This is a genomic window from Roseobacter sinensis, from assembly GCF_025755255.1.
In the GTDB taxonomy this organism is placed as follows: domain Bacteria; phylum Pseudomonadota; class Alphaproteobacteria; order Rhodobacterales; family Rhodobacteraceae; genus Roseobacter; species Roseobacter sinensis.
Genome location: NZ_JALIEB010000003.1, coordinates 222,021 through 276,343 on the forward strand (window position 1 = coordinate 222,021; position 54,323 = coordinate 276,343).

Genomic DNA, 54,323 nt, shown 5'->3' on the forward strand with positions numbered 1-54,323 from the left:
TCAAGATCGACCTGCGCGGCCACAAGAAAGGCGCGACCCTGCGGATCGAGGACGACGGCCGTGGCCTGCCCGAGGACGGCCCGACCGGGGGGCTGGGGCTGCGCAACATGCAGGAACGTGTCGAACAGCTCGAAGGTCACCTGCGCCTGTCGAAGCCGCGCGGGCGCCCCGGCACCATCATCGAGGTGAGCGTGCCGCTCTCGCACCTGCTGCCGCCCGAACCCGAAACACCCAGCCGCCCCAAAGTCCCCGCATGACCGCACAGACCCCGATCAGAATCCTCATCGTCGACGACCACCCGATGGTCGCCGAAGGCATCCAGTCGATCCTCGAAAGCTACGACGACATCCACGTGGTCGGCACCTGCAACACGGCGCGCGATGCGATTGCCCAGGTGCCGGTACTCGACCCGGACGTCATCCTCATGGATCTGAACATGCCGGATATGGGTGGCCTCACGGCGACCGAGATCATCCTCGAACAGCGTCCCGACACGCGCATCCTAGTGCTGTCGATGCACGACAGCCCGGAATACATCTCCTCCGCGCTCAGCCACGGCGCGATGGGCTACGTGCTCAAGGACGTGCCGACGGATGAGATCAAACAGGCCATCGATGTGGTGATGTCCGGCGAGCGCTACCTCTGCACCGGGGCGCGCGGATCGCTTGAGCCCAAGCAGAACGACGCGCGCGAGGCGCTCACGGGGCGCGAGCAGACGATTCTGCTGCAATTGGCGCAGGGCAAATCGAACAAGGAGGTCGCCATCGCGCTCGACATCTCGGTGCGCACCGTCGAGACGCACCGCAAGAACATCAAGCGCAAACTGGGCATCTCCAGCACGGCGGGGCTGACCCGATACGCGCTCGAGCACGGGGTTCTGCAGGGAACCGGCGCAAGATTCTGATCAGGCGGTCAACCGTTCAAGTTTTGTTAAGTGCACACGGTCTAGACCGAGGGCATGACCATACAGACCGAGATCACGACGCCTGACGCGGCGACCATCGACACCCTCCCCTTTCGCACAGCCATCGACCGCGTGGCGACGCTGCGCACGCTGGTCATGCGCATGGCGCTGAAGGTCAGCCAGCTCGCTGCCGACCCCACGGAGGAGCAGCGCGCAGCCCTGAAAGAGGATGCGGAGGCCCAGGCCGGGACGCTGCGTCATACCCATGACGTGCTGTGCGGCAAGGCCATATTCGACGACCTGCCCGAGGCGCTGAGCGCCTGGCTTGCCACGGTCGCGCAGGACCAACGCGGTGGTCTCACGGCGATTGCCCGCATGGCCGATATGACAGACGGCCTGCGCGACACTGCCGAGGAGGGCGACGCGGCGGAGCCCGACGGTCTCGACACCTATGTGGCTTACGCGCAGGGTGATTTTTTCGACGCGGTCACCGCGCTGACCGAGCACATCTGGGTCCAGGTCGACGACGGTCGCGCAACGCAACTCGAACGTGCGATGCAATCGGCCACGCGGCTTGGCGAAGGACTCAGCCGGCTTGAGCGCATCGGCAAATACGTCCGCTCCATGTCGATCAACGCCTCCGTCGAGGCCTCGCGCGCCGGTGAAGCGGGCAAGGGCCTCGCCATCATCGCCCAGGAGTTCAAGGTCCTGGCCGAAGAGGTGCAGGAGCTGACCTACTCCGCCCGCCAGGACATCGAGAGCATCGAGAACTCTTGAGGCTGACTGCCTGATTTTCGCAAAATGTCGTCGAGGCGGCCTGTCGCGAAAGGAAGTGACGCAAATTTATTCTCCTGCGACATATTTTTTTGCGCAATAGGTCCTTGACGGCCCTAACCGCCACTTTTAAGGTCCCGGCAGCACGAAGGAGCCATCTGGCATGACACCTCTAGTCGTCATCGTAGGACACACGCGCATGGGCCGGTAACGGTAGACCATCCTCTGACCCATGCGCCCCCGTCAAAATCGGGGGCTTTTTTTTGCGCAAACGGGAGCAAGCGGCCAGCACGGGCCACCACGGAGTGAAAGATATGAAACGGCAGATGTCCGGAGCAAAAATGATTGTCCAGGCCTTGATCGATCAGGGCGTGGACACCGTCTTTGGCTACCCTGGGGGCGCTGTACTGCCGATCTACGACGAGGTCTTTCAGCAGAATGCCATCCGCCACATCCTCGTGCGCCACGAACAAGGTGCGGTGCATGCGGCCGAAGGTTATGCGCGCGCCACCGGTAAGCCGGGTGTTGTGCTCGTGACCTCCGGCCCGGGAGCGACGAATGCTGTGACCGGGCTGACCGACGCGCTGATGGATTCGATCCCGATCATCGTTCTGACGGGCCAGGTGCCCACCTTCATGATCGGCTCCGATGCCTTTCAGGAGGCCGACACCGTTGGCATCACACGCCCCTGCACCAAGCACAACTGGCTCGTGAAAGAGACCGATGCGCTCGCGGGCGTGATCCACGAGGCCTTCCACGTGGCGACCCATGGCCGCCCGGGGCCTGTGCTGGTCGACATCCCGAAGGACGTGCAGTTTGCGACCGGCACCTATCAACCGCCGAAGCCCTCGGTGTCGCACTACCAGCCGAAGCTGAAGGGCGACATGGAAGAGATCACGGAGCTGGTGGCCGCCATGGAGAAGGCCAAGAAGCCGATCTTCTACACCGGCGGCGGTGTGATCAACTCCGGCCCCGCGGCAAGCCAGCTGTTGCGCGAGTTGGTGAAGGCGACGGGCTTCCCGATCACGTCGACGCTCATGGGGCTCGGCTCCTACCCGGCCTCGGGGCAGAATTGGCTCGGCATGCTCGGCATGCACGGGCTCTACCAGGCCAATATGGCGATGCATGATTGCGACTTGCTGATCAACATCGGTGCGCGCTTCGACGACCGGATCACCGGGCGCATCGACGCCTTCAGCCCGAAATCGACCAAGGCGCATATCGACATCGACCCGTCCTCGATCAACAAGGTGATCAAGACCGATATCCCGATCGTCGGCGATGTGGGCCACGTGCTCGAAGACGTGCTCAAGGTCTGGAAGTCGCGCGGACGCAAGACAAACTCGGAAGCACTGGCCAAATGGTGGGCGCAGATCGAGGAGTGGAAGACCGTCGACTGCCTGAAGTTCACCCAAAAGGGCAAGGTGATCAAACCGCAGCACGCGCTGGTCCGACTGGAAGAGCTGACGAAAAAGCACGACCGCTACATCTGCACCGAGGTGGGCCAGCACCAGATGTGGGCCGCCCAGTATCTCGGCTTCGAGGATCCCAACCGCTGGATGACCTCCGGTGGCCTCGGCACCATGGGCTATGGCTTCCCGGCCTCCATCGGTGTGCAGATCGCGCATCCGGATGCGCTGGTGATCAACGTGGCGGGCGAGGCCAGCTGGCTGATGAACATGCAGGAGATGGGCACCGCGGTGCAGTACCGCCTGCCGGTCAAACAGTTCATCCTCAACAACGAGCGCCTCGGCATGGTGCGCCAGTGGCAGGAGCTCTTGCATGGCGAGCGCTACTCCCACAGCTGGTCCGACGCCCTGCCCGACTTCGTCAAGCTGGCCGAGGCCTTCGGGGCGAAAGGTATCCTCTGCTCCGACCCCGCTGATCTCGACGATGCGATCATTGAAATGATCACCCACGACGGCCCGGTGATCTTCGACTGCCTGGTCGAGAAACACGAAAACTGCTTCCCGATGATCCCCTCCGGCAAGGCCCACAACGAGATGCTGCTCGGCGAAGCCGAGACGCAAGGGGTGATTGATAGCAAGGGGAGCGTGTTGGTGTAATGGCCGTCCTCGCTTGGCTGCCAATAGTCTTGTCCTTACTTGCAATTACGTCTTCATTGGCACTCGGTATTTGGGCCGCGCGGGACAGGACCGCCAACTTTCGCATCTCCCGCGAACGCGAAATCTTCACTTGGGCGGAAAAGACGCTGGGACTTATACCGGATCTAAAGAGCGGCGAAGCTGAGTTGGTTGCTAGGGCACGCACTGCCCTCGCAGTTCAGATTGATATAGGGCGCTTGCTGTTTCCAAATGACCGAAGTACAGATTTTGGCAAGGACAAGCATCCACTGAACCGTGGATTCAGGAGCAAGGTCTTGGACCCGCTTGTAGCTATGCACGAATACCGGCCACCCAAAGGCAAAACATCTGACGATCGCTTTGACACCTATGTGAAAGACTTCATTTTCGAAGTAAGCCAGCACTTCCCACCAGTGAAAACCAACACTTCGCCCGAATACCTCACCCAGTGGCACAATAAGACCAGAGGACCTTCCAAATGTCCCCCCTAAAAATCAAAAAAGGCTCCTCCAGCCACTCCGCCTACAATCTGCGCCCCACGTTCTCCGATGTCGTCGAGCGGCATACGCTGGCGGTGCTGGTCGAGAACGAACCGGGGGTTCTAGCCCGCGTGATCGGGCTCTTCTCTGGGCGCGGCTACAACATCGACAGCTTGACCGTCGCCGAGGTCGATCACACCGGGCACCTCAGCCGCATCACCATCGTGACCTCGGGCACGCCGCAGGTGATCGAGCAGATCAAGGCGCAACTCGGACGCATCGTCTCGGTCCATGATGTGCATGATCTGACGGTCGAGGGCGCCAGCGTCGAGCGGGAGTTGGCGATGTTCAAGGTCGTGGGGCAAGGCGACAAGCGGGTCGAGGCGCTGCGGCTGGCCGACATCTTCCGTGCCAATGTCGTCGACAGCACGCTCGAAAGCTTTGTCTTCGAGATCACCGGCGCGCCGGACAAGATCGATGCCTTTGCAGACCTGATGCGCCCGCTGGGCCTCGCAGAGGTTGCGCGGACAGGCGTCGCTGCGCTGTCTCGCGGTGAATAGAGGCCTCAGGCCTCCGAAACCCGAAGCGGTTCCTGCGGCAGGCGGGCACTGCGCGGCTCGAAGGGGATCACCTTCGCCGTTGTCTGCGCCCTGACCGCGGACGAGGCGCTCTGGCGCAGCGCCTCGGGCAGCCCTGCCCCGGCCTGCTCCACGACCAGACGCGGATTGTGCGCACGGCGCATCGAGGACTGTACCTCCATGTCGAATTGCACCACATCCCCCGCGTCGAAGAACGCATCCGACTGGAAAAAGTCATCTGCTGAATTCAAAAAAGCCAAATCACCCTGATCTTCGCACCAAATTACCGCTTTGCGGTCCGATGCGTCGCTCCAGAGAACAACGCCAATCATGTCACGTCCAATCCTTCTGCCTGCACTATATTGGTACCAAGAAGTTAACGATCCAGCACCTCATAAAATGAGCACCGTACGCTTGGAATTTGTGTCGCTCTGATCTAAGGTTGACACAAATACGAACTGCACCTGACGCTTATTGGCGTCAAAACCGCAATTCAACCAGAAAACAGTTAGGGGTCGCGGCATACCAACGCGTATGCTGCGGAGAGCACGGGGCCGAAGGACACGCATGTCGTTGACCGCCAGATCACCAGCGCAGCTGCGCAGCATGTTCGGCTCTAATCTGCGCAGGCTGTCGTCCGACTACGCGTCGATCTCGGCGCTGGCGCGCGACCTCGGCATCAACCGCACCCAGTTCAACCGCTATCTCAGCGGTGAGAGCTTCCCGCGGCCGGACGTTCTGGCCCGCATCTGCGAATTCTTCTCAGTGGACGCGCGCGTGTTGCTGGAACCGGTTGACCAGATCAGCCCGCGCACCGGCCCGATCTCGAGCGAGTACCTGCGCGATTTCATGGGGCCGACCGTTCATCCGGTCTCGGAGGAGGAGCTGCCCAGCGGGTTCTATCAGTTTGCGCGCCGCAGTTTCGTGCGCAACGACCAATATGTCCGCGGCCTCGTGCTGATCAAACGCGATGGCGATAACACCTTTCTGCGCGGTTTCGAGCCCAAGATCGCCATGGCAATGCAGGGGATCCCGGCGGATGCACGCGCCCGCGAGTACCGCGGGTTCATCATGCACATCGAAGACGGCTTTGCGGCGACGGTGGCGCGGCGCAACGGCATGACCGCCTCGTTCAACTATCTCAGCCGGGTGACCTCCTTTCAAAACAATTTCTGGGTCGGCTACGTGGCGCGCACCGTCCGCGAGAGCTCGTCCGGGACCCGCATGACGCGCCTGGTTTACGAATACATCGGTGACTCGGTCGGGCGCGTGCTGTCCTGCGCGCGCAACGCCGGTTTCTGCCAGCTCGATGAGCTGATGCCGTTTCATCAGCGGCTCTTGCAGCCCAACGATCCGTTCCGCTAGTCCGCATTCGCATGCCCGCGGGTGTCGCCTGCGGAAAACTCGGGTCGCTCCGAGCCGCGCGACGGGCCCCTTTTGGCGTATCCTCGAGGCAGAACCGCAGGAGAGCCACCATGGATCAGGCCCCGACCGATCTGTCGAATGTCTGCCGCCCCATTGCCGAGGCCAACGGGCTGCCGAACGCGCATTACACCGACCCGGCTGTCTTCGAGGAAGAAGGACGGGCGCTTCTGTGCGACGGCTGGTCCGGTCTCGCGGCCGAAGCGGATGTCCCCGAGATTGGCGACGCGGTGCCGCTGGAGTTTCTGGGCATGCCGCTCTTGCTTCTGCGTGACCGGCAGAACAAGGTTCGTGTGTTTCAGAATATCTGCCGTCACCGCGGCATGATCCTCGTCTCGGAACCGCGCCGGATCGACGGCGCCATTCGCTGTCCCTATCACAGCTGGTGTTACGCCACCGATGGCCGCCTGGTCAGCACGCCGCATGTGGGCGGTCCCGGCCAGAACCAGCACGACGGTATCGACCGCACGCTGCTCGGCCTGATCGAAGTGCGCAGTCACATCTGGATGGGCCTCGTCTGGGTCAACATCTCGGGCACGGCCCCTGCCTTCGAAGACGCGAATGCGGCGCTGCTGGAGCGATGGGCCGAGTTCGACAAGCCGGTCTACCATGGCGGCGCCAACAGCCGGTTTACGCTCGATGTCGCCTGCAACTGGAAGCTGGCGGTCGAGAATTACTGCGAAAGCTACCATTTGCCCTGGGTGCATCCCGGCCTCAACAGCTATTCGCGCCTCGAGGATCACTATCATATTGAAGAGCCGGGGCTTTTCTCGGGACAAGGCACGCTGGTCTATCGGCAGATCAAGGGCGATGGCGGCCAGGTCTTTCCCGATTTCGACGGGTTGAGCGCCAAGTGGGACACGGCGGCGGAATACATCACCGCCTTTCCCAACGTGCTGCTCGGCGTGCACCGCGACCACGCGTTCGCCATCATTCTGGAGCCACAAGGCACCGCCAGGACCCGCGAGCATGTGCATATCTTCTATGCCGCGCCCGAAACCGACGAGGCCCTGCGCGCGCGCAACGCCGTGCAGTGGAAGGAGGTCTTTGTCGAGGATGTCTTCGTGGTCGAGGGCATGCAGCGGGGCCGCCACGCGGTCTCGTTCGATGGCGGACGGTTTTCGCCGGCGATGGATGGGCCGACACATCTGTTTCACGCCTGGGTTGCGGCGCGGCTGACGGCCAGCCGCAGCCGGGCTCGGGCCGCGGAATGAGCGATCTCGATGCGCGGCTGCGCGCCGCGCATGAGGCGGGAGACGGCGCGGCACTCGTGACGCTCTACCGCGAGGCTGCTGAACAGGCGCCAGACGACGACGCGCGCGCCTTCTATCTGACCCATGCCTATGTCTTTGCGCTGGAACTGGGGTCGCCTCACACCGATGCCCTGCGGCTTGCCTTGATCACCATGGGGCGCGAGCCCGCCGGTCAGGGCGTCGCGGCCAGCAACCTGTAGAGGTGCCAGGAGGCATGCCCGAGCCAGGGCAGCACGATCCAGAGCCCCAAGAACCCCGGCAGCAGTGCTGCGAAGCTGAGAAGGGCGATCAGAGCCGCCCAGCTCAGCATGACCCCCGGCGATTGCCGCACCACACCGATGCTGGTGATCATCGCGGTGATGAAATCGATCTCGCGGTCCAGCAACAGCGGCAGGCCGATTACGGACATGGCATAGATCAGCAGCGCGAACACGCCGCCGACCACCGTTCCGAAGGCCAGCATGCTGAGGCCATTCAAGGTGAGAAACACCTCGTAAGATGTTGAAATATTTGTCATCGTGCTGAGCCCGAGGAAGAGCGCGAAGATCATGTGTCCGAGGAAGAACCAGAACATGAAGATGACCACCATCATGGTGCAGAGCGAGGGCAACTGGCGCAGGCGCTGTTGCCAGATCACCCCGAAGACCGCGCCGGGCGGCACAGGCAGCCCCAACTCGAGCCGGCGGGACACCTCGTAGAGCCCCACAGCGGCAAACGGGCCCAGCAGCGGGAAGCCGATGGCTGCGAGCACCAGCCAGAAGGTGTGCCCGGTCACTGCCGTGACCGCGACCATCACCCAGCCGACAATGATGTAGAAGCTCGCAAAGGTCAGCCCATAGAAGGGATGGCGGCGAAAGTCCTGCGCACCGCGGCGCAGCGCCTCCTTCAAGTCCTCGAATTGAGGCTTGCGAAGCTCCGGTGCGCCGAGGTTCATCTCGGCTGTTGCATCTGATGCCATGGCGAATCCTCCCTCTCCTCTCAGGCCGAATTATAGCACGAGCGAGGGTCGTAAAGGCCAGACGTGGGTCAGCCGCTTTGCGCCTCTGCCCGCGTCTTGCCCGAGACATCCAGCGCCAGGGTCGCTGCCATGAAGCCATCGAGATCCCCGTCAAGCACGCCCTTGGTGTCAGAGGTCTCAAAGTTGGTGCGCAGATCCTTCACCATCTGGTAGGGCTGCAGCACATACGAGCGGATCTGATTGCCCCAACCCGCATCGCCCTTGTTCTCATGCGCCTCATTGATGGCGGCGTTGCGCCGGTCGAGCTCCATCTGATAGAGCCGCGACTTCAGCGCTTTCATCGCGATGTCCCGGTTCTGGTGCTGCGACTTCTCGGAGCTGGTGACCACGATTCCGGTGGGATGGTGGGTGATCCGCACAGCGGAATCGGTCGTGTTCACGTGCTGACCACCCGCGCCCGACGACCGATAGGTGTCGATGCGGATATCGGCCGGGTTCACTTCGATGTCGATGTTGTCATCCACCACCGGATAGACCCAGACCGATGTGAAGGATGTGTGCCGCTTGGCCGCCGAATCAAAGGGCGAGATCCGCACCAGCCGGTGCACGCCGCTTTCGGACTTCAGCCAGCCATAGGCATTGGGCCCGCTGATCTTGTAGGTCGCCGACTTGATGCCCGCCTCGTCGCCCGCACTTTCGGATTGCAGCTCGACCTTGTAGCCCTTCTTCTCCGCCCAGCGGACATACATGCGGGCCAGCATGGCGGCCCAGTCGCAGCTCTCGGTCCCGCCAGCGCCAGCATTGACCTCGAGGAAGGTATCGTTGCCATCCGCCTCTCCGTCGAGCAGCGCTTCGAGCTCCTTCTGCGCCGCCTTCTCTTCCAGCGCCTTCAACGCGGCCTCGGCATCGGCGACGACCTCGGCGTCTTCCTCCATCTCGCCAAGCTCGATCAGCTCGATATTGTCGCTGAGTTCCTGCTTGATACCGTCGTAGGTCTGCATCGCGTCGACCAGCGTCTGGCGCTCGCGCATCAGCTTTTGCGCGGCCTCCGGGTTGTCCCAGAGATTCGGGTCCTCGACGCGGGCGTTGAATTCCTCGAGCCGGAATTGCGCCGTTTCCACATCCAGGCGCTGCGCCAGCAACTCCAGCGACTTTTCGATCTTTTCAACGGTATTCTGTGCGTCAGCGCGCATTGCAAATGCCCTTGGCCTGAGATGTGACAGAGGTGATAAACCAGCCCCCCGCCAGCGGCAAGGGAGCCTGGACGCCTGCGCTAGTAAAGCCCGCCGGAACTGAGCGTGCCGAAGTCGGCTTTGGGCCCCACGGTCGCGGTCTCCCCGGTCGAGGTGGTCACCTGTTCGGTCTGGCGCGCGCCCACTTCGGCCACCAGCGGCAGGTTCTGCCCCATGGCAAACCCGCCGTCATAGGTAATGCCGAAGATCGGCTGCTCGCCTTCGCGGAAGTATTCCGCCACCACGGCCTCGCCGGTTGCCGCATCGCTGAGACGGGCGCCGGTGAACCGGTCGATCTTGATGAAGCGTCCGCCGGGCGGCACCTCGAACGGCCCACCGCCGTATTTCGTGGTGGCCTGCTCCATGAAGGCCTGGAAGACCGGGCCGCACATACTGCCTCCGGCCGCACCGCGGCCGAGGCTGCGCGGCTGGTCATAGCCGATGTAGCAGCCCGCTACGATATTGCTGGTGAAGCCGATGAACCAGACGTCCTTTGCATCATTGGTGGTGCCGGTCTTGCCCGCCGTGGGCACCGGCAGGTTCACCGTGCGTGCCGCCGTGCCGCGGTCGACCACGCCCAGCATCATCGAGGTCAGCTGATAGGCGGTGATCGGGTCCATCACACGCTCGCGGTTCGAGATCACCTTGGGCGCGAGCCCGCGATCGAGGTTTGCCAGCTCACAGTCATAGCAGAGCCTGTCGTCGTGACGGTAGATCGTCTTGCCATAGCGATCCTGCACACGGTCGACCAGGGTGGGCTGCACCCGCTCGCCGCCGTTGGCGAACATCGCGTAAGCGGCGACCATCTGGTAAAGCGTTGTCTCTTCCGAGCCCAGCGAGTTCGCCAGGAAGGTGCCCATGTTGTCATAGACCCCGAAGCGCTCGGCGTAATCGGCCACCACATCCATCCCGATCTGCTGCGCGAGCCGGATGGTCATGAGGTTCCGCGATTTCTCGATGCCGGTGCGCAGCGGTGTCGGCCCGTAGAACTCGCGCGTCGAGTTGCGCGGACGCCAGAGCCCCTGCGGCGTGTTCACTTCGATGGGGGCGTCCACAACGATGGTTGCAGGCGAATAGCCGCTGTCGAGCGCTGCGGCATAGACGAAGGGCTTGAAGCTCGAGCCAGGCTGCCGCTTGGCCTGGGTGGCGCGGTTGAAGACGCTCGCCTGGTAGGAAAAGCCGCCCTGCATCGCGATCACGCGGCCGGTGTTGACGTCCATCGCCACAAAGCCGCCCTGCACTTGCGGGACCTGGCGCAGCGACCAGCGCACAAAGGTGCCATCCTCATCCGAGGTGATCGCGCGCACGTGCACGACATCGCCGACCTCCAGCAGATCTCCCGCCACCTGGGCCTTGTTGCCGACAGTGCCGTCCTGTGACCGCTTGCGCGCCCAGGTCACATCCTCGGCGGCGATGAAATGACCATCCTCGTCTTCGGTCACGCCTTCGATCCCGATGCGTGCAGAGGTCTCGCCCACCGACAGGACAACCGCGGGGTACCAGGGGCCGTCGAGCTCGATGTCGCGCGCCATCTCCGTGGCGGCCAGAGCAGCGCGCCAGCTCTCTTCGGTCTCCAGTTGTGCGGGATCAAGCTTGACCCGCGCCTCGCGCCAGATCCCCTGTGCGCGGTCATAGCGTTCGAGCTCGCGGCGCAGCGCCTCGGCCGCGACGGGCTGCATTTCCTGATCAATCGTCGCACGCACCGTCAGACCGCCGGTGAAGAACTCGCCTTCGCCAAAGTTCTCGGTCAACTGGCGCCGAATCTCATCGGTGAAGTAGTCGCGCGGCGGCAGCTCGGCCTTGAAGCTTTCGAAATCGCCGTTCTGGACCGAGCGCAGCGGCGCGTTCAGCTCGGCCAGCAGCGTCTCCTGGCTGATATAGCCGTTCTCCATCATCTCCTTCAGCACGAAGTTGCGGCGCGCCAGCAGCCGCTCTTTCTGGCGGACGGGGTGATAGTCGCTCGGGGCCTTGGGCAGAGACGCCAGAAAGGCCGCCTCATGCGGCTCCAGATCGCTCAGCGGCTTGTTGAAATAGGTCTGGCTGGCCGCGGCCACGCCATAGGAGTTCTGACCGAGGAAAATCTCGTTGAGATAGAGCTCGAGGATCTGCTCCTTGGTCAGCGTTTCCTCCAGCCGGGCGGCGAGGATAATCTCCTTGATCTTGCGTTCGGCGCGCCGGTCGCCGGACAGCAGGAAGTTCTTCATCACCTGCTGCGTGATGGTCGAGGCACCGCGCACGTCCTGCCCGCGCGACATCACCGCGTCATAGGCCGCGGCCGCGATCCCGCGCAGGTCATAGCCTTCATGCTGATAGAAATTCTTGTCCTCGGCCGAGATGAACGCCTGTTTCACCAGATCGGGGATCGTCTCGGCCGGTGCAAAGAGCCGTCGTTCCTTGGCAAATTCGTCGATGATCTGACCCTGGCCCGAGTAGATCCGGCTGATCGTGGGCGGCGCGTATTGCGCCAGCGACTCGTGGCTCGGCAGGTCGCGCCCATACATCCAGAACACGGCCCCGACGGCCAGGGCAAGCATGACCACCGCCATCGTCACCATCGTGAAAATGCCGCCTAAGAAGGAGAGGATAAACCGAAACACCGTGAAGCTACGCCCATTCAACCCAAGATGCGTTACATATAAGGAGTGCGCTCCACCCCGTCAAAACACGAAACCTTTCGGGAGCGGCTGAAACACGCCTGCCATCTATTGCCGGACCAGCGGCCGCCGGGCCTCGTCTGCATCGCGCCAGGCCAGGATGGCCTCGACCATGCCGCCGACCATGCGCGCGCGCCAGACCGGGTCGCGCAGATTTTCCAGATCGCGCGCGCTCGACAGAAACCCGACCTCGATCAGAACAGACGGGATATCAGCCGATTTCAGCACCGAGAACCCCGCATTGCGCAAAGGCCGGCGGTTCATTGGCCCGCCTGCATCACTCAGGCCCTTGACCAGCGCCTCAGCAAGCGCCTTGGACCGCGGTTCCGTCTCCTGCCGTGCGAGATCGAGCAGCACGCTTGCCACCTCATCGTCCGAGCCGGTCAGATCGCTGCCTGCGATGATATCGGCGCGGTTGTGCCGCGCGGCCAGATGCGCCGATGCGGTATCGCTCGCCTCATCCGAGAGCGTGTAGATGGTGGCCCCCTCCGCGCCGCCCTGGCTGAGTGCATCGGCATGCAGCGACAGAAAAAGATCGGCACCGGCCCGATGCGCGATCGCGACCCGTGTCTCCAGAGCCACGAAGACATCGGCCTCGCGGGTCAGAACCACATCGACGTCCCCGGTCCGCAGCAGCGCCTCGCGCAGCGTCAGGCCCATTTGCAGCATCAACGCTTTCTCGTTCACGTCCTCCCGTTCAGCGCCCGGGTCGACGCCGCCATGACCCGGGTCGATCACCACGACAAACCGCTCGTCCGCCAGTGGCGCGATCAGATCCGGCGGCACAGGGTCGGGCCAGAGCGCGTCTTTGGGCGCCCCCGCCTTCGTGGCGAAGGCCTCTGCCGACCCCTTTTCAAGCGTCATGCGCAGAACGGCCCGGCCCGTTGCCTCGTCGACCGTCATGCCGATCTCATCGGGCAGAAACGGCCCCGAAAGATCGCCGACGAGCCGGGACCAGCCCGGTTGGAAATTGCCGAACCGCACATCGGCCAGTGGACCGCCCTCTGCCAGCAGATCCGCGGCGCGCACGCCGGACCAGTCCACCTCGCGAAAGTCGACAACCAGTCGCCGCGGATCGTCGAGCGTGAATACTCGGAAGGGCACGCCCTGCGTCAAGTGCAACTCGAGCGTGGCAGGGCCGAACCAGCCCGCCTCGACGCCGCTTTGCGCGGCATCGACGCGCGCAACGGCCGACAGCTCCTGCGCAGTGGCACAGGAGAGGGCAAGCAGCACGCTGGCTGCCGCTGAAAGGATCGACCGGATCATGGGCTGCTCTGCCCCGTTGTTCTCTTGGCGCAAGTCTAGCAAAGCCGGAGCGCTCTGTGAAACCCCGATCAGCGGTTTGCCATGAAAGCCTTGAGCCGCGCGAGGCCCTCTTCGATGTCGGCGGTGCTGCGCGCATAGGAAAACCGCACGCTCTGATGGCCGCGCTGCTGATCGAAATCGAGCCCAGGTGTGACCGAGACGCCCGCCTGCTCGAGGATCTCGGCAGCGAAGGCACGGCTGTCATCGGTCAGATCGGAGACATCGGCATAGACATAGAACGCGCCATCCGGCGGGGCGATCCTGGTGAACCCGGCCTTGGGCAGGCCCTCCAGCATCAGCGCCCGGTTGGTGCGATAGACGTCGAGATTGGCCTGAAGCTCCTCCTCGGCATCCATCGCCGCCAGGGCCGCGACCTGGCTCGCATGGGGCGCGCAGATGAACATATTCTGCGCAATCCGCTCGACGATGCGCACGTGATCTTCAGGCACCACCATCCAGCCCACACGCCAGCCCGTCATCGAGAAATACTTGGAAAACGAATTGATCACGTAGGCGTCGTCCGTGATCTGGAGCGCTGTCACCGCCTTCGCGTCGTACTCGATGCCGTGATAGATCTCATCCGAGATGAAGGCCGCGCCCTGCGCCACCGCCGCCTCGATCAGAGCCCGCATCGCCGAGAGGTCCAGCATCGTGCCCGTCGGATTCGCGGGCGAGGCCACAAGCAGACCGGCCAGATCGAGGCCCCGCAGATCGGCGGGGGCGGGCTGATAGCGGGTCTCGCGCGCGGTCGGAATGTCGACCGGCTTCAAATCCATCGCGCGCAGGATCTGGCGATAGCTGGGATAGCCAGGCGCCCCGATGCCGACCCGCTCGCCGGTATCGAACAGCGCGGTGAAACTCAGCAGGAAACCGCCGGAAGAGCCGGGCGTGACCACCACGCGGTTCGGATCGAGGTCAACATCGTACCAGTCTGCGTACATCCGGGCGATGCGCGCCCGCAAAGCCGGAAGGCCCAAAGCAACGGTGTAGCCGAGCGGCCCTGCGTCCATCGCCCGCCGTAACGCTTCGGTGGCCGCCTTCGGCGCGCCGGTGCCGGGCTGCCCCACTTCCATGTGGATCACATGGCGGCCCGTGTCCTCCAGACGGCGTGCGGCCTCCATCACATCCATCACAATGAAGGGATCGACGACGGATCGCCTTGAACTGCGCATGAAATCCCTCCAGTTTCGTTGTCATGGTCTTTCACCTTGTCTTCCGGCTCGCGTCAATCCCGGCGCTGCTGATCTGGCTGATGGCGGCGCCGTTGCAGGCCCAGGGGCTGCTGCGCGATGCCGATCTGGAGTACGGGCTAAAGCAGCTGGCCGCGCCGATCCTGAGCGCAGCGGGCCTGAACCCGCACCGCGTCAAGGTGCTGGTGGTCAACGAGTCCTCGCTGAATGCCTTTGTGGTCAGCAATGACGCGATTTTCGTGCATTACGGGCTGATCAACCAGATGACGTCTGCCCCGATGCTGCAGGCGGTTCTGGCCCATGAGGCGGCGCATATCGCCAATGGCCACATCACCCGCCGGATGACCAACCTCGCCAGTGCGCGCACGGCCTCGGGTCTCGGCGCGGCACTTGCGGTGGCCGCAGCGGCGGCAGGCGCGGGCAGCGCGGCGGGTGGGATCGCTCTGGGCACCCAGAGCTCGGCCCAGGCGCGGTTCTTCAAACATACCCGTGCCGAGGAAGCCGCGGCCGATCAATCCGGCATTCGGTACCTGAAAGCGGCCGGCATCGATCCGCAGGGGATGGCCGATGTGCTGAACATCTTCCGTGGACAGGAGGTGCTCTCCGAGAGCCGGCAGGACCCTTATCTGCGAAGCCATCCGCTGTCGCGTGACCGCTTTCGGGCGGTCGAGGGTTTTGTGGCGGCCTATGGCAATACCGGCCTGCCCGACGCGGACGCGGCCTATTGGTTCGAACGGGTCAAGGGCAAGCTCAGCGCCTACACGCGCTCTCCGAAATGGACGCTACGGCGCCTCAAGGAAACGCCCTACGCGGATGTGCGCCTGCTGCGCGAAGCCATCGCAGAGCATCGTCAATCTCGCACCACGCAAGCGCTCCGGGCCATCGACGCGGCGATTGCGCAGCGCCCGACTGATCCGTTCCTGCACGACCAGCGCGGACAGATCCTGCTGGAGACCCGGAACTTCCAGGCCGCCGCGGCTGCCTACGGGCGGGCGGTTCAGCTGGCGCCGAACGATGCGCTGGTCCTCTCAGGCTACGGTGGTGCGCTGCTCGCCACCGGAGAGATCGGCCGCGCGACCGAGGTGCTGGAGAAAGCCCGCACCATCGACTTCCGCGACGGCTCGATGCTGCGCGATCTCTCGGTGGCCTACGCGAAATCCGGGCAAACCGGCATGGCCGCCCTCGTGACCGCTGAACGCTACGCCCTGACCGGCCGGCTGGAAGACGCCGGTATCCACGCCAAACGCGCCGTTGGGCTGCTGCCCGAGGGCAGCGGCTCTTGGCAACGCGCGCAGGATGTGCTGATTGCATCCGAACGCGCCGAAAAGAAACGGAGATAAGACATGCTCAGCCGCCTGACCCTGACCGCCCTGCTGGCGCTTGCCCTGCCCGCCGCCGCTCTGGACTTGCAGAGCATGACCGAGGAGGAGCGCGACCTCTTCCGCGCCGAGGTCCGGTCCTACCTCATGGACAATCCCGAGGTGATCATGGAGGCGGTGCAGGCGCTGGAAGCACGACAGGCCGAGGCGCAGGCGCAGGCCGACCTGACGCTGGTGTCGGATCATGCGGAGGCGATCTTCAACGACGGCTTCTCCTTCGTGGGCGGCAACCCGGATGGCGATATCACCCTGGTCGAATTCATGGATTACCGCTGCGGGTTCTGCAAACGCGCCTATGGCGAGGTGGAGAAGCTGCTGGAAAGCGATGGCAACATCCGCTTCATCGTCAAGGAGTTCCCGATCCTTGGAGAGCAATCGCTGCTGGCCTCCCGCTTCGCCATCGCCACCCGGCAGATCGAGGGGGATGAGGCCTATAAGGCGCTGCATGACGCGCTGATGGAATTCAACGGCGATATCACCCTGCCGGCTTTGCGGCGCCTGTCGGAGACTTATGACCTCGATGCTGAGGCGATTGAGGCTCGGATGGATGAGGACGCGGTGACAGAGGAAATTCGCAAGACCCGGGAGCTCGCTCAACAGCTGCAGATCACGGGCACGCCCACATTCGTGATGCACGACGAGATGCTGCGCGGTTTCCTGCCCTATGATCAGATGCGGGCGCTTGTCGAAGAGAAGCGCGACCTCTAAGACGAAGGTTGCGTCTGCCTCGCCGAATGTCGAAAATCGCATTTGAAATCAGCGGTATGCTGGTTCGCAGGCGGTAATTCTATTCGGTTGAGGTGGTCTTTGATTTGACGCGCCCGCCGACAGTGCGGCCTATTCGGCCGCACTTGCCACGCGGGCTTCGGCGTCCAGCTCCGCGGCCTTGCGCTCCACCTGCTCGACGATATGGTCGATCATCTCGGCGTTGTTGAGCTTGTGGCTCTGCTTGCCCGCCAGATAGACCATGCCCGACCCCGCGCCACCGCCGGTGAAGCCCACGTCAGTCATCAGCGCTTCGCCCGGGCCATTTACCACGCAGCCGATGATGCTGAGGCTCATCGGCGTCTTGATGTGCTCGAGCCGTTTTTCAAGTGTCTCGACCGTCTTGATCACGTCAAACCCCTGGCGTGCACAGCTCGGGCAGCTGATGATGTTGACACCGCGGTGCCGCAGCCCGAGCGACTTCAGGATCTCATAACCCACCTTCACCTCTTCTACCGGATCCGCCGAGAGGCTCACGCGAATGGTATCGCCGATGCCCATCCACAGCAGGTTACCAAGGCCGATGGCCGACTTGATTGTCCCCGAGGTCAGCCCGCCCGCCTCGGTGATCCCGAGGTGGATCGGCGCATCCGTTGCCTCGGCCAATTGCTGATAGGCCGCTGCCGCCATGAAGACATCCGAGGCCTTGCAGCTGATCTTGAACTCGTGAAAGTCGTTGTCCTGAAGGATCTTGATGTGGTCGAGCCCGGATTCGACCATGGCATCGGGACAGGGCTCGCCGTATTTGTCGAGCAGGTGTTTCTCCAGACTGCCGGCATTCACACCGATGCGGATCGAACAGTTGTTATCCCGCGCCGCTTTGATCACCTCTTTCACACGCGTCTCGTTCCCGATGTTGCCGGGATTGATGCGCAGGCAGGCCGCACCTGCCTCCGCGGCCTCGATGCCACGCTTGTAGTGAAAGTGGATGTCCGCGACGATTGGCACGGACACTTCCGGCACGATCTGCTTGAGCGCTTTGGAGGAGGCCTCGTCGGGCACGGAGACCCGCACGATATCGGCGCCGGCATCTGCAGCCGCCTGCACCTGCGCAATGGTGGCCTTCACGTCGGTTGTGAGGGTGTTCGTCATCGTCTGCACCGTGATCGGCGCGTCACCCCCGACGGGCACGGGACCAACCATGATCTGACGCGAGGCCCGGCGATAGATGTTGCGCCAGGGGCGCACATGGTTCAACGACATCAGCCTGTCCTTTGCCTAACACTCCTGTCTGACAAAATAGACAGTCATCGGAAGGGTCGCAATGGCAGGTTTGGGCGGCGTTCGCTTATTCGGCCGCGGGCGTCAGTGATGTCTGCAACTCCACCACGGTGGTGGCAAGCGCTTCATCGGCCGCCAGATCCGCAATGGTGTAGCGCTCTTTGAGGCTCTCGACGTCGAGCGGAAGCTTCGATGTGACGGTGCCGGTCTCGCCCACGGGGCCATAGTACTCGCCGTTGAGCGCGAAGTAGATTGCTCCGCTCTCCCCCGTCCGAAGAGTCGGCGGGGTTTCGGACACGGGCGCATCCCAGGTGTCGCCCGGCTCCATGATCGTTTCGAGAATCACGGTGCCATCCGCGGCGCTGATGCGCACCCAGGAGGGTCGCACAGCGATCATGCGCAGGGCCGGACCGACCTCTTCCACAACCTGCGGCACAGGTGCGGGCGCGTCCATCGCAGCAGCAACATCGGCGTCGAGCGCATCCGCAAGGGTTAGCCGTTGCGGCGGCACGTCTTCCTGGACCGGAAGGTTTGCGAAATTGCCAATCGAACGCGGGTCGATCGTCGAAATCGGCGCGTCACGCGCCACGAGGACGGGAACATCGAGCGCTTGCGGGCGATACAGGCGATCAAGCGCCTCGGCCCGCGGTTGCTCCATCACACCGGGGTTGGCCGCATCCGCACCGTCCGGGGCCGCGGCGAGCACGCCATCCAGCGGGTCGAGATCAGAGAGGACAATCGGGGTTTGTTCCACCGGCGCCAATTGCACGCGCTGCACCTCCTGCAACACGGAATAGCCGCCAAACCCGATTGCGCCGATCAGCGCGACCAGAACCAGCGAGGAGCCGATCGCACTCGGTTCGATGCCGGAGAAGAACCCCTCCCGCGTTGGCACGAAGACCGTGCCGGGCCGGTTGAACATATCGTTGTCGAGGGAGCGACCGGCCGAGGGCTCACGCCCTGGCTTCTTGACCACCGAGGCTTTCGCGGACATGCCGTGCGCCACCCGAAAGCCGCTTTCGGCGCAGAAGGTCTCAAACGCCTCATCGGGGTCCATCCCGAGATAGCGCGCATAGGACCGCACATAGCCTGCGATGAACCCGGGCGTATCGAACGCGTCGGGATCGCAATTCTCGATCGCGGCAATATAGGCCGCCTTGATCCGAAGCTCCCGCTGAACGTCAAGAAGGGATTTGCCCATGGTGGCGCGTTCGCCACGCATGACATCGCCAAGGCGCAACTCGAAGTCGTCGAACCCCTTGTGTTCGACCTCTTCGTCAACACTCTCGGAGTGCTTGCGCCCAATCATACGTCTGCCCCGTTTTCCCCGTGCCTGCCTAACGCTCGTGTCAGGCCATGAATCGTCCCCACGATTCGTAGCTGACCTCTTGTTTATGTTAGGTTAACACAAGACAACCGGAAATTCACCCGGGTGGGCGTCAGCCAGCCTCTTCGGCACGATTAAGCGCACAATGCGACCACAGCCCGTCCATCGCCTGGACAAGGGCGTCGATCTCCTTGGGTCCGTGCACCGGCGATGGGGTGAAGCGCAGACGCTCGGTGCCCCGCGGCACAGTGGGGTAATTGATCGGCTGCACATAGATGCCGTGATCTTCCAGCAGCATGTCGCTGAGCATCTTCGTATGCACCGGATCGCCGACCATCACAGGCACGATATGGCTGCCATGATCGATGATCGGCAGACCCAGGCCCTTCAGCCGCAGCTTGAGAATCTTCGCCTGGGTCTGATGCCGTTCGCGCAGCTCGGGCGCGCACTTCAGAAACGCGACGGACGCAGCGGCACCGGCGGCCACGGCCGGCGGCAGCGACGTCGTGAAGATGAAGCCCGGCGCGTAAGATCTTATGGCATCGCACATTTTCGCCGATGCCCCAATATAGCCGCCCATCACGCCGAAGGCCTTGGCCAGTGTCCCATTGATGATATCGAGGCGGTGCATCAGCCGGTCGCGCTCGGCCACACCGGCCCCGCGCGGGCCATACATGCCCACCGCATGGACCTCGTCGATGTAGGTCAGCGCCCCGAATTCATCCGCCAGATCGCAGATCTCCTCGATCGGGCCGAAATCGCCATCCATGGAGTAGATCGACTCGAAGGCGATGAGCTTGGGCGCCGCCGGATCGTCGGCCGCGAGCAGCTCACGCAGATGTGCGACGTCATTGTGGCGGAAGATGCGCTTGGCCCCGCCGTTGCGGCGCACCCCCTCGATCATGGAGGCATGGTTCAACGCATCCGAATAGATGATCAGCCCCGGAAACAGCTTCGGCAGCGTCGACAACGTTGCGTCATTTGCGATGTAGGCCGAGGTAAAAAGCAGCGCCGACTCCTTGCCGTGCAGATCCGCAAGCTCCGCCTCGAGACGCTTGTGATAGACCGTGGTGCCCGAGATATTGCGTGTCCCGCCCGAACCGGCGCCGGTTGCATCGATCGCTTCGTGCATGGCGTCAAGAACAACGGGATGTTGCCCCATACCCAGATAATCGTTGCCGCACCAGACCGTCACCTGCTGCGTCGAGCCATCCGGGCGGGTTCGCGTTGCATGGGGGAAATGACCGTTGTGACGCTCGATATCGATAAATGTCCGATACCGGCCTTCGTCATGCAATCGGGCAATCGCCTGATCCAGCTTGTCGTCGTAGTTCACCCGGTCTCTCCTTCGTGCGATCCCGGGCCCGTGCGTCGCCTTTGGAATCTTTCTAATCCTGTCAATATAGACCCCATGCTTGAGGTTCAATGACCTTAGGGTGCGCACCATGTCGCAGCTTTGACATACATCAAATGGTCTTAGCGGTGTGTGAAGCTGTTCACATGGGTTCCGTCTTGCCCCTGCGCGCGCCGCTGATACGGTCGACCCAAACCACAGGAGTCTGCCCATGTCTCTCGACGCCGTCTTGTCCCGTATCGATTCAGATCTTCCCGCCGCGACGGAGCGGCTGATGGAGCTGCTGCGGATCCCGTCGATCTCGACCGATCCGGCCTACACGGCCGACTGCGACCACGCGGCGGACTGGCTGGTCGCCGACCTCACGGGTCTTGGCATCGCGACGGAAAAGCGCGTCACCCCGGGCCACCCCATGGTCGTCGGGCATCTGGATGGCCCCGGCCCGCATCTGCTGTTCTACGGCCACTATGACGTACAACCCGTTGATCCACTTGAGTTATGGGACAATGATCCCTTCGATCCCCGCATCGAGCAGACCCCCAAGGGCAAGGTGATCCGGGGCCGTGGATCATCGGACGACAAGGGCCAGCTGATGACATTCATCGAGGCCTGCCGGGCCTGGAAGGCGGTGCATGGGTCGCTGCCGTGCAAGCTCACGTTTTTCCTTGAAGGCGAGGAAGAGAGTGGCTCGCCCTCGCTGGTGCCCTTCATGGAGGAGAATGCCGAAGAGCTGAAATCCGACCTCGCGCTGATCTGCGACACCGGGCTCTTCGAGAGCAAGACGCCCGCCATCGTGACCATGCTGCGCGGGCTTCTGGGCGAGGAGCTGACAATCAAGGGGCCGGATATCGACCTGCACTCCGGCATGTATGGCGGGGTTGCGATCAACCCGATCCGGGTGCTGTCCCGGATCATCGCCAGCCTGCATGACGCGCAGGGGCGGATCACCGTGCCCGGCTTCTACGACGGCGTGCCGGAGCTGCCCGACGAGATCGAGGCCCAATGGCAGGGGCTGGCCTTCGATCACGGCACGTTCCTCGGGGATGTTGGGCTCTCGAAACCGGCGGGTGAACAGGACCGCACGCCGCTGGAGATGATCTGGTCGCGGCCCACCTGCGAGGTCAATGGCATCTGGGGCGGCTACACCGGTGATGGGTTCAAGACCGTGTTGCCATCCGAAGCCCATGCGAAGATCAGCTTCCGCCTGGTCGGCACGCAGGACCCGCTGAAGATCCGCGAGGCCTTCCGGACGATGGTCCGCGAAATGCTGCCGGAGGACTGCGACGTCAGCTTCCGTGACCATGGCGCGGGGGCCGCGTCAATGACGGAAACCTCCGATCCCAGCTTCGAGGCGGCACGGCAGGCCCTGACCGAGGAATGGCAGATCCCCGCAGCCTATGTGGGGTGCGGCGGGTCGATCCCGATCGCTGGACACTTTCAGACCATTCTTGGCACCACGCCGATGCTGATCGGCTTCGGCAAGGATGACGACGCCCTGCACTCGCCCAATGAGAAATACGACGTGGAGAGCTTCCACAAGGGCATCCGCAGCTGGGCGCGCATCCTCGCGGCGCTGACATGAGCCGGGGGTGGCCTGAAGCCCACCCCACCTGCCTGCTCGAACGGAGGCGCAGGTGAGCAGGTGGTCCGCCCCGCACGTCGCGGAGGTGCATGGGCAGCGCATCTGTCACCGGATCGCGGGGAGTGGGCCGCCGCTTTTGCTGCTGCACGGGTTTCCGCAAACCCATATGATGTGGCACGCGGTCGCGCCGCAGCTTGCGGCGCAGTTTACCGTGATCACCCCGGACCTGCGTGGCTATGGCGCGAGCAGCAAACCCGAGGGTACCGCCCCCTACAGCTTCCGCCACATGGCGGCGGATCAGCTGGCCCTGATGCGGCAGCTGGGGTTTGACCGGTTCCACGTCGCGGGCCATGACCGCGGCGGACGCGTGGGCCATCGCCTAGCGCTGGACGCGCCCGAGCGGGTGCTGAGCCTCACCGTGCTGGATATCGTGCCGACACATCTTTTGCTGGATCAGCTCACGCGGCAGGTGGCGACGGCCTACTATCACTGGTTCTTCCTCGCCCAGCCCTCCCCCTTTCCCGAAACCATGATCGGTCACGATCCGGACGCCTATTTCGAAAGCTGCCTTCTGGGCTGGGGCGCAGCCAAATTGTCAGATTTCGCCCCTGAGGCCCTCGACGCCTATCGCACCGCCTGGCGCGACCCCGAGACGATCCGAGGGATGTGCGCGGACTACCGCGCGGCGCTGCACCATGACTTCGACCTCGATGCAGCCGACCTCGACCGGCGGGTCACCTGCCCCGCCCTGGTGCTCTATGGGGCCGACGGCGCCATGGCCAAGGCCTATGACGTCCCTGGAACCTGGGCCGACCGGTTCAGCGATATGCGGCACGCGGCGGTCCCAGGGGGGCATTTCTTCGTGGATCAGTCGCCAGAGGCAACAGTGGAGGCCCTTCTGGGTTTCCTGTCGAAGATCCACTGACCAATCGCCCTGCAGCACCAAAAAAAAGGGACCCGAGGGTCCCTTCTTGAGCAGCGGTGGCGCGGTTGACGGGGCTCGAACCCGCGACCCCCGGCGTGACAGGCCGGTACTCTAACCAACTGAGCTACAACCGCCCGCTGCACACGCGCCTGGCGGCGGCGCGTTGGCACGTCTTAGGCGGGCGCATCGGGCGCGTCAAGCGGGTACCGGGCCTGGCGCGCGAATTTTTTGGCCCGCGCCTTGCGACGAAGACGCCCGCGCGCTCACAGTGGCCGGTCGCGCAGGTCCTGCAAGATCACCTGCCCGGCAAATTGGCCCCAGCCGCGATAGATCTCCGGCCCCGGGTGGAACCCGTCCGCTGCCATCTGTGCCGGATCGAGGCCCCAATCCGGCGCGATCAGGCGTAGATCGGGCGCGGTGGCCACCTCACCCTCCAGCGTTCTGCGCAGCCGTGCAGCATGCTGCCCCAGCACCAGGTTCAATGGGCGCGGTAGGGCGCGGAAATGCTCGAGCGGTGGAACTGTCGTCGCATAGATGCGGCGGACCCCAAAGGCCGTGCGTAACAGAGCGTGCAGCTCGGCTGTCTGCACGCGCCAGCGCGCGGGCCCGATCAGCCGCGTGGTGTCATTCACGCCCAAGGCGGTCACGGCGATATCGAAAGGTCTGGGCCTCGTCTGTCGCAAGACCCTGTGGAGCCTGCCCGTGGTCCACCCCGTGCGCGCGATCAGCTGCCAGGACACCCGGTAGCTTGCGCCGATGGCCCGCACGAGATGTCCGCTCAGCGCCGCGTCTTGGCAGTCGACACCCACACCGGCAGCGGACGAATCGCCAAGGATGAGCACATGAAGCGGGTCGCCCTGCCCGGCCACGCCCTCGCGCGGGCCAGCCGCTTCGGGCAGCCGCGGTGTCCGGCGGACCACCTGTGCCGCCTGCACCGCGAGCACGGGCGCCAGCGCCACCTGCTGCAGCCGGGGCCAGATCACATGCGGGCCTTAGCGGTCGGGCAACGGGATGAATTCGGCATCATCCCCCGGCGGCAGTTGGAACCGCCCGTGCGCCCAGTCTCCGGCGCGCCATGCTTCCTTGGCCGCATCGATACGCTCTTTCGAGGAGGCCACGAAGTTCCACCAGATGTGCCGCGGCCCCTCCAGCGTCGCACCGCCCAGCAGCATCAGCCGCGCACCCGCATCGCCTGCCGTGAGCGTGATCCGGTCGCCGGGGCGGAAGACCATCATCTGGCCGGCCTCGAAGGTGTCGCCCGCCACGGTGATCGCGCCAGACACCACGTAGACGCCGCGATCCTCGTGATCGTCCGGCAGGGGAATGCGGGCCCCCGGCTGCAACACCGCATCCGCATAGAAGGTCTCGGAATAGACCTTCACAGGCGCCGCCTCCCCATAGGCCGTGCCGAGGATCAGGCGCACCTCCTTGCCCTCGCCTTCCAGGAACGGCAGCGTGTCCTTCGGCGCGTGCTCGAAGGCGGCCGGCGCGTCCTCGGCCGCTTCGGGCAGGGCGACCCAGGTCTGGATGCCAAAGAGATCGTGCGGCCGCTCGCGGATCTCCCCATCCGTACGCTCCGAATGGGTGATACCGTGCCCCGCCACCATCCAGTTCACCGCCCCGGGCTCGATCCACTGGTCCGTGCCGAGGCTGTCGCGATGGTGGATCTTGCCCTTGTAGAGATAGGTCACAGTGGCGAGCCCGATATGGGGATGCGGGCGCACGTCGATCCCCTTGCCGGTCACGAACTCCGCCGGGCCCATCTGGTCGAAGAAGATGAAGGGTCCGACCATCTGGCGCTTTGGTGCGGGCAGCGCCCGGCGCACCTCGAATCCGCCCAGATCATGGGCGCGCGGCACGATCACCGTCTCGATGGCATCGACCATATCCCCGGTCGGGCAATCCGGGTCGAGGGCGGGGTTCCAGCTCATCGTGCATTCTCCTGTTCGTGCCAGGTCAGAGACTAGCCCGTGGCCGCATCGATGCAATCGGATTGATGTCAGATCTTGCGCATGTCGTGGCCGGGGGTGCCCACGGACCGCTGATCGATCCGACGGGCGGCCTGATCAAGCCGCGCTGCCATATGGATGATCTCGGACACATCGCCCGCGCTCTGCTCCAGCGCCATCTCGAAGGCCGCATATTCGAGGTATTGCGCCGCGATCTGCATCGCGTAGCGCACCTTCTCGGCATTGGGCAACGTATCCAGAGCGGCGAAAGCCGTTGACAGGTCCACAACCTCAGCGGGAATGTCATCCGTGGGCACGGTCATGTCGTGTCCGCTTTCAAATATGCCATGGCGCAGTACCAAACTTCAACGCGCCAGATCTTCACCTCGACAAACCGGCCCCGCTCGGGGCCGCAATTCGTTTTCCCGGTACGGGATCTTTCGATGTGTTTGCCGTCGTCCCCATTCTCGTCCCGAAGTACCTTTCTCACTGTTCCTTAAACAATGGGCACCTGTCAACCCAAGGTAGTTTGGGAAATCTGTTTTAAAACCTGAGGCAAATGAAACCTACGCGTTCGGCTATTGAAGCCGCCGCTGCGGGATCGACGCGCTTTCGATCATCGAGGCGCCTTGCACGTCGTTCGAGGCGAAATCCATGCGGGCTGCGCAATCGATCAGGTCGGCCACGTCATCTGCGGACTGCCGGCCAGCCAATTCGAACGCGGCAAATTCGATCAGCTGGGATGCGACGCCAAGCGCCCGGCTCGACCGGTCCGACAGTGGCAAGCTGCGCAAGTGACTGACAAGCGCGTCAACCGCCGCGTCCGTCTGCTGATGCACCCTGGCGCCCCTGCGCGCCGCACTTGCCTTTCTCACACACATCCGTTTGACCCTTCCTGATCGCAACTACACTTTGCCTATTCCTTAAGGATGAATCACAGGGCCCGGCGCTTGGCAAGGCACAGTTTGTGGCAGCCCCGACGCAGGCCGAGGCATGCCGTCACGTGTCCTTGTCGGCGCCCTTATGCCCAACCGGCTCGATCGGTGATGAACGTGGTGGGTCGTGAGAGGCTCGAACTCCCGACATCTTCGGTGTAAACGAAGCGCTCTACCAACTGAGCTAACGACCCGTCCCGTGCGATTTAGCCAATGTGAGGCGCTGCTTCAACCCCCTATTGAAAGCTGCCGCATGGCCCCGTTTTCAAGATGATAGATCACCCCCTGCCCGCCCGGCAGCATCCCGATCTCGCTCAGATCCCGATCAAGAACAATGAGCCGCAGCATGCGGGAGGTGATGCCATGCGTCACCAGCACTGACGGCGTCTGAAGGGTCCCGAGGAAGGCCCGGCAGCGCGCCCGCAGCGCCACGAAGCCCTCGCCGCCCGGCGCACGGTTGTAAAGGTGCAACGCGCTCTCTTCGCTCTCGTCGACGACACCATCGATCTTCAGTTCGCTGCGCTGGAGGCCCTCCCAGGCACCAACGCCGATCTCGGCCAGCCGCGCATCGGTCTCGATCTGCGGAAACAGGCCTTCCAGCGCGATGGCGGCAGTCTGGACCGCGCGGCCCTGCGGGCTCGCGTAGGCCCGGAACCCGTCGAGGGTTTGCGCCTGCAGGATCTGTCGTTGCGCGCGCGCCTGTTCTTGCCCGAGCGGCGTCAGGGGCGAGTCGAGCCCGCCCTGGATGCGGTGCTGGGCATTCCATTCGGTCTGCCCGTGGCGCAGGATGTACAAGGGAGGATACACGCGGGGTCGTCGTCTTTCGTGATGATCGGTGCAGGCCGATCTGCCACAGCGCGGCGCGACTGTCACGTGCGATTGACGGCCCCGAGCGGCCCCCGCCCGCGCAACTTGGGCATAGCTCGTCTCTGCCTCAGAAGCGGAATGGTGGGTGATAAGAGATTTGAACTCCTGACATCTTCGATGTGAACGAAGCGCTCTACCACTGAGCTAATCACCCATATCCGGGGTAATACCGTAGAGATTTCGCTTCTTCAACATGATAAACTGCATCTTTGGAGCATTCGCTCAACCCAAGATACAGCGGAACAAGTGATGCCAGCTGACGAAGGACTGTCATGGAGAAAGATCGTCGTCGCGACTGTGGTCGCGTTTTTCGCTGCTCTGGGGACTTATGCCTTCACGGTGACACGGGACACTTTCGAGCGCACCATCGTCATCGAAGATCCATTCCCGCCTCCTGAACCTTTGTCCGCCCGTTTGCTGGTCGAAGGACCGGATCCCTTCGGCGGCGCGGCCTTTGTGACATCGCCGCTCGTCACGGACCCGGACCGGACAATCGACGACCTGACACGGGAAGACGCGATCTATCCGGCGTATCGGCAGAAACTTGGGCAATGGAGCGATATCGCGACGGCATTTCACGCCGTGCGGATCGAACTGCGCACCCCGCTCGAAACACCTGTGGTGGTCACCGACATCGTACCGCGCATCCTCGAACGCACCGAGCCCAAACATGGCTGGTACCTCGCAGAAGGCGGGTGTGGTATCGGTTTCAATGCCATCCGAAAGGCGGTCGTCGATTTCGACCTGGCGACGCCAGTTGTAGACTTCTCATCGCCGGCCGACGGGGAAAGCGGCACCTTCACGCTTACGGAAGATCACGTCGAAGTCTTTGAAATCACTGCATGGACACGCGACCACTATGTCGAGTGGGTCTATGATTTCCACTATACGACAAGCGAGGACACAGGTGTCTTGACCGTGGATCGCCTCGGCATCCCGTTCAAACTGTCGAGCGAGATCGGCAGCCGCGGCTTCCGCCCGGTCAATTCCGCCGACAATCCGTTCCGGCGCATGTTTCACTGGGATACCGGAATCGAAAGCTGTTAGGCCACAGCTAGAGAAAAGGGCGCGCAGACCCCTGCGCGCCCAATGCGGTTCACGACAGGCTCAGTGCGCCGCTGCCGCGTCTCCTCCAGGTTCGGGCTTGCTGGCCAGAGCCGCGGCGGCGGCCTCCTCGGCCTCCTGATCCCACTCGATGGGCTCCGGCGTGCGCACCAGCGCGTGTTTGAGCACATCCGAGACGTGGTCGACCGGGATGATCTCCAGCCCGTCCTTCACGTTGTCCGGGATCTCGGGCAGGTCCTTCGCATTCTCCTCGGGGATCAGCACCGTCGTGATTCCGCCGCGCAGCGCCGCGAGCAGCTTCTCTTTCAGGCCGCCAATCGGCATCGCGTTGCCGCGCAAGGAAACCTCGCCCGTCATCGCAATGTCCTTGCGGACCGGGATCTTGCTCAGCACCGAGACAATCGACGTCACCATCGCCAACCCGGCACTCGGCCCATCCTTGGGCGTCGCGCCATCGGGCACGTGCACGTGAATGTCGATCTTGTCGAACTGCGGCGGTTTCACCCCGATCTGCGGGCTGATGGACCGCACGTAGCTTGAGGCCGCGTCGATCGATTCCTTCATCACATCGCCGAGCTTGCCGGTGGTCTTCATCCGGCCCTTGCCCGGCAGGCGCAGCGCCTCGATGCTCAGCAGCTCGCCACCCACCGAAGTATAGGCCAGCCCGGTCACGACCCCGATCTGATCCTCCTTCTCGGCGAGACCATAGCGGTACTTCTTCACGCCCAGGAACTCATCGAGGTTCTCGTCCGTGACGGTGACCGTCTCGGCCTCCTTCTTGATGATCTTGGTCAGCGATTTCCGCGCCACCTTTGCGATCTCGCGCTCGAGGTTCCGCACGCCGGCCTCGCGGGTATAGGTGCGGATCATCTCTGTGAGCGCGCTGTCGTCCAGTTCGAACTCCTTCGCCTTCAGCCCGTGGTTCTTGATCTGCTTCGGGATCAGGTGCTGTTTGGCGATTTCGCGCTTTTCGTCCTCGGTGTAGCCGGCAAGCGGGATGATCTCCATCCGGTCGAGCAGCGGGCCGGGCATGTTGTAGCTGTTCGACGTGGTCAGGAACATCACGTTCGAGAGGTCATATTCCACCTCCAGATAGTGATCCACGAAGGTGGAGTTCTGTTCCGGATCCAGCACCTCCAGCATGGCGCTCGCAGGGTCCCCGCGGAAGTCCTGCCCCATCTTGTCGATCTCATCGAGCAGGATCAGCGGATTGGTGGTCTTCGCCTTCTTCAGCGCCTGGATGATCTTGCCCGGCATCGAACCGATATAGGTCCGCCGGTGCCCGCGAATCTCGCTCTCATCGCGCACGCCGCCCAATGAGATGCGGATGAACTCGCGCCCGGTGGCCTTTGCCACCGACTTGCCGAGCGAGGTCTTGCCCACGCCCGGAGGGCCGACAAGGCACATGATCGGGCCCTTCAGCTTGCTCGAGCGCTGCTGCACCGCGAGATACTCGACGATGCGCTCCTTCACTTTTTCGAGACCGTAGTGATCGTCGTCCAGAACCTTCTGTGCGCGGCCCAGATCCTTCTTCACCCGGCTCTTCACACCCCAGGGGATCGACAGCATCCAGTCGAGGTAGTTGCGCACCACCGTAGCCTCGGCGGACATCGGGCTCATGTTCTTGAGCTTTTTCAGCTCCGCCTCGGCCTTTTCCTTGGCTTCCTTGCTCAGCTTGGTCTCGGCGATCTTGGCCTCGAGCTCGGCCACCTCGTTCTTGCCGTCCTCGCCATCACCCAGTTCCTGCTGGATCGCCTTCATCTGTTCGTTGAGGTAGTATTCGCGCTGGGTCCGCTCCATCTGGGATTTCACGCGGGTCTTGATCTTCTTCTCGACCTGCAGCACCGACATCTCGCCCTGCATCAGGCCATAGACCTTCTCCAGCCGCTCGCTGACGCTGAGTGTCTCGAGCAGGTCTTGTTTCTGATGCACTTCGATGCCGAGATGGCCCGCGACCAGATCGGCAAGCTTCGCCGGTTCGGTACTTTCACCGACCGCCGCAAGCGCTTCTTCCGGAACGTTTTTCTTGACTTTCGCATAGCGCTCGAACTCATCCGATACGGTGCGCAACAGTGCTTCGGTCGTGGCCAGATCGCCTGGCATCTCGGTCAGATATTCCGCGCGCGCCTCAAAGAAGCTGTCGTTGTCGAGATACTCGGTGATGCGCACCCGCGCCTGCCCCTCGACCAGCACCTTCACGGTGCCATCGGGCAGTTTCAGCAGTTGCAGCACATTGGCCAGCACACCGGCCTTGTAGATGCCGTCGCTGTCGGGATCGTCCACGCCCGGATCGATCTGGCTCGACAGCAGGATCTGCTTGTCGTCCGACATGACCTCTTCGAGTGCGCGGACCGATTTCTCGCGTCCCACGAAGAGCGGCACAATCATATGGGGGAAAACCACGATATCGCGCAGCGGCAATACCGGGTAAGAAGCGTTCAGAGGCTCTTGCATGCTCTATCCTTGTTCTTGGCAAGATGGTTCTGGTCCCGCATATGCAGCAACGCTCGACCATCTCCGGGATCGAATGATTAACGTGGGGCACGTCCCCCCCGAAATCAACCTTACCGTTGTTTCGGCTTGTGCCAGCATGGCCAGACAACGCCTGAAGCACAAGCCTTCAATCGCCCCTTTTGGCCTCTCGGAACGCTGTTACGGCGCGGTCCGATTGTCCGTCAGGGACACCGAGAGCGACGATACCCGCGATGAGAGTGTCTTGACCTCATCTGCGATCACCGTGAACCCCTTACCCGCATCACCAACCCGGGCCGCCTCGATCGAGGCATTGGTGGCAACCATGTTGATAACGCGCCCGATCTTGCCGATTTCCATGGCAATGGCGCTGGTGTGATCACTCACGTCCGCGCGGCCCTTGTCGGCAAGATCGAGGAAAAAGACCCGCAGCGCATCGACAAAGGTCACACCGCCTTCCGCCACACGCGTGACGCACAGGCCATACATATCGGCGGCCGGCTGGAATCCGCGAATCTCCTCGTCCGACATCGTGCAGCGCACGGTGATGTGCAGCAGCTCGTCGACCGCCTTGGTGAGGCGCCCGAGATCCTCGGAAAGTTCCTTCGGAAGGGTGGCTTTCTGCGCGGCCAGATGCTCCGGCAGCTGTGTTTTCAAGGCATGCGCGGCCTTTTGAATGGTGCCTGCGGCCTCGGAGAAACCTGCCGGAGTGATATGATCAGCGCCCTCGGAGCCGGCGTCAAGATGATACAGCAGCACCTGGATGGCGGCGACGGGCAGAGGCGTGATCTGCGACAGGATCTGATGCAGCTTGCGGTCCTGTGTCATCTCTCCATCCTGCAAGCGGATTTCGGATTTCGACGACATCTAGGCACCTCCAACTCTGTTGCGTTCCTCATAGGCGTGCGGAGGTTAAGCTTGTCTTAAGCCGGGCAGGAAAGGCTTAAAAAAACGCCGGGACTGGCGCATCACAGCGGCGCGAGATCGCCTTGTGCACGGCTGGTATGAAAGGCCGTCTGCCATGCGTCGAACCGCCCCGCTGCTATGGCCTTGCGCATCTGCTGCATCAGGTCCTGATAGTAGGTCAGATTGTGCCACGTCAGCAGCATCGACGAGATGATCTCCTGGCTGCGGAACACGTGATGCAGATAGGCGCGGGAATAGCTGCGGCAGGCCAGGCAGCGGCAATCCTCATCGAGCGGGCGCGGATCGTCGGCGTGGCGCGCGTTCTTGATATTGACCACGCCGCGCCGGGTGAAGACCTGCCCGGTGCGCCCCGACCGGCTCGGCAGCACGCAATCCATCATGTCGATGCCGCGCGCCACCGCGCCGACAATGTCATCGGGCTTGCCCACCCCCATCAGGTACCGCGGCTTGTCCTCGGGCAGCTGATCGGCCGCAAAGTCCAGACAGCCAAACATCGCCGCCTGCCCTTCACCCACAGCCAGACCACCCACCGCATAGCCGTCGAACCCGATCGCACGCAGCGCTTCGGCGCTCTCGGCGCGGAAATCCTCCTCCAGCCCGCCCTGCTGGATGCCGAAGAGCGCGTGCCCCGGCCGGTCGCCGAAGGCGTCCCGCGACCGCTGCGCCCACCGCATGGAAAGCCGCATCGATTCGGCAATCCGATCCCGGTCCGCAGGCAGCGCCGGGCATTCATCGAAACACATCACGATATCCGAGCCCAGAAGCCGCTGGATCTCCATCGAGCGCTCCGGGGTGATCTCGTGCTTCGAGCCGTCGATATGGCTTTTGAAGGTGACGCCGCGCTCGGTGAGCTTGCGCAGATCGGCCAGGCTCATCACCTGGAACCCGCCGGAATCCGTCAGGATCGGCCGCTCCCAGTTCATGAACTTGTGCAGCCCGCCCAGCCGGTCGATCCGCTCTGCCGTAGGGCGCAGCATCAGATGATAGGTGTTGCCCAGCAGGATATCGGCGCCGGTCTCAGCGACGCTCTCCGGTAACATCGCCTTCACGGTCGCGGCCGTGCCCACGGGCATGAAGGCCGGCGTGCGGATCTCCCCCCGGGGGGTCGAGATCAGCCCCGTCCGCGCCTTGCCGTCTGTGGCCTTGAGATCGAAGGAAAACGTCATTCCGCCCCTTTGCCTCAATTGTCCGGCGCCGCCAAGCCCGGTAGATCGAACCCGTTGCCAGAAACAGACGTCCGACGCAGACTGGCAGACACGCTCGACAAGGCTGCTCGCGATGCCCGCATGACCGACCTTCCCACACAAGTCTGGGTGCTGTTCTTTCTGGGAACGCCCTATCTCATCGCGATTGTCGCGGTGTTGATTGTGCAGACGGTCCGTTGGCTGCGGCGCCTCTGGGCCACCCGGAAGGCGCCGAATGACGTCACCGAACCACGACAACCCTCGGACGCGGTGGCCTCGGTCTTTCTGCTGCACGGCACCTTCGCCAGAGGGGCGGCCTGGACCCAGCCGGGCTCCCCCCTGCGCGACGCTGTCATGCGTGGCATCGGCGGGCCAGTGGCGTTCCACACCATCCTGTGGTCGGGCCGCAATTCGGTCGCCGCCCGCCGCGCCGCTTCCGACGACCTGCATCGACGTGTGACCCGCTCGCTGAAACGCCACCCTGACCGGCGGCATCTGGTGATCGCGCACAGCCACGGCGGCAACATCGCGATGCAGGCGCTGTCGCGCGACTTTGAGCTGGGCGCGCGCTGCCAGCTGATCTGCCTGTCGACCCCCTTCCTCGTTCTGCGACCGCGGCCTGCGCTCCCGATCCTCGAGTTCTGCAGCCTCCTGGCGCCCTTCTTCCTGAGCGTGTTTGCCTTGCGCGCACTAAACCTCTGGCTTGGGACACCGCCCCAAGCCTGGTGGGCTGTGGCCTCTTTGATCGGCGCGGTGGCCCTCTCGGTGGTCGTCGCAATGGCTGCCTCGCGCGCCGGCCGCCGCATCGCCGACGATTTGATGGACGAGACCCAGGTCCCGCGCATGCCCTCGAAAAACGTATTGCTGCTGCGGATGATCGCCGACGAAGCCTCCATGGGCATCGCCGCCGCCAATCTGATCAGCCGCGCAACCCAGATGGTGCTTCAGGTGCCGCTTGGCATGCTCGCCGCCGCGGATCAGCGCGTCGAACAGACACGTGTGAGCCTCGAACCCCATCGCTGGGTCTTTCTCTGGAGCGGAATTTTGTTGTTCGCCGCCATATTCGTGATTTCGCTCATGGGTAAGGTCGACCCCAGCGACACCTCCGTGGCCGTCAGACTTCTGCTGCTCGCCGGAGCGGTCATCCTGTTTCTTGTCTATGGATTTGCCTCGAGGGCAGAGGTCCTGGTGACCGTCCCCGCCGTTTTTGCCATGAGCCTCCTACTGTTCCCTGTCCTTGCGCTGCTCTCGCTGCTCGCGATAACCACCGGGCGCGAAATGGCGCTGGCCAATGCGCATCTCGAATTTTTTGCGGAACCCGCTCCTATCGGAGACTGGAACCTTGTGATCGTCCACGAACATGACACGCGTTCAGATCCGCTGAAGGCCGCAAAACGCCCAACGCTGCAACACAGTCAAAGTTATCTTAACTCAAGTGCGCTCTACACGGTCGAGCGCTGGATCGCTGATCACAACGCGCCGAAGCGCTCATCAGGCGCCGACCAGCGGAGGGCCGAATTCGGACAACCCTCCGCTTGACCTTATGCGCGGCTGCTCACAAATACGTGAGGCCAATGAAAGAAGGACCCCACCTTGGATATCGAAACCCTTATCGTCTCGCTGATCGAAAGCTCGCTGGTGTTTTTGCTGCTGGCGGCCCTCTTCATTGTCCTGATCGTCAAGGCGGTGAAGATCGTGCCGCAGTCCGAGAAATACGTGATCGAGCGGTTCGGCCGGCTGCGCTCCGTGCTCGGGCCTGGGATCAACCTGATCGTGCCCTTCATCGACCGCGTGGCGCATGAGATCTCGATCCTGGAACGCCAATTGCCCAACGCCAGCCAGGACGCGATCACCAAGGACAATGTGCTGGTGCAGGTGGAAACCTCGGTCTTCTACCGCATCACCGAACCCGAGCGCACTGTTTACCGTATCCGCGACGTGGATGCCGCCATCGCCACCACCGTCGCCGGCATCGTGCGCGCCGAGATCGGCAAGATGGACCTCGACGACGTGCAGGCCAACCGCGCGCAGCTGATTACCACCATAAAGGCGTCCGTCGAAGACGCGGTGGACGACTGGGGCATCGAGGTGACCCGCGCCGAGATCCTCGACGTGAACCTCGATCAGGCGACGCGGGACGCGATGCTGCAACAGCTCAACGCCGAGCGCGCGCGCCGCGCCGAGGTGACCAAGGCCGAAGGTGCCAAGCGCGCGGTGGAACTGGCCGCGGACGCCGAGCTCTATGCGTCGGAACAGACTGCCAAGGCGCGTCGCATCCTCGCCGATGCCGAGGCCTACGCCACGCAAGTGGTGGCCCAGGCGATCAACGAGAACGGGTTGGAGGCGGCACAGTACCAGATCGCGCTGAAACAGGTCGAATCGCTCAATGCGCTTGGCGGTGGTGAGGGCAAACAGACCATCGTGGTGCCCACCCAGGCGATCGACGCTTTTGGCGACGCCTTCAAGATGCTGAAAGGGCGTGGCACATGAGTGAGTTGCTGAACCTCTGGTGGGTCTGGACCGCCGCCGCGCTCTCGCTCGCGGTGATCGAAGTGCTGGTTCCGGGCTTCATCTTTCTTGGCTTCGCCTTGGGCGCGCTGGCCATGGTGATTGTGATCTTCGTGGTCCCCGGTCTCGGCGCCCCGGCCCTTCTCGCCACCTTTGCGGGCCTTTCCCTGCTGGCCTGGATCGGGCTGCGGCTGGCGTTTCGCAAGCAGTCTTCAGGCGCAAAAGTCGTGCATCACGATATCAACGACGGCTGAACTTCTCATGGGGCTCTGCCCCATACCCCGGGATATTTCCGGCCAGAAGAAGCGCCGGTCTCTTCTCTTGGCCATAAATATGCCCGCCGGAGGCATGATTCTTTTGCCAAAACCATCTGGTTGAGGTCGCGCGGGGCACCTGCTACCCCCGATAGAACAACACACGGGGGTCACATGGAAAAGCTCACCTTTGGCTGGGAAGAATGGGTCGCGCTGCCCGAATTGGGGCTGCCGGCGATCAAGGCCAAGGTGGACACAGGCGCGCGCACCTCGGCACTGCATGCGGATGACATCGAAGTCTTCGGTCCGTCTGCGCGCCCCAAGGTCCGCTTCACCGTACATCCGATTCCGGGACGGCACGATCTGACGATCACGTGCTCTGCGCCCCTCATCGACCGGCGCGACGTGACCTCGTCCAACGGCGAGGCGGAACATCGCTTCGTGATCTCGACGAACCTCGCGGTCTCCGATCAACGCTGGCCCATCGAAATCACCCTGACCAACCGCGGAGCGATGTCCTCGCGCATGCTGCTGGGGCGGCAGGCGCTGAACAATCACATTTCGATCTCTCCGACGGAAAAGCGGTTGCAGCCCGAGTTGAGCTACGAGGTCTACCACAGTGCCGGGCTCCGACGGACCGCGCCGAAACGCGCGCTGCGGATCGCGGTGCTGAGCCGTGAGGACAACTACTCGACCCGGCGCCTTGTGCAGGTCGGCGAGACGCGCGGGCACGCTGTCGAGGTGATCGATACGACGCGCTGCTACATGGCGATTAACGCGATGGCGCCGGAGGTGTATTGCGACGGCAAGCGCCTGCCCCGCTATGACGCGGTGATCCCGCGCATCGGCGCTTCGATCACCGCCTATGGCACCGCGATCATCCGCCAGTTCGAGACCATCGGCACCTATTGCGTGAACGGCTCCGCCGGCATCACGGCGAGCCGCGACAAGCTGCATGCGCATCAGATCCTCGCGTCGAAGAAAATCGGCATGCCTACGACCGCCTTCGCGGCCTCGCCGAAGGACACCTCGAACCTCATTGGGCTCGTCGGCACCGCGCCCTTGATCGTCAAGCTGCTGGAGTCGACCCAAGGTAAGGGCGTCGTGCTGGCGGAAACCAAGAAAGCCGCCGAGTCTGTCATCGACGCCTTCCGCGGGCTCAAGGCCAACTTCCTCGTGCAGGATTTCGTCAAGGAAGCCGCCGGTGAAGACATCCGCTGCCTGGTGATCGCCGGCAAGGTCGTGGCGGCGATGAAACGCACCGGAGCCGAGGGCGACTTCCGCTCCAACCTGCACCGCGGCGGCTCGGCCAAGGTGGTGCGCATCACCAAGGCCGAACGCGAGACGGCGGTGCGCGCCGCCCGCGCCTTCGGCCTCGGCAAGGCGGGCGTGGACTTGCTGCGCTCCGAGAGCGGCCCCAAGGTGCTCGAGGTCAACTCCTCCCCCGGCTTCGAAGGCATCGAAACCGCCACCGGCAAGGACATCGTGGGCAAGCTCTACGACGAGATCGAAGCGCGCGTGAAACCGCAGCCGGCCCGCAAACGGACCCGACCCTGAACAGCGACGCGTTTGAGCACTGGGTCGCGGCAATGGGTCAACTGGACATCCGGCGGGACGGACGCGATGATGTCGGCGCCCTTGGGACCAGACACGAGGAAGACGTCATGCCGATGCCCTGGACATACAGGCATGCGACACGGGAGTGGCGTGCTTTTCTCGAGGACGTGAAGTTGAAAACAGATCTGGCGTCGGACAACCACGCCTATACGGCGGTCGATGGCGTCCTGCAGACGTTCAGACGGCGATTGACGGCGCAGCAGGGCTTGGATTTCGCAACCGTGCTTCCGTCCGTGCTGCGTGCGATCTTCGTGCACGACTGGGACGTCACGACACCTCCACGTCCCTTCGCGGCACGGAGCCTTCTGATGGCCGAAGTCAAGGCCCTGCGCCCAAACCACAATTTGACGCCGGACAATGCGATCGAGGCCACGGCCTGGGCGGTCTGGCGTTGCACGAATCACCGGGATCTGGAGCGCGTTCTGGCGCGGCTTCCAGAACCGGCACGAGACTTCTGGCGCGTTGACGCTGGCAGTCGGTCGGAGCTCCAACAGCGCATCGTCTGACATCAGCGCAAAAGTGGGGGCGGCATGGCGGGCAGACGAAACGGAAGGCGCTTGCCGGTGTCATCACCGCGCGGGTTTGTCCAGTCGCGTCGCGCGCAGCTAGCTGTCGCGGAAGTGGTCCTCTGCATCGGTCACGTCGACCCCCAGCGCCTCCAGCCCCGCTTCCAAATGGTCGGGCAGTTCAGGCATGCCGGAAAGGTAGTTCTCGGTCGGCGCGGTCGCCTCGGTCATTGCCGTGGCGAGCGCTTCGTCCCAGTCATCCGCGTCGAAACTCTCGCGGCCCACCCACATGATCGCCACCAGATTGGCCGCCTCTTCGTCATTGAGGCTGGAGATGTAGTCGGACAGCTGATGGCTTTCGGGGCCGTATTCCCGCGCCAGGAAGATCACGCGGACGACCTTGTTCGTGCTGATGTCTGGCAAGGGACTCGCTCCATCGTTGGGTCACATTCGCCCGTCAGTGAAGCGCGGACGACCGGGCTTGGCAAGCCCGATCCGCCGCGCCTCATCCTCCGGGGGCGGTCATCCTCCGGTCGCGCCTCAGCCGGTGTGATGCACCTCCTGCAGCCCGTAGACGGGCGTCGGGATGCCCTCCATCCGCGCCTTGATCTGCAACGACAGAAACTGCGAGTAGTGCCGCGACTGATGCAGGTTGCCGCCGTGCATCCAGAGGTTCTCCACCTGCGTGGGCTTCCACATGTTGCGCTGCTCGCCTTCCCACGGCCCCGGGTCCTTCGGGGTGTCCGAGCCCAAGCCCCAGACCTTTCCGACCCGGTCCGCCGTCTCGGGGTCGATCAGATCCGCGACCCAGCCGTTCATCGAGCCGTAGCCCGTGGCATAGACGATCACATCCGCCTCCAGCTTGGTGCCATCGTCGAGAATGACCCCATCCTCAACGACCTCTGTCACCTGCCCGTGCGCGAGCTTGATCTTGCCGTCGATGATCAACTGGCTCGCACCGACGTCGATGTAGTACCCCGAGCCGCGCCGCAGGTACTTCATGAAAAGCCCCGAGCCGTCGGCGCCCCAGTCGAGCTTGAAGCCCGCCTTCTCGAGCCCGGCGTAGAACTCCGCGTCGACCTCCCTGATCTTCTCATAGACGGGGATCTGGAACTCATGCAGGATCTTGTAGGGCAGCGAGGCGAAGATCAGATCTGCCTTGTGGTGGGTTACGCCATTCTCCACCGCGCGTTCGGAGTAGAGATCGCCCAGCCCGATCTCCATCAGCGGCTCGGAGCGCACGATATGGGTGGTGGACCGCTGCACCATGGTCACGTCCACATCCGCCTCCCAGAGCGCGGCGCAGATGTCATGGGCGGAGTTGTTGGAGCCCACGACCACCGCCTTCTTGCCTGTGTAGGCATCCGGTCCGGGGTGCTTGCTCGAATGGTGCTGGTCGCCCTTGAACTTTTCCATGCCCGGCAGCTCGGGCACATTCGCCTTGCCGGACATGCCGGTGGCAAAGACCAACTGCTTGGGCCGCAACACCACGTCTTCGCCGTCGCGGTTGACCTTGACGACCCATTCCTTGGCCGCATCGTCCCATGTCGCTTTCGTGACCTCCGAGCGGGTCCAGTAGTTCAGCTCCATGATCTTGGTGTACATCTCCAGCCAGTCGCCGATCTTGTCCTTCGGCGCGAAGACGGGCCAGTTCGGCGGGAAGGGCAGATAGGGCAGATGGTCGTACCACACCGGGTCATGCAGGCAGAGCGATTTGTAGCGATTGCGCCATGAATCGCCGGGCTTGTCGTTCTTCTCCACAATGATCGTGGGCACCCCGAGCTGGCGCAGCCGCGCACCGAGCGCGATGCCACCCTGCCCGCCGCCGATGATCACCGTGTAGGGCTGTTTGGTGTAGCCGAGGGTGCTGCGCTCCTCCTCGATTTCTTCAGCCCAGGTCTTGCGGTGCTTGCCCGCGCCATGCTTGGCACCCAGGGGGCGTTCATAGCCCAGGGGCTCCTCATGGCCCTTCAGCTCGACCATGGTGGTCAGAAGCGTCCAGATCAGCCCGTCTTTCAGCCGCACGAGCCCGTAGCCGCGCGCCACATCCGTCTCGAAGCTGATCCAGGCGGTGATGATGCCGCCCTCCTCCGTCGGCAGTTCGCCGTCCGCGATCCGCCAGGCCCGCGGCTTGGTGCTGCTCAGCTGCGCCTCCAGCATATCGCGCACCTGCTCGGGACCTTCCATCGTCTTGATATTCCACGTGAAGCTGACCAGATCGCGCCAATAGCTGTCGGCCTGGAACATGGCCACCGCCGCCTCAATATCCCCCGCTTCGAGCGCGCCGCCGAAGCGCTCCAGAAACTCCGTGACCTGATCGTTTACTGTTGTGTCGAGCATCATCTACCTCCCGTTAGACGTGAAGACGTTAACCCGAGTTGCGCTCACAAGGCGACCGCTTCGTTAGTATGGGCGCGATACCGCACGCCGTCCGGGTGATCTCGGCCGCCATTCTGCAGCCGTTTGCACCCGCTCATCCCGGTCGCCGCGCTGGTTTGACGGCCCCTTCTGCCAATGCGCTGCAGTAACCCTGTTGCATGCGGCTCTTTACTCCGAAGCCGCCAATCCTTATTTAAATGCTAAGAAAACCAGAGAGGCCCTCGATGAATGACGCATCCGAACAGCTCGAAGGCGCACCGCTGATCGCGCCCTCTTCGACCGATCACCCGCTCTACGAGCCGATCGTCGAGGCTTGCCGGACGGTCTATGATCCGGAAATCCCGGTCAACATCTACGAGCTTGGGCTAATCTATACCATTGACATCAATGATGAAAACGAAGTGGCGATCAAGATGTCGCTAACCGCACCCGGCTGTCCGGTGGCGGGTGAGATGCCCGGCTGGGTCGCTGACGCGGTTGAGCCGCTGCCCGGCGTAAAACACGTGAATGTCGAGCTCGTTTGGGAGCCCCCTTGGGGCATGGACATGATGTCTGACGAAGCCCGGCTCGAGTTGGGCTTCATGTAACCCGCTGGATGCCAAGCGAAAAGCAGAAGATGATCGCAGGGGAGCTCTATCGCCCCGGCGATCCGGAACTGGTGCGGGACCGTGCCGCGAGCCAGGCGCTGCAACGCCAGTACAATGATACCATCGTTTCGGACGTTGATGTCCGTAAAACCGTTTTAGATCAGTGGCTTGGGGGTCGAGGTTCCAGTTGCGCACTGCGCGCGCCCCTCTATGCGGACTACGGCTACAACATCCATCTCGGTGACGATGTCTTCCTAAATTATGGCTGCGTTCTGCTCGACGTCTGCACGATCCGCATCGGCGACATGACCCAGGTCGGCCCCATGGTGCAGATCCTCACCGCCGATCATCCGCGCGATGCGGCGGCCCGCGATGCCGGGCTCGAGTTCGGGCAGCCCGTCGATATTGGCCGCAATGTCTGGATCGGTGGCGGCGCGCTGATCCTGCCGGGCGTGACGGTGGGCGATGACGCAATCATCGGCGCCGGGGCGGTGGTCACGAAGGATGTTCCCGCTGGCACAACTGTCGCCGGAAATCCTGCGCGCCCGCTTGTCCCGCGGCACTCAACTGACTAAATTGTTCAGGAAAGGAGTTTTCCGATGTTCGGTATCCCCGGTAAGCAAGCTGTCACCCTGACCCCAAAGGCGGTCGCGCAGGTCGCGAAGCTGATGACCTCCGCAGGACACGCAGGGCTGCGTATCGGCGTGAAGAAAGGCGGATGCGCGGGCATGGAATACACTATGGAATACGTCACCGAGGCCGATCCCAACGATGAGGTGGTCGAACAGGACGGCGCGCGTGTGATGATCGCGCCGATGGCGCAGATGTTCCTCTTTGGCACCGAGATCGACTACGAAACCTCGCTGCTGGAGAGCGGCTTCAGATTCAAAAATCCCAATGTGACCGAAGCCTGCGGCTGCGGCGAATCGATCAAGTTCGATACCGGGCTGGCGGCCAAGTAACCCCGACCCGACCGCCCGATGCGCCGTTACCGCCACTTGGCGGCGCGCCTGCGCGCAACACCACCCAGCCCCAGAAGCGCTGAACCCATCAATGCCAGACCAGCCGGCAGCGGCACAGCTGTGGGCTGCACGCTGTAATTGTCGATAAAGGCGGAGCTGCCCGGGATGCTCGGCCCGATCAGGCGGATCTCGCTCCAGTAGATGTCATCCCAGAGCGTCGCAAAGGGCACCGAGGCGCTTTCCTGCACCCAGCCGTTGGCCTGGGCGGTCGCGTCGCTCCAGGTGGTGTCGAAGGTTACGCTGTAACTGGTCCAGGCCAGCTCGAAGGTCGTCTGCTCGATCGGAATGTACCAGCCGTTGAACGTCGCATCGCGATAGCGCCAGCGCAGCTGTGCCTCGGTGATGGGCGTGTTGAAATAGAGCAGATCCACCGAGACCGTCCAGTCACCGTCGGGCAACTCCCCGCTGTAGGCGCCGCCCTCTGCCTTGGCACCTGCGATCCCAAACGAGATCCCCGCGCCGAAGTTGTTTGTCGTCAGCGCACCCCCCGGATTGCCGCCTGTGTCGAACCAGGTCGTATTCGTCTCCGACGTATTGGGCTCCCATGCGCCGGCCCCGGTATCGAACCCTTCGAAAACGGCTGAGGCTGCGAAGGCAGGCGCGGACAGGCAGGCAAGGCTGGCAGCAAGCAAAAAGGTCTTCATGATCAAGTCTCCTAACATCCAATTCAAGGAGGATAGCACGGCTTCCCGCACCGCGGGAGGCGCGTGGCGTCTGCCATTCTGTCCGGCGGTCAGGAGGCTTGCAGGTGCCGGTAGGTCTCGGCAAAGCGACGGCTCAGATGCTCCCCCGCCAAAATGGCATCACCCGAGCCCATCGGCGCCACATTGGTGTCGTAGGACGGGTTGAAGAACAGCGGCACCGAGATCCGCTCGTCATCGGTGCCGATCACCCGATGCGGCGTGGCGCGCACCTGCCCCGCCGTCCAGATCTCCATCATCTCGCCGAAATTGATCACGAACTCGCCGGGCGGTGCGGCGACGGCGATCCACCCGCCCCCACGCGTGCGGACCTCGAGGCCAGGCGATCCATCGGTGGCGAGCAGTGTCAGGCAACCGTAGTCCGTATGGGTGGCGATGCCGACGTCGCGCTCCGTCGCCCAGGCCGGTCGCGCCGGGTAGTAGTTCCCGCGCAACAGCGCCATGGGGGTCTCGAAGGCTGTATCGAAATAGGACGCGGGCGCACCAGTCGCCTGGGCGATCGCCCGCAGCAGCTGCATCGCGACGGATGACGCCTCGCGGAAATAGGCCTCGATCTCATCCTGAAACCCCGGCGGACTGTCGGGCCAGAGGTTCGGTGCATAGACCGGCAGGGCGCTCCGCGGATCGCCCTCGGGCAGCGGCACCCCGCAGTCGAACACCTGCTTGTAGTTGGGGTTGGCCTCGGGATCGACCTGTTCCGCGCCGGACGCGCCCCATCCCCGGTTCGCGCCAGTGCGCGCCATGTCGATGCGCGCCTTGTCCACCTGCGGCAGTCGGAAGAAGGCACGATAGGTGTCGAGCAGCCGGATCATGCGCGCCGCCGAGATCGCGGTATTGTAGACGGTCAGAAACCCGATCCCGGTTGCCGCCTCGCGCAGACGCGCCCGTTCCGCCGCCTCACCGCGGGCGAGCTTTTCTGCATCCAGCCTCGGGATCATCTCGGTCGCCCTATTCCAGCCTGGCCGATCCATGCCATGGCGGGCGGTCTGGCACAAGCCAGCTGGCCGATTGCCGCCATCCGCCACCCCTGTTACGAAAGGCCCTGTCAATCACAGGAGGGTTTCATGCGGCGCAAACTGGCAGCAGGCAATTGGAAGATGAATGGCTCGATTCCTGGGCTCGATATGATCGGGGCGCTGAAACTGAAGCACCCCGAATGCCCCTGCGACGTGCTGCTCTGCCCGCCCGCACCGCTGCTGACACACGCGCTGCAGAATACCGCCGGCAGCCCCATCTTCATCGGCGCGCAGAATTGCCACGCCGAGGAAAAGGGCGCCTATACCGGCGACCACTCCGCCGCAATGATCGCCGAAATCGGCGCCACCCATGTGATCGTCGGCCATTCCGAACGCCGCGACGCCTACGGCGAGACCGACGCGCAGGTCGCCGCCAAGGCACAGGCCGCACAGGCCGCAGGGCTCACAGCCATTGTCTGCATCGGTGAGAGCCTCGCGCAGCGCGAGGCCGGCGACGCGCTCGATGTGATCAGGACGCAGCTGCAGGGGTCCGTACCGGATGACAGCGCCGCGGACACCCTGGTCATCGCTTACGAGCCGATCTGGGCCATCGGCACCGGCAAGATCCCGACCATGGCGCAGATTGCCGAAGTCCATGCGCTCATGCGCCAAGAGCTGCGCAGCCGGTTCGGCGATTCAGCCGAGGACATCCGGCTGCTCTATGGCGGCTCCGTCAAACCGGACAATGCGGCCGAGATCTTCGCACTCGACAATGTGGATGGGGCGCTGGTGGGCGGCGCCAGCCTGCGCGCCGAGGATTTCTCGCCCATCATCCAGGCCCTGGCCGACAGCTGAGGCCGGGCGATCCGCCGGTGCCGGCCTCCATGAAGACACTCCGCCAGTCTCCGCTCGATCCGGCCTTCGTCCAGAACCCTTATGCGACCTACGCGCGCGTTCTGGCCGAGGACCCGGTGCAATTCTGGGACGACTACGGGATGATGGCGGTCTTCGATGCCACGACCGTGCAGGCGCTCCTGCGCGACCGCCGCCTGGGCCGCGCGGTGCCGGAGGATCACCGCTCGAAGGCCCCGGACCATCTTGCCCATTTCGACGCGGTCGAGCGCGTGTCGATGCTCGATCTCGAACCGCCCCATCACACGCGGCTGCGGGGCCTCGTGCTGCGCGCCTTCACATCCCGGCGGATCAAGGCGCTGGAGCCTGACATTCACGCCATCTGCGATGACCTTCTGGCGCGCCTGCCGGATGGGCCTTTTGATCTGATCCCCGCCTTCTGCACGGCCCTGCCCGTGCGCGTGATCGCGCGCCTGCTGGGTGTGCCCGAGGAGATGTCAGATCAGCTGCTGCGCTGGTCCAACGCCATGGTGGCGATGTATCAGGCAGGCCGGACACATGAGACCGAGCTGGCCGCCGATGCCGCCGCCGCCGCCTTCACCGCGTTTCTGACCGGCTATGTGGAGGAGCGGCGCCATCAGCCGCGCGACGACCTCATCACGCATCTGATCGCTGCCGAAGAACACGGCGAAAAACTCTCCCATGCCGAGCTGATCGGAACCTGCATCCTGCTGTTGAACGCCGGGCATGAAGCGACGGTGCATACATTGGGTAACGCGGTGAAAGCGCTGCTGGAGCATGAGACCCCAGCCGCTGCCCTCGCGTCCAGCGCCATCGCCGCGACGGTGGAGGAGGTGCTGCGCTTCGACCCGCCCCTGCATATGTTCACCCGCTATGCCTATGAAGATATCGACGTGGGCGGCCGCCGACTGGCAAAAGGACAGCAGGTGGCGCTGATCCTCGGCGCTGCCGGGCGTGACCCGGCCCGCTTTGACACCCCCGACCGGTTCGACCCGACCCGCCCACCGGCCCCGCACGCAGCCTTCGGCGGCGGGCTGCACTTCTGCGTCGGCGCCCCTCTGGCCCGGCTGGAATTGCAAATCGGCCTGCAACGGCTCTTCCAACATGCGCCGGGGCTGACGCTGACCGACCGGCCGCGCTACGCCGACAGCTACCATTTCCACGGGCTGACGCATCTCTCCGTGACCCGCGGGGCGCTTTGATCGGCCGCCCGTGCCCGGAAAGGGAATGCGGCGCAGCCGCGCCTTCGGATCACGTCTCGAGCGGCAGCATGGTGGTGGATTTGATCTCCTCCATCGACAGCAGCGCCGTGACGTTGTGCACCCGCACTTCCGAGATCAGCGCCTGGTAGAAGGCGTCGTAAGCGCGCGCATTCTTCACTCGGACTTTAAGGATATAGTCGATATCCCCTGCCAGCCGATGCGCCTCCTGCACTTCCGGACGATCGCGCAAGGCCTTCAGAAACGCCGCCTGCCACTCCGCCTCATGCTCGGAGGTGCGGATCAGCACGAAGAAACAGGCCTCGAACCCCAATGCCTCTGCATCCAGTACAACGGTCTGCTGACCGATCACCTGTCCCTCGCGCATCTTGCGAATCCGATTCCAGACGGGCGTTTTCGACGAGCCCACTTTTGCCGCGATTTCATCCAGAGACTGGCTCGCATCGCGCTGCAGCTCTCCAAGGATTTTCCGATCCATCTCGTCAATCCGGACGGCCATTCCACAGTTTCCTTCTTCGGAGGTCAATTGTTCTTGCCTGCAAGTAAATCAGAACAAGCGTTCTTATCAACCGCCTATACTGGCAAACAAGTAGAACTTTTTCCTATATTGGGATGCAGGAAACCCTGAGGTGCCGCGATATGGACCATTTCCCGATCTTCCTGCGCGTCGAAGGCCGCCGCATCGTGCTCTCCGGTGGCGGCGAGGCTGCGCTGGCAAAGCTGCGGCTCCTGCTCAAGACCGCGGGCCACATTACCGTCTTCGCACCTGCGCCCGCACCCGAGATTGTCGCCTGGGCCGAGGCCGGCAAGCTGCGGCTGGTGCGTCGGGCAATGGCGCCCGGCGATACGCTCTGTGCCGCCCTCTTCTATGCCGCCGACGAGGACGACGCCGATGACGCCCGCACCTCCGCCATCGCCCGCGCGGATGGCGCGTTGGTCAATGTGGTCGACAACCTCGACGACAGCCAGTTCATCACCCCCGCCATCGTTGACCGCGACCCCGTCACCATCGCCATCGGCACCGAAGGGGCCGCCCCCGTGCTCGCGCGCGCCATCAAGGCCGACCTGGAAGAGCGCCTGCCCGCGGCGCTCGGACCGCTCGCCCGCATCGGCAAGGCCTTCCGCAAGGCCGCAGACGCCCTGCCTTTCGGACGCGCGCGCCGCGATTTCTGGCGGGAATACTACTTCAAGGCCGGTCCTGCCGCGATCACCGGCGGCGCGCCAGCTGTGAAGACCGCGCTTGACGACCTGCTCACCGACCATCTTGCCCGCAAGGCTCGTCCCGGCCACGTGCATTTCGTCGGCGGCGGCCCGGGCGATCCGGACCTGTTGACCATGAAGGCGCGCCGTCTTCTGGATGAGGCCGATGTGGTGATCTACGACCGGCTGATCAGCCAGCCGATCCTCGAGCTCGCCCGCCGCGAAGCGGTGATGATCGACGTGGGCAAGGAGGCCTTTGGCCCGTCCACGCCGCAGGAGACCATCAACGAGGTGATCGTGGAGCACGCGAAAGCCGGCGCGCAAGTGGTCCGGCTGAAATCCGGCGATGCCACCGTCTTTGGCCGCCTCGACGAGGAGATCGACGCGCTGGAAGCGCACGGTCTCGCCTGGAGCATCGTGCCGGGCATCACCGCCGCCTCCGCCGCCGTGGCCGAGATCGGCCAGAGCTTGACGCGTCGGGGCCGCAATTCCTCGGTCCGCCTGCTCACGGGCCACGACATGAAAGGCTTTGCCGATCACGACTGGGCCGCTCTCGCGCGCCCGGGCGAGGTGGCCGCGATCTACATGGGCAAGAAATCCGCCCGCTTCATCCAGGGTCGCCTGATCATGCACGGTGCGGACCGCCACACGCCCGTGACGGTGATCGAAAACGCCTCCCGCCCCGACCAGCGCATCCTGGAGACAACGCTCGACGTGCTGCCGAATGCGCTCGCGGCTGCCGAGATGTCGGGCCCCGCGCTCACCCTCTACGGTCTGGCGGCCCGCGCCGCGGCGGACGCTTCCCAGCAGCCCGGGATCGCGGCGGCACCGCCCCGGATCAGCCCTGAACACCTGGCACAGGAGGCCCTTTGACATGCCCAAGCCATTCACGCCCAAAGTCGTCACCGCGAACGCCCTGCTGGAAGGCGACGTGATCTACCAGACCGCCACGGGCTGGAGCCGCAGCCTCGCCGAGGCCGAGGTGCTGACCGATGAGGCCGACGCCGATCTGCGTCTGATCGAGGCGGTCCAACAGGTTGATATGGTCGTGGGCGCCTACCTCGCTGACGTTGATACCTCCGGCGATACGCCCATCCCCACACACTTCCGCGAAGACTTCCGCGCCAAAGGGCCTTCCAACTATGCCCACGGCCAGCAAGAGGCACTGAGCAATGTATAACTACACAGACTTCGACACCGCCTTCATCAAGGAGCGCAACGCCCAGTTTCGCGCGCAGGTGGAGCGCCGCATCGACGGTTCGCTGACCGAGGATGAATTCAAACCGCTGCGCCTGATGAACGGGCTCTATCTGCAACTGCACGCCTATATGCTGCGCGTCGCCATCCCCTATGGCACGCTCAACAGCCGCCAGATGCACAAGCTCGCCGATATTGCTGACAGGTGGGACAAGGGCTATGGCCACTTCACCACACGCCAGAACATCCAGTACAACTGGCCGCAGCTGCGCGACGTGCCCGACATGCTGGATGCGTTGGCCGAGGTGCAGATGCACGCCATCCAGACCTCTGGCAACACCATCCGCAACGTGACCGCCGATCATTTCGCAGGGGCTGCTGCGGATGAGCTGGCCGACCCGCGCCCGATTGCGGAGCTCATCCGCCAATGGTCCACCGACCACCCGGAGTTCCAGTTCCTGCCGCGCAAGTTCAAGGTCGCCGTGACCGGCAGCCCCAATGATCGCGCCGTGACCAAGGCCCATGACATCGGGCTGCGCATGGTCGAACGCGACGGCGAAATCGGGTTCGAGGTGATCGTGGGTGGGGGCCTGGGCCGCACACCGATGATCGGTAAGGTGATCCGCGATTTCCTGCCGCGCGAGGACCTGCTGCCCTATCTCGAAGCCATCGTCAGCGTCTACAACCTGCTGGGCCGTCGCGACAACAAGTACAAGGCACGCATCAAGATCACTGTGCACGAAAACGGGCTCGATGACTTCAAGGCCCGTGTCGAAGAGCGCTATGCCCTGATCCGCCCGCAGTTCACCGGGGTCGATCAGCAGCTTCTGGCCGGGATCGAGGCGGATTTCGCCGCACCCGCGTTCAAGACCGCACCCGAGACAGCCTATCACGACGCGCGCCAGCACTACCGGGCGTTCCGTGCATGGTCCGATACCAACCTGACCGAGCACCGCGTGCCCGGCTATGCCATCGTGACCATCAGCCTCAAGGCCCATGGCGCGACACCGGGTGATGCCACCTCCGCGCAGATGCGCCTCATGGCGGATCTGGCCAAACGCTACGGCCATGATGAGCTGCGGATCAGCCATGAGCAGAACGTGATTCTGCCGCATGTGCATAAATCCGATCTGCCGTCGGTCTATTCCGCACTGAAGGCCGCGGGCCTCGGCACCGCGAATGTGGGCCTGATCTCGGACATCATCGCCTGCCCGGGCATGGACTACTGCGCGCTGGCAACCGCCCGCTCGATCCCGATTGCACAAGAGATCGCGACCCGCTTTGACGAGCTGAAGCTGGAGCATGACGTGGGCCCGCTCAAGATCAAGATCTCGGGCTGCATAAACGCCTGCGGCCACCATCACGTCGGCCACATCGGCATCCTCGGCCTCGACCGGGCGGGCGTGGAGAACTACCAGATCACGCTGGGCGGTGACGGCACCGAAGACGCGAGCATCGGCGAGCGGGCGGGCCCCGGGTTCTCCGCTGAGGAGATCATCCCGGCCATCGAGCGGCTGGTGATGGCCTATCTGGACCTGCGCCTGGAGCCCGGCGAGACCTTCCTGCAGACCTATCGTCGCCTCGGGCTGGCCCCGTTCAAAGCCGCCCTCTACCCCGAGGCCCAAGCCAATGCCGCTTGATCACCCGGCTCCCCAGGTCGACGATCAGACCCTGAGCGCTGTGGTGGCGGACCTGAATGCCAGGTTGCGCCATCACAGTGCCACGGATGTGCTGCACGCGGCGTTCGAGGAGATCCCGGATCTGGCGCTGGTCTCCAGCTTCGGGGCCGAGTCGGTGGCACTGTTGCACTTGACGGCGATGGTGCATCGCGACGCGCCGGTGATCTTCATCGACACCCAAATGCTCTTTGCCGAAACGCTCGTCTATCAGCAGGAAGTCGCGGAGCGGCTGGGGCTGCGCAACCTGCGGATCATCCGCAGCGCCGATATTGCGCGCCGCGATCCCACAGGCACCCTGCACCAGCGGGACACCGACGCCTGCTGCAACCTGCGCAAGACCCAGCCCTTGCAGAAGGCTCTGGCCGCGCATGGCGGCTGGATCACCGGGCGCAAACGCTTTCAATCCGGGACGCGGGCCGATCTGGAGTTCTTCGAAGTGGAGCCCGGCACGTCCCGCATCAAGGTCAACCCGCTGGCCTACTGGCAACCGGGCGATGTGGCCGACTACATCGACGAGAACCGCCTGCCGCGCCACCCGCTGGTGGCCAAAGGCTATCCCTCCATCGGATGTGCGCCCTGCACCTCCCCCGTCGCCGCTGGCGAAGACGCGCGCGCCGGACGCTGGCGTGACACCACTAAAGACGAATGCGGCATCCACTTCGTGAATGGCCGACTGATCCGTACAGGAGCTTCTCAATGACCACCCTTGTGACCGACACCGGCTTTGGCGCAGATAACTGGACCGAACCCTTCATCACGCTGGAGGCCGCAAATGACGCCAGCGCGCTCGATGTGCCCTCCGACACCGACCCGGCGCAGATCCCGCTCTGCGAGGGGCTACGGATGATCCGCGTGGATTTCCCGTCCTCCGCCGATGGGCGTGGCTTTACCATCGCCAAACAGCTGCGTCTGCGCGGCTTCACGGGCCGCCTGCGGGCCAAGGGCCACGTGCTGGCGGACCAATACGCCATGGCGCGGCGGGCTGGCTTTGACGAGGTGGAGATTTCCGACGAGTTGGCCGCACGCCAGCCGGAGGACCAATGGCTCTTCCGCGCCAACTGGCAACAGCACAACTATCAGGCCCGACTAGGTGGGTCTGGCGCGCCCGAGGCGCGACGCGGCTGATTGACGCTTTCTCGCACAACCACTCTTTCTAAACAGGAGCCGCAGGTGTAAGCCTGCGTTGACACATTCATGACCGAGCAGACCCCCGTGACCGAAGCTTCCGCCGTAAAAGTGCCCACGCTGCCCGATGCGCAGACCGTGACCGCCGTTCAGCATTGGACCGATCGCTTGTTTTCCTTCCGCGTGACGCGGCCCGCCTCGTTGCGGTTCCGGTCGGGCGAATTCGTGATGATCGGCCTCATGGGCGACCCTGACCCCAAAACGGGTCGTCAGAAGCCACTGCTGCGCGCCTATTCCATCGCCTCGCCGTCCTGGGACGAGGAGCTAGAGTTCTACTCGATCAAGGTGCAGGACGGTCCGCTCACCTCGAAGCTGCAGCACATCCAGCCCGGCGATGAGATCATCCTGCGCCCCAAACCCGTCGGTACGCTGGTGCATGACGCGTTGCTGCCCGGCAAGCGCATCTGGTTCTTCGCGACGGGGACCGGGTTTGCCCCCTTCGCCTCGCTGCTGCGCGATCCGCAGACCTATGAGGACTACGAGCAGGTGATCGTCACGCACACCTGCCGCGACGTGGCCGAGCTGGAATACGGCCGTCAGCTGATCGACAATCTGCGCAAGGATGAGCTGATGCTGGAACTTCTGGGCGAGGAGAACCTCGCCAAGCTCACCTACTACCCGACCACGACCCGCGAAGAGAGCCCCAAGATGGGGCGCATCACCACGCTGCTGAAAGACGGGACTGTTTTCGCGGACTTGGGGATCGACGGCATCTCGCCCCAGACCGATCGCGCGATGGTCTGCGGCTCCATGGGGCTGAACATGGATCTGAAAGAGATCCTCGAAGGCTTCGGCCTTGAAGAAGGCGCCAATTCTGACCCCAAGCACTACGTCGTGGAAAAAGCCTTCGTCGGCTGACCTGACCCGAGACAGAAAGAAGCGCCCGGGCCTGTGACCCGGGCGATCGTGTCACTCAACGCCGAGCGCGGTCCGCAGCTGCTCGAGCGCGGCCTGCAGGACTTCCGGGTTGTCCTGTGCCTCGCGCACGGTATTCGTCAGCAGCAGTTTCTGCGAGGTCCCGAGGTCGGAATTCTCGATCATCTCCGACACTTTCGCGAAGTCGAACCCCTCGACGGTCAGCGCCTCGGGTGTCTTGGCCTCGTCAACAGCAGTCGCTGCGTCCGAGGATGCATCTTCGGTCGCAACGGTTGCCGCCGTCTCCACCGTCGAGGCCGCGTCCTCTGTCGCATCGGTCGCTGTGTCAGTGGCCGTCTCACCGGCGCTAGCTGCCGTGTCGGTTGCCGTCTCAGCGGCTTCAGTCGCGGTGTCCGTGGCGGTCTCGACCGCCTCGGCAGTCGCGTCCGCCGCTTCTTCCGCCGTGCCGGTCACACTGTCGATCACGTCGCTGGCGGCCTCGGTGGTGGCCGTGGCTGCGTCTTCGACGAGGTTTGCCGCGCCCTGGGCGGCATCGGTTGCAGCTTCGGTCGCGATGTCGACCGCATCACCTGCTGCATCGGCAACCGTGTTGGCGGCCTCGTCCACCGCTTGAGCGGCGTCGCCAATTGCCTCTTCCGCGGCTTGCAGCGGCTCGGCGTCCTCCACCGTCTCGGTCGATTGCTGCACGATCTCCGCGGGGTTCTGCCCCGAATAGAGCAGGTATCCTCCCCCGATGATCAGGGCAGCCAACAGGATCCAGATCAGATTTCGCATCACAGTGTTCCTTTTCTAGTGTGCGGGCATCCGCCAAATGGACGCATGTCCGCGTCCTCATGTCAGTTGCGCATCAGAGGTAAAACCATCAAGGGGGAAAAGCGTTCCATTCGGCCCGTTCCAGCTTATTTTGCCGCTTGAAGAAGCCCCGCGCGGCAGTTAACTTGCAAGCCCATATTTACCAACAATTCAAGGACGACCACCATCGCTCGCAGACCCCACAACGCACCGCCGCAGAGAGACACCGGCCCGCGCGTCAATGAAAAAATCCGAAGCCCCGAAATCCGCCTGATCGGCGCAGACGGAGAGAACGTCGGAGTCGTCTCGCCGGACCGAGCCATGGCCATGGCCGACGAAGCCGGCCTCGATCTGGTCGAGATCTCGCCCAATGCGAACCCGCCGGTCTGCAAGATCATGGACTTCGGCAAGTTCAAATACGAACAGCAAAAGCGCGAGAGCGAAGCGCGGAAAAAGCAGAAGGTCATCGAGATCAAGGAAGTCAAATTCCGTCCGAACACGGATACGAACGACTACGACGTGAAGATGCGCAACGTCTTCAAGTTTCTCGATAACGGGGACAAGGTGAAGGTCACCTTGCGGTTCCGCGGGCGCGAGATGGCGCATCAGAACCTTGGCCGCGAGCTGTTGGAGCGGGTCGCCGAGGACACCAAGGACAAGGGCCGTGTGGAGAACTTTCCCAAGATGGAAGGGCGCCAGATGGTCATGCTGATCGGTCCGCTCCCGAAGTGAGCCGCTGATCATCTTTGACACCAAAAGCGCCCGGCTTCGATGTGCGGGCGCTTTTTTGTTGGGCGCAACGCACGCTTCGCACTGACCGAAGTGCCGCGCAATTCGAGAAAGGTCTCTTCGATCATGGCATCAGACGACATCGCGCAATATGCGGCGAGCAACAACCCCGCGCCGCCCGCGCGGCTGGGGCAGAGGTATGACGAAACGCGCTTCCTGCCGGAGCCCGGCAATACCGTCGTGTGCCACCTCGACACCGAGACCCCCGCGCATCAGGCGGTGCTTGACGCCCGGACGCGGCTGCGCGCACTGCCGGGCGCGGAGCGGTTTCTCTACACGCCGGTCAGCAGCCTGCACATGACCGTCTTCGAAGGTGTCATCGACACCCGGCGGACCGCTGACGCCTGGCCTGCGGGCATCGACCGCGACGCATCGGTCGCCGATGTGACCGAGACCCTGCGCAAACGTCTGGAGGACTTCAGCGGACCGCCTGACTTTTCCGTCAGGGCAATTGGCCTTCTGCCCACAGGCCTCGTTCTGGCCGGGGCGACAGCGGAGGACGAGCGCGTGATGCGTGATTGGCGCGAAGCGCTTGTGCAGCCTTTCGGCTATCGGCACGACGACCATGATGCCTATGGCTTTCACATGACCTTCGCCTACCCGACGACCTGGCTGCCAGATGAGCTGCTGCCGCTCTGGCGCGCGGAATGTGCCGCGATCCTCGCCGATCTGACGGCCGCGGCACCGCGCCTGCCGCTCCGCCCGCCGGCCTTCTGCACCTTCGAGGACATGACCGCCTTTCCCGAAGTCCTGGAACTGCGGCGCGGCTCAGCGGGCTGACGGCCTGCGGCGTGCTTCGCTATCGCGCAGACTTGCCCGCCCTTGGTTGCGGACGTGTCGGAATTTCCTTGAGCAAGCCACCCACCCCCATGCCGGCGATGTCCTCGTCGCTTACCGCGATGCCGCACATCACCCGCGCCAGCACCCAATCAGCGCCATTGAGCGCGGGCGAACGCGCGCACCCCGGCAGCCCGATCACCGGCTGCGCATCCAACTGCCCAAGAAAGAGCAGATTGCCCGGATCGACCGGCATGCCAAACCGTTCGACGGTGCCGCCGGCCTCCCGCACGGCCGCGGGTGCCACATCGTCAATGTCAGATGTGGCCGAGCCGGTCAGGATGAGCGTGAGCCCGCGCGCATCCTTGCGCAACGCGTCGGCGAGGGCGGCCGCCTGGTGCGCGACAACCGTGGGCGGCG

At 63.7% G+C, this 54,323-nt stretch carries 56 protein-coding genes and 3 tRNA genes (2 of these 59 cut by a window edge); 32 read left to right on the forward strand and 27 right to left on the reverse strand.

Features of this window, described 5'->3' with window-relative positions:
• From MUB52_RS06325 to ilvN, 6 genes are all read left to right on the forward strand, one after another.
• A protein-coding gene (locus tag MUB52_RS06325; RefSeq protein ID WP_263843354.1) for a cache domain-containing protein crosses the window boundary here: on the forward strand, positions 1 to 257 show its 3' end. 1,165 nt of this gene lie to the left of the window's left edge; 257 of the gene's 1,422 nt are visible here — the last part of the coding sequence; the start codon falls outside the window, past its left edge; its stop codon occupies positions 255 to 257.
• The gene (locus tag MUB52_RS06330; protein WP_263843355.1) at positions 254 to 904 is read left to right on the forward strand and encodes a response regulator transcription factor; all 651 of its coding nucleotides are present in this window, start codon (positions 254 to 256) and stop codon (positions 902 to 904) included. Before MUB52_RS06325 ends, MUB52_RS06330 begins: the two co-directional genes overlap by 4 nt.
• A gap of 54 nt (positions 905 to 958) precedes the next feature.
• Complete coding sequence (locus tag MUB52_RS06335; RefSeq protein ID WP_263843356.1) at positions 959 to 1,681, forward strand: methyl-accepting chemotaxis protein; 723 nt, start codon at positions 959 to 961, stop codon at positions 1,679 to 1,681.
• Between the two features lie 311 nt (positions 1,682 to 1,992).
• Positions 1,993 to 3,744 carry an acetolactate synthase 3 large subunit gene (locus MUB52_RS06340; RefSeq protein ID WP_263843357.1) on the forward strand — a complete coding sequence of 584 codons (1,752 nt, stop codon included), beginning with the start codon at positions 1,993 to 1,995 and terminating at the stop codon, positions 3,742 to 3,744.
• Entirely contained in the window at positions 3,744 to 4,253 is a 510-nt protein-coding gene (locus MUB52_RS06345) for a hypothetical protein (protein WP_263843358.1), read from the forward strand. Before MUB52_RS06340 ends, MUB52_RS06345 begins: the two co-directional genes overlap by 1 nt.
• On the forward strand, positions 4,241 to 4,801 hold the full coding sequence (gene ilvN / locus MUB52_RS06350; RefSeq protein WP_263843359.1) for an acetolactate synthase small subunit: 561 nt from the start codon (positions 4,241 to 4,243) through the stop codon (positions 4,799 to 4,801). The genes MUB52_RS06345 and ilvN overlap by 13 nt, the downstream gene beginning before the upstream one ends.
• A 5-nt stretch (positions 4,802 to 4,806) precedes the next feature.
• Here ilvN and MUB52_RS06355 read toward each other — a convergent pair whose 3' ends face one another.
• A complete protein-coding gene (locus MUB52_RS06355) occupies positions 4,807 to 5,070 on the reverse strand; it encodes a hypothetical protein (protein ID WP_263843360.1) in 264 nt (87 codons plus the stop codon).
• Between the two features lie 283 nt (positions 5,071 to 5,353).
• Between MUB52_RS06355 and MUB52_RS06360 the strand changes: the two genes are divergently transcribed.
• The 3 genes from MUB52_RS06360 to MUB52_RS06370 all read left to right on the forward strand — a co-directional run bounded on the left by MUB52_RS06360 (position 5,354) and on the right by MUB52_RS06370 (position 7,694).
• Positions 5,354 to 6,184 carry a helix-turn-helix domain-containing protein gene (locus tag MUB52_RS06360; RefSeq protein WP_404818195.1) on the forward strand — a complete coding sequence of 277 codons (831 nt, stop codon included), beginning with the start codon at positions 5,354 to 5,356 and terminating at the stop codon, positions 6,182 to 6,184.
• 110 nt (positions 6,185 to 6,294) lie between these two features.
• A complete protein-coding gene (locus tag MUB52_RS06365; protein ID WP_263843362.1) occupies positions 6,295 to 7,455 on the forward strand; it encodes an aromatic ring-hydroxylating oxygenase subunit alpha in 1,161 nt (386 codons plus the stop codon).
• Complete coding sequence (locus MUB52_RS06370; RefSeq protein ID WP_263843363.1) at positions 7,452 to 7,694, forward strand: hypothetical protein; 243 nt, start codon at positions 7,452 to 7,454, stop codon at positions 7,692 to 7,694. Before MUB52_RS06365 ends, MUB52_RS06370 begins: the two co-directional genes overlap by 4 nt.
• Here the strand turns inward: MUB52_RS06370 and MUB52_RS06375 are convergent.
• The 5 genes from MUB52_RS06375 to MUB52_RS06395 all read right to left on the reverse strand — a co-directional run bounded on the left by MUB52_RS06375 (position 7,667) and on the right by MUB52_RS06395 (position 14,815).
• Positions 7,667 to 8,452: a DUF2189 domain-containing protein gene (locus MUB52_RS06375; RefSeq protein WP_404818196.1), complete on the reverse strand. Its 786-nt coding sequence runs from the start codon at positions 8,450 to 8,452 to the stop codon at positions 7,667 to 7,669. The two genes, MUB52_RS06370 and MUB52_RS06375, sit on opposite strands and share 28 nt — an antisense overlap.
• Positions 8,453 to 8,520: 68 nt before the next feature.
• A complete protein-coding gene (gene prfB / locus MUB52_RS06380) occupies positions 8,521 to 9,645 on the reverse strand; it encodes a peptide chain release factor 2 (RefSeq protein WP_263843364.1) in 1,125 nt (374 codons plus the stop codon).
• A gap of 80 nt (positions 9,646 to 9,725) precedes the next feature.
• On the reverse strand, positions 9,726 to 12,281 hold the full coding sequence (locus MUB52_RS06385) for a penicillin-binding protein 1A (protein WP_263843560.1): 2,556 nt from the start codon (positions 12,279 to 12,281) through the stop codon (positions 9,726 to 9,728).
• A 105-nt stretch (positions 12,282 to 12,386) separates the two neighbouring features.
• The gene (locus MUB52_RS06390) at positions 12,387 to 13,604 is read right to left on the reverse strand and encodes an N-acetylmuramoyl-L-alanine amidase (RefSeq protein ID WP_263843365.1); all 1,218 of its coding nucleotides are present in this window, start codon (positions 13,602 to 13,604) and stop codon (positions 12,387 to 12,389) included.
• 68 nt (positions 13,605 to 13,672) lie between these two features.
• Positions 13,673 to 14,815, reverse strand: a complete 1,143-nt coding sequence (locus MUB52_RS06395) for a pyridoxal phosphate-dependent aminotransferase (protein WP_263843366.1) — start codon at positions 14,813 to 14,815, stop codon at positions 13,673 to 13,675.
• Positions 14,816 to 14,838: 23 nt separating this feature from the next.
• Here MUB52_RS06395 and MUB52_RS06400 point away from each other — a divergent pair, with 23 nt between their 5' ends.
• Positions 14,839 to 16,173: a M48 family metalloprotease gene (locus tag MUB52_RS06400; RefSeq protein ID WP_263843367.1), complete on the forward strand. Its 1,335-nt coding sequence runs from the start codon at positions 14,839 to 14,841 to the stop codon at positions 16,171 to 16,173.
• A 3-nt stretch (positions 16,174 to 16,176) separates the two neighbouring features.
• A complete protein-coding gene (locus MUB52_RS06405) occupies positions 16,177 to 16,920 on the forward strand; it encodes a DsbA family protein (RefSeq protein WP_263843368.1) in 744 nt (247 codons plus the stop codon).
• Between the two features lie 129 nt (positions 16,921 to 17,049).
• Here the strand turns inward: MUB52_RS06405 and ispG are convergent, their stop codons facing one another.
• The 3 genes from ispG to hemA form a co-directional block, all read right to left on the reverse strand.
• Positions 17,050 to 18,180, reverse strand: a complete 1,131-nt coding sequence (ispG, locus tag MUB52_RS06410; RefSeq protein WP_263843369.1) for a flavodoxin-dependent (E)-4-hydroxy-3-methylbut-2-enyl-diphosphate synthase — start codon at positions 18,178 to 18,180, stop codon at positions 17,050 to 17,052.
• Positions 18,181 to 18,265: 85 nt separating this feature from the next.
• On the reverse strand, positions 18,266 to 19,507 hold the full coding sequence (locus MUB52_RS06415; protein WP_263843370.1) for a helix-turn-helix domain-containing protein: 1,242 nt from the start codon (positions 19,505 to 19,507) through the stop codon (positions 18,266 to 18,268).
• A 130-nt stretch (positions 19,508 to 19,637) separates the two neighbouring features.
• Positions 19,638 to 20,861, reverse strand: coding sequence for a 5-aminolevulinate synthase (gene hemA / locus MUB52_RS06420; protein WP_263843371.1), 1,224 nt, complete (start codon positions 20,859 to 20,861; stop codon positions 19,638 to 19,640).
• Between the two features lie 229 nt (positions 20,862 to 21,090).
• On the opposite strand from hemA, the gene MUB52_RS06425 reads away from it, so the two are divergent.
• On the forward strand, positions 21,091 to 22,461 hold the full coding sequence (locus MUB52_RS06425) for a M20/M25/M40 family metallo-hydrolase (RefSeq protein ID WP_263843372.1): 1,371 nt from the start codon (positions 21,091 to 21,093) through the stop codon (positions 22,459 to 22,461).
• Positions 22,462 to 22,513: 52 nt separating this feature from the next.
• Positions 22,514 to 23,386, forward strand: coding sequence for an alpha/beta fold hydrolase (locus tag MUB52_RS06430; protein ID WP_263843373.1), 873 nt, complete (start codon positions 22,514 to 22,516; stop codon positions 23,384 to 23,386).
• Between the two features lie 57 nt (positions 23,387 to 23,443).
• On the opposite strand, the gene MUB52_RS06435 is transcribed toward MUB52_RS06430, so the two are convergent.
• The 8 genes from MUB52_RS06435 to MUB52_RS06470 form a co-directional block, all read right to left on the reverse strand.
• Positions 23,444 to 23,520, reverse strand: a tRNA-Asp gene (locus MUB52_RS06435).
• Between the two features lie 129 nt (positions 23,521 to 23,649).
• Positions 23,650 to 24,369: an SGNH/GDSL hydrolase family protein gene (locus MUB52_RS06440; RefSeq protein ID WP_263843374.1), complete on the reverse strand. Its 720-nt coding sequence runs from the start codon at positions 24,367 to 24,369 to the stop codon at positions 23,650 to 23,652.
• 9 nt (positions 24,370 to 24,378) lie between these two features.
• Entirely contained in the window at positions 24,379 to 25,317 is a 939-nt protein-coding gene (locus MUB52_RS06445; protein ID WP_263843375.1) for a pirin family protein, read from the reverse strand.
• 68 nt (positions 25,318 to 25,385) lie between these two features.
• Positions 25,386 to 25,658, reverse strand: a complete 273-nt coding sequence (locus MUB52_RS06450) for a hypothetical protein (protein WP_263843376.1) — start codon at positions 25,656 to 25,658, stop codon at positions 25,386 to 25,388.
• A 255-nt stretch (positions 25,659 to 25,913) separates the two neighbouring features.
• Positions 25,914 to 26,174, reverse strand: coding sequence for a hypothetical protein (locus MUB52_RS06455; protein ID WP_263843377.1), 261 nt, complete (start codon positions 26,172 to 26,174; stop codon positions 25,914 to 25,916).
• Between the two features lie 214 nt (positions 26,175 to 26,388).
• A tRNA-Val gene (locus MUB52_RS06460) sits at positions 26,389 to 26,464 on the reverse strand.
• Between the two features lie 34 nt (positions 26,465 to 26,498).
• Entirely contained in the window at positions 26,499 to 27,077 is a 579-nt protein-coding gene (locus MUB52_RS06465) for a histidine phosphatase family protein (RefSeq protein WP_263843378.1), read from the reverse strand.
• A 139-nt stretch (positions 27,078 to 27,216) separates the two neighbouring features.
• Positions 27,217 to 27,291, reverse strand: a tRNA-Val gene (locus MUB52_RS06470).
• 95 nt (positions 27,292 to 27,386) lie between these two features.
• Between MUB52_RS06470 and MUB52_RS06475 the strand changes: the two genes are divergently transcribed.
• Entirely contained in the window at positions 27,387 to 28,184 is a 798-nt protein-coding gene (locus MUB52_RS06475) for a hypothetical protein (protein ID WP_263843379.1), read from the forward strand.
• Between the two features lie 60 nt (positions 28,185 to 28,244).
• Here the strand turns inward: MUB52_RS06475 and lon are convergent, their stop codons facing one another.
• From lon to tgt, 3 genes are all read right to left on the reverse strand, one after another.
• On the reverse strand, positions 28,245 to 30,656 hold the full coding sequence (gene lon, locus MUB52_RS06480) for an endopeptidase La (protein WP_263843380.1): 2,412 nt from the start codon (positions 30,654 to 30,656) through the stop codon (positions 28,245 to 28,247).
• A 198-nt stretch (positions 30,657 to 30,854) separates the two neighbouring features.
• A complete protein-coding gene (locus MUB52_RS23970; protein ID WP_318527404.1) occupies positions 30,855 to 31,541 on the reverse strand; it encodes a methyl-accepting chemotaxis protein in 687 nt (228 codons plus the stop codon).
• Between the two features lie 101 nt (positions 31,542 to 31,642).
• On the reverse strand, positions 31,643 to 32,767 hold the full coding sequence (gene tgt / locus MUB52_RS06490) for a tRNA guanosine(34) transglycosylase Tgt (protein WP_263843381.1): 1,125 nt from the start codon (positions 32,765 to 32,767) through the stop codon (positions 31,643 to 31,645).
• 120 nt (positions 32,768 to 32,887) lie between these two features.
• On the opposite strand from tgt, the gene MUB52_RS06495 reads away from it, so the two are divergent.
• From MUB52_RS06495 to MUB52_RS06515, 5 genes are all read left to right on the forward strand, one after another.
• Entirely contained in the window at positions 32,888 to 34,324 is a 1,437-nt protein-coding gene (locus MUB52_RS06495; RefSeq protein ID WP_263843382.1) for an esterase/lipase family protein, read from the forward strand.
• Between the two features lie 54 nt (positions 34,325 to 34,378).
• Complete coding sequence (locus MUB52_RS06500; protein WP_263843383.1) at positions 34,379 to 35,275, forward strand: SPFH domain-containing protein; 897 nt, start codon at positions 34,379 to 34,381, stop codon at positions 35,273 to 35,275.
• Positions 35,272 to 35,547 carry an NfeD family protein gene (locus MUB52_RS06505; RefSeq protein ID WP_263843384.1) on the forward strand — a complete coding sequence of 92 codons (276 nt, stop codon included), beginning with the start codon at positions 35,272 to 35,274 and terminating at the stop codon, positions 35,545 to 35,547. The genes MUB52_RS06500 and MUB52_RS06505 overlap by 4 nt, the downstream gene beginning before the upstream one ends.
• A 174-nt stretch (positions 35,548 to 35,721) precedes the next feature.
• Positions 35,722 to 37,104, forward strand: a complete 1,383-nt coding sequence (gene rimK, locus MUB52_RS06510; RefSeq protein ID WP_263843385.1) for a 30S ribosomal protein S6--L-glutamate ligase — start codon at positions 35,722 to 35,724, stop codon at positions 37,102 to 37,104.
• A 113-nt stretch (positions 37,105 to 37,217) separates the two neighbouring features.
• Complete coding sequence (locus MUB52_RS06515) at positions 37,218 to 37,670, forward strand: DUF2267 domain-containing protein (RefSeq protein ID WP_318527405.1); 453 nt, start codon at positions 37,218 to 37,220, stop codon at positions 37,668 to 37,670.
• Positions 37,671 to 37,769: 99 nt separating this feature from the next.
• Here MUB52_RS06515 and MUB52_RS06520 read toward each other — a convergent pair whose 3' ends face one another.
• Positions 37,770 to 38,093, reverse strand: coding sequence for a DUF3775 domain-containing protein (locus tag MUB52_RS06520; RefSeq protein ID WP_263843387.1), 324 nt, complete (start codon positions 38,091 to 38,093; stop codon positions 37,770 to 37,772).
• A gap of 117 nt (positions 38,094 to 38,210) precedes the next feature.
• Positions 38,211 to 40,010, reverse strand: a complete 1,800-nt coding sequence (locus MUB52_RS06525; RefSeq protein WP_263843388.1) for an NAD(P)/FAD-dependent oxidoreductase — start codon at positions 40,008 to 40,010, stop codon at positions 38,211 to 38,213.
• A 263-nt stretch (positions 40,011 to 40,273) separates the two neighbouring features.
• On the opposite strand from MUB52_RS06525, the gene MUB52_RS06530 reads away from it, so the two are divergent.
• The 3 genes from MUB52_RS06530 to MUB52_RS06540 are packed head-to-tail and all read left to right on the forward strand — an operon-like array spanning position 40,274 to position 41,598.
• Positions 40,274 to 40,636, forward strand: coding sequence for an SUF system Fe-S cluster assembly protein (locus MUB52_RS06530; RefSeq protein WP_263843389.1), 363 nt, complete (start codon positions 40,274 to 40,276; stop codon positions 40,634 to 40,636).
• A gap of 8 nt (positions 40,637 to 40,644) precedes the next feature.
• Positions 40,645 to 41,211, forward strand: a complete 567-nt coding sequence (locus tag MUB52_RS06535) for a sugar O-acetyltransferase (protein WP_263843390.1) — start codon at positions 40,645 to 40,647, stop codon at positions 41,209 to 41,211.
• Positions 41,212 to 41,235: 24 nt separating this feature from the next.
• Positions 41,236 to 41,598, forward strand: a complete 363-nt coding sequence (locus tag MUB52_RS06540; protein WP_263843391.1) for a HesB/IscA family protein — start codon at positions 41,236 to 41,238, stop codon at positions 41,596 to 41,598.
• A gap of 26 nt (positions 41,599 to 41,624) precedes the next feature.
• On the opposite strand, the gene MUB52_RS06545 is transcribed toward MUB52_RS06540, so the two are convergent.
• Together MUB52_RS06545 and MUB52_RS06550 are read right to left on the reverse strand one after the other, a co-directional pair.
• A complete protein-coding gene (locus tag MUB52_RS06545; RefSeq protein ID WP_263843392.1) occupies positions 41,625 to 42,302 on the reverse strand; it encodes a VPLPA-CTERM sorting domain-containing protein in 678 nt (225 codons plus the stop codon).
• Between the two features lie 89 nt (positions 42,303 to 42,391).
• Entirely contained in the window at positions 42,392 to 43,297 is a 906-nt protein-coding gene (locus MUB52_RS06550) for an isopenicillin N synthase family dioxygenase (protein WP_263843393.1), read from the reverse strand.
• A gap of 126 nt (positions 43,298 to 43,423) precedes the next feature.
• On the opposite strand from MUB52_RS06550, the gene tpiA reads away from it, so the two are divergent.
• The gene (gene tpiA / locus MUB52_RS06555) at positions 43,424 to 44,170 is read left to right on the forward strand and encodes a triose-phosphate isomerase (RefSeq protein WP_263843394.1); all 747 of its coding nucleotides are present in this window, start codon (positions 43,424 to 43,426) and stop codon (positions 44,168 to 44,170) included.
• Positions 44,171 to 44,199: 29 nt separating this feature from the next.
• Positions 44,200 to 45,390: a cytochrome P450 gene (locus MUB52_RS06560; protein ID WP_263843395.1), complete on the forward strand. Its 1,191-nt coding sequence runs from the start codon at positions 44,200 to 44,202 to the stop codon at positions 45,388 to 45,390.
• A 49-nt stretch (positions 45,391 to 45,439) separates the two neighbouring features.
• On the opposite strand, the gene MUB52_RS06565 is transcribed toward MUB52_RS06560, so the two are convergent.
• Positions 45,440 to 45,907 (reverse strand): Lrp/AsnC family transcriptional regulator, encoded by a 468-nt coding sequence (locus MUB52_RS06565; RefSeq protein ID WP_263843396.1) that lies wholly within the window; start codon positions 45,905 to 45,907, stop codon positions 45,440 to 45,442.
• Between the two features lie 140 nt (positions 45,908 to 46,047).
• Between MUB52_RS06565 and cysG the strand changes: the two genes are divergently transcribed.
• The 6 genes from cysG (at position 46,048) to MUB52_RS06595 (ending at position 51,527) form a co-directional block, all read left to right on the forward strand.
• Positions 46,048 to 47,481, forward strand: a complete 1,434-nt coding sequence (cysG, locus tag MUB52_RS06570) for a siroheme synthase CysG (RefSeq protein WP_263843397.1) — start codon at positions 46,048 to 46,050, stop codon at positions 47,479 to 47,481.
• Between the two features lies 1 nt (position 47,482).
• Positions 47,483 to 47,788 carry a DUF2849 domain-containing protein gene (locus MUB52_RS06575; RefSeq protein WP_263843398.1) on the forward strand — a complete coding sequence of 102 codons (306 nt, stop codon included), beginning with the start codon at positions 47,483 to 47,485 and terminating at the stop codon, positions 47,786 to 47,788.
• The gene (locus MUB52_RS06580; protein WP_263843399.1) at positions 47,781 to 49,445 is read left to right on the forward strand and encodes a nitrite/sulfite reductase; all 1,665 of its coding nucleotides are present in this window, start codon (positions 47,781 to 47,783) and stop codon (positions 49,443 to 49,445) included. Before MUB52_RS06575 ends, MUB52_RS06580 begins: the two co-directional genes overlap by 8 nt.
• Entirely contained in the window at positions 49,435 to 50,184 is a 750-nt protein-coding gene (locus tag MUB52_RS06585; RefSeq protein ID WP_263843400.1) for a phosphoadenylyl-sulfate reductase, read from the forward strand. The genes MUB52_RS06580 and MUB52_RS06585 overlap by 11 nt, the downstream gene beginning before the upstream one ends.
• A complete protein-coding gene (locus MUB52_RS06590; protein WP_263843401.1) occupies positions 50,181 to 50,609 on the forward strand; it encodes a DUF934 domain-containing protein in 429 nt (142 codons plus the stop codon). The genes MUB52_RS06585 and MUB52_RS06590 overlap by 4 nt, the downstream gene beginning before the upstream one ends.
• 69 nt (positions 50,610 to 50,678) lie before the next feature.
• On the forward strand, positions 50,679 to 51,527 hold the full coding sequence (locus tag MUB52_RS06595) for a ferredoxin--NADP reductase (RefSeq protein WP_263843402.1): 849 nt from the start codon (positions 50,679 to 50,681) through the stop codon (positions 51,525 to 51,527).
• 51 nt (positions 51,528 to 51,578) lie between these two features.
• Here MUB52_RS06595 and MUB52_RS06600 read toward each other — a convergent pair whose 3' ends face one another.
• A complete protein-coding gene (locus MUB52_RS06600; protein ID WP_263843403.1) occupies positions 51,579 to 52,319 on the reverse strand; it encodes a translation initiation factor 3 in 741 nt (246 codons plus the stop codon).
• Between the two features lie 291 nt (positions 52,320 to 52,610).
• On the opposite strand from MUB52_RS06600, the gene infC reads away from it, so the two are divergent.
• Positions 52,611 to 53,069: a translation initiation factor IF-3 gene (infC, locus tag MUB52_RS06605; protein WP_263843561.1), complete on the forward strand. Its 459-nt coding sequence runs from the start codon at positions 52,611 to 52,613 to the stop codon at positions 53,067 to 53,069.
• 123 nt (positions 53,070 to 53,192) lie between these two features.
• The gene (locus tag MUB52_RS06610) at positions 53,193 to 53,906 is read left to right on the forward strand and encodes a DUF1868 domain-containing protein (RefSeq protein WP_263843404.1); all 714 of its coding nucleotides are present in this window, start codon (positions 53,193 to 53,195) and stop codon (positions 53,904 to 53,906) included.
• Positions 53,907 to 53,925: 19 nt separating this feature from the next.
• On the opposite strand, the gene MUB52_RS06615 is transcribed toward MUB52_RS06610, so the two are convergent.
• Positions 53,926 to 54,323: the final stretch of a molybdopterin-binding protein gene (locus tag MUB52_RS06615; protein ID WP_263843405.1), read on the reverse strand. 607 nt of this gene lie beyond the right edge of the window; 398 of the gene's 1,005 nt are visible here — the last part of the coding sequence; its start codon lies off the right edge, out of view; it ends in the stop codon at positions 53,926 to 53,928.

What these genes read in the sequence shown, in the direction of transcription:
- MUB52_RS23970 (WP_318527404.1), bottom strand. Translation starts at nt 31,541, where the DNA reads ATGTCGTCGAAATCCGAAATCCGCTTGCAGGATGGAGAGATGACACAG.
- MUB52_RS06370 (WP_263843363.1), top strand. Translation starts at nt 7,452, where the DNA reads ATGAGCGATCTCGATGCGCGGCTGCGCGCCGCGCATGAGGCGGGAGAC.
- MUB52_RS06540 (WP_263843391.1), top strand. Translation starts at nt 41,236, where the DNA reads ATGTTCGGTATCCCCGGTAAGCAAGCTGTCACCCTGACCCCAAAGGCG.
- MUB52_RS06525 (WP_263843388.1), bottom strand. Translation starts at nt 40,010, where the DNA reads ATGCTCGACACAACAGTAAACGATCAGGTCACGGAGTTTCTGGAGCGC.
- MUB52_RS06390 (WP_263843365.1), bottom strand. Translation starts at nt 13,604, where the DNA reads ATGATCCGGTCGATCCTTTCAGCGGCAGCCAGCGTGCTGCTTGCCCTC.
- MUB52_RS06595 (WP_263843402.1), top strand. Translation starts at nt 50,679, where the DNA reads ATGACCGAGCAGACCCCCGTGACCGAAGCTTCCGCCGTAAAAGTGCCC.
- MUB52_RS06505 (WP_263843384.1), top strand. Translation starts at nt 35,272, where the DNA reads ATGAGTGAGTTGCTGAACCTCTGGTGGGTCTGGACCGCCGCCGCGCTC.
- MUB52_RS06550 (WP_263843393.1), bottom strand. Translation starts at nt 43,297, where the DNA reads ATGATCCCGAGGCTGGATGCAGAAAAGCTCGCCCGCGGTGAGGCGGCG.
- MUB52_RS06345 (WP_263843358.1), top strand. Translation starts at nt 3,744, where the DNA reads ATGGCCGTCCTCGCTTGGCTGCCAATAGTCTTGTCCTTACTTGCAATT.
- ilvN (WP_263843359.1), top strand. Translation starts at nt 4,241, where the DNA reads ATGTCCCCCCTAAAAATCAAAAAAGGCTCCTCCAGCCACTCCGCCTAC.
- MUB52_RS06530 (WP_263843389.1), top strand. Translation starts at nt 40,274, where the DNA reads ATGAATGACGCATCCGAACAGCTCGAAGGCGCACCGCTGATCGCGCCC.
- tpiA (WP_263843394.1), top strand. Translation starts at nt 43,424, where the DNA reads ATGCGGCGCAAACTGGCAGCAGGCAATTGGAAGATGAATGGCTCGATT.
- MUB52_RS06340 (WP_263843357.1), top strand. Translation starts at nt 1,993, where the DNA reads ATGAAACGGCAGATGTCCGGAGCAAAAATGATTGTCCAGGCCTTGATC.
- MUB52_RS06610 (WP_263843404.1), top strand. Translation starts at nt 53,193, where the DNA reads ATGGCATCAGACGACATCGCGCAATATGCGGCGAGCAACAACCCCGCG.
- tgt (WP_263843381.1), bottom strand. Translation starts at nt 32,767, where the DNA reads ATGACGTTTTCCTTCGATCTCAAGGCCACAGACGGCAAGGCGCGGACG.
- MUB52_RS06400 (WP_263843367.1), top strand. Translation starts at nt 14,839, where the DNA reads ATGGTCTTTCACCTTGTCTTCCGGCTCGCGTCAATCCCGGCGCTGCTG.
- MUB52_RS06600 (WP_263843403.1), bottom strand. Translation starts at nt 52,319, where the DNA reads ATGCGAAATCTGATCTGGATCCTGTTGGCTGCCCTGATCATCGGGGGA.
- MUB52_RS06585 (WP_263843400.1), top strand. Translation starts at nt 49,435, where the DNA reads ATGCCGCTTGATCACCCGGCTCCCCAGGTCGACGATCAGACCCTGAGC.
- MUB52_RS06495 (WP_263843382.1), top strand. Translation starts at nt 32,888, where the DNA reads ATGACCGACCTTCCCACACAAGTCTGGGTGCTGTTCTTTCTGGGAACG.
- MUB52_RS06405 (WP_263843368.1), top strand. Translation starts at nt 16,177, where the DNA reads ATGCTCAGCCGCCTGACCCTGACCGCCCTGCTGGCGCTTGCCCTGCCC.
- MUB52_RS06375 (WP_404818196.1), bottom strand. Translation starts at nt 8,452, where the DNA reads ATGGCATCAGATGCAACAGCCGAGATGAACCTCGGCGCACCGGAGCTT.
- MUB52_RS06575 (WP_263843398.1), top strand. Translation starts at nt 47,483, where the DNA reads ATGCCCAAGCCATTCACGCCCAAAGTCGTCACCGCGAACGCCCTGCTG.
- lon (WP_263843380.1), bottom strand. Translation starts at nt 30,656, where the DNA reads ATGCAAGAGCCTCTGAACGCTTCTTACCCGGTATTGCCGCTGCGCGAT.
- MUB52_RS06475 (WP_263843379.1), top strand. Translation starts at nt 27,387, where the DNA reads ATGCCAGCTGACGAAGGACTGTCATGGAGAAAGATCGTCGTCGCGACT.
- rimK (WP_263843385.1), top strand. Translation starts at nt 35,722, where the DNA reads ATGGAAAAGCTCACCTTTGGCTGGGAAGAATGGGTCGCGCTGCCCGAA.
- cysG (WP_263843397.1), top strand. Translation starts at nt 46,048, where the DNA reads ATGGACCATTTCCCGATCTTCCTGCGCGTCGAAGGCCGCCGCATCGTG.
- MUB52_RS06425 (WP_263843372.1), top strand. Translation starts at nt 21,091, where the DNA reads ATGTCTCTCGACGCCGTCTTGTCCCGTATCGATTCAGATCTTCCCGCC.
- MUB52_RS06365 (WP_263843362.1), top strand. Translation starts at nt 6,295, where the DNA reads ATGGATCAGGCCCCGACCGATCTGTCGAATGTCTGCCGCCCCATTGCC.
- MUB52_RS06590 (WP_263843401.1), top strand. Translation starts at nt 50,181, where the DNA reads ATGACCACCCTTGTGACCGACACCGGCTTTGGCGCAGATAACTGGACC.
- MUB52_RS06395 (WP_263843366.1), bottom strand. Translation starts at nt 14,815, where the DNA reads ATGCGCAGTTCAAGGCGATCCGTCGTCGATCCCTTCATTGTGATGGAT.
- MUB52_RS06450 (WP_263843376.1), bottom strand. Translation starts at nt 25,658, where the DNA reads ATGACCGTGCCCACGGATGACATTCCCGCTGAGGTTGTGGACCTGTCA.
- MUB52_RS06330 (WP_263843355.1), top strand. Translation starts at nt 254, where the DNA reads ATGACCGCACAGACCCCGATCAGAATCCTCATCGTCGACGACCACCCG.
- MUB52_RS06580 (WP_263843399.1), top strand. Translation starts at nt 47,781, where the DNA reads ATGTATAACTACACAGACTTCGACACCGCCTTCATCAAGGAGCGCAAC.
- MUB52_RS06445 (WP_263843375.1), bottom strand. Translation starts at nt 25,317, where the DNA reads ATGAGCTGGAACCCCGCCCTCGACCCGGATTGCCCGACCGGGGATATG.
- MUB52_RS06335 (WP_263843356.1), top strand. Translation starts at nt 959, where the DNA reads ATGACCATACAGACCGAGATCACGACGCCTGACGCGGCGACCATCGAC.
- MUB52_RS06515 (WP_318527405.1), top strand. Translation starts at nt 37,218, where the DNA reads ATGCCCTGGACATACAGGCATGCGACACGGGAGTGGCGTGCTTTTCTC.
- MUB52_RS06535 (WP_263843390.1), top strand. Translation starts at nt 40,645, where the DNA reads ATGCCAAGCGAAAAGCAGAAGATGATCGCAGGGGAGCTCTATCGCCCC.
- prfB (WP_263843364.1), bottom strand. Translation starts at nt 9,645, where the DNA reads ATGCGCGCTGACGCACAGAATACCGTTGAAAAGATCGAAAAGTCGCTG.
- MUB52_RS06360 (WP_404818195.1), top strand. Translation starts at nt 5,354, where the DNA reads ATGCTGCGGAGAGCACGGGGCCGAAGGACACGCATGTCGTTGACCGCC.
- MUB52_RS06560 (WP_263843395.1), top strand. Translation starts at nt 44,200, where the DNA reads ATGAAGACACTCCGCCAGTCTCCGCTCGATCCGGCCTTCGTCCAGAAC.
- MUB52_RS06415 (WP_263843370.1), bottom strand. Translation starts at nt 19,507, where the DNA reads ATGATTGGGCGCAAGCACTCCGAGAGTGTTGACGAAGAGGTCGAACAC.
- MUB52_RS06565 (WP_263843396.1), bottom strand. Translation starts at nt 45,907, where the DNA reads ATGGCCGTCCGGATTGACGAGATGGATCGGAAAATCCTTGGAGAGCTG.
- MUB52_RS06545 (WP_263843392.1), bottom strand. Translation starts at nt 42,302, where the DNA reads ATGAAGACCTTTTTGCTTGCTGCCAGCCTTGCCTGCCTGTCCGCGCCT.
- ispG (WP_263843369.1), bottom strand. Translation starts at nt 18,180, where the DNA reads ATGTCGTTGAACCATGTGCGCCCCTGGCGCAACATCTATCGCCGGGCC.